Origin of the sequence: Pseudomonas sp. MWU12-2020 (assembly GCF_023100605.1) — a bacterium.
GTDB lineage: Bacteria > Pseudomonadota > Gammaproteobacteria > Pseudomonadales > Pseudomonadaceae > Aquipseudomonas > Aquipseudomonas fluorescens_H.
In genome coordinates this window covers 55,289-112,959 of the sequence record NZ_JALMEX010000012.1, presented here as the reverse complement: position 1 = coordinate 112,959, position 57,671 = coordinate 55,289, and the positions used below count along the sequence as shown (strand labels likewise).

General features: G+C 60.7%; 39 protein-coding genes and 1 pseudogene (1 of these 40 cut by a window edge). 20 read left to right on the top strand and 20 right to left on the bottom strand.

Going from position 1 to position 57,671, the window contains the following annotated elements:
- Positions 1-67 precede the first annotated feature (67 nt).
- Both M0814_RS23465 and M0814_RS23460 read right to left on the bottom strand, forming a co-directional pair.
- Positions 68-1,555, bottom strand: a complete 1,488-nt coding sequence (locus M0814_RS23465) for a glucosyltransferase domain-containing protein (RefSeq protein WP_103484897.1) — start codon at positions 1,553-1,555, stop codon at positions 68-70.
- Positions 1,556-1,755: 200 nt separating this feature from the next.
- On the bottom strand, positions 1,756-3,174 hold the full coding sequence (locus tag M0814_RS23460) for an amino acid permease (protein ID WP_103484898.1): 1,419 nt from the start codon (positions 3,172-3,174) through the stop codon (positions 1,756-1,758).
- Between the two features lie 632 nt (positions 3,175-3,806).
- Here M0814_RS23460 and M0814_RS23455 point away from each other — a divergent pair.
- The 3 genes from M0814_RS23455 (at position 3,807) to M0814_RS23445 (ending at position 12,586) form a co-directional block, all read left to right on the top strand.
- Entirely contained in the window at positions 3,807-4,265 is a 459-nt protein-coding gene (locus M0814_RS23455; RefSeq protein WP_103484899.1) for a transposase, read from the top strand.
- A 359-nt stretch (positions 4,266-4,624) separates the two neighbouring features.
- Positions 4,625-7,738, top strand: a complete 3,114-nt coding sequence (locus M0814_RS23450; RefSeq protein WP_103484900.1) for a transglycosylase domain-containing protein — start codon at positions 4,625-4,627, stop codon at positions 7,736-7,738.
- A 165-nt stretch (positions 7,739-7,903) separates the two neighbouring features.
- Positions 7,904-12,586 carry a DUF6543 domain-containing protein gene (locus M0814_RS23445; protein WP_103484901.1) on the top strand — a complete coding sequence of 1,561 codons (4,683 nt, stop codon included), beginning with the start codon at positions 7,904-7,906 and terminating at the stop codon, positions 12,584-12,586.
- Between the two features lie 54 nt (positions 12,587-12,640).
- Here M0814_RS23445 and M0814_RS23440 read toward each other — a convergent pair whose 3' ends face one another.
- The 5 genes from M0814_RS23440 to M0814_RS23420 all read right to left on the bottom strand — a co-directional run bounded on the left by M0814_RS23440 (position 12,641) and on the right by M0814_RS23420 (position 18,354).
- A complete protein-coding gene (locus M0814_RS23440) occupies positions 12,641-13,132 on the bottom strand; it encodes a CS1 type fimbrial major subunit (RefSeq protein ID WP_103484902.1) in 492 nt (163 codons plus the stop codon).
- Between the two features lie 17 nt (positions 13,133-13,149).
- Entirely contained in the window at positions 13,150-13,893 is a 744-nt protein-coding gene (locus tag M0814_RS23435) for a pilus assembly protein (protein ID WP_103484911.1), read from the bottom strand.
- A 59-nt stretch (positions 13,894-13,952) separates the two neighbouring features.
- Positions 13,953-15,209 (bottom strand): hypothetical protein, encoded by a 1,257-nt coding sequence (locus M0814_RS23430; protein ID WP_103484903.1) that lies wholly within the window; start codon positions 15,207-15,209, stop codon positions 13,953-13,955.
- 31 nt (positions 15,210-15,240) lie between these two features.
- On the bottom strand, positions 15,241-17,763 hold the full coding sequence (locus M0814_RS23425; RefSeq protein WP_103484904.1) for a CS1-pili formation C-terminal domain-containing protein: 2,523 nt from the start codon (positions 17,761-17,763) through the stop codon (positions 15,241-15,243).
- 114 nt (positions 17,764-17,877) lie between these two features.
- Positions 17,878-18,354, bottom strand: a complete 477-nt coding sequence (locus tag M0814_RS23420; RefSeq protein ID WP_177434765.1) for a CS1 type fimbrial major subunit — start codon at positions 18,352-18,354, stop codon at positions 17,878-17,880.
- Positions 18,355-18,872: 518 nt separating this feature from the next.
- Here M0814_RS23420 and M0814_RS23415 point away from each other — a divergent pair.
- Together M0814_RS23415 and M0814_RS23410 are read left to right on the top strand one after the other, a co-directional pair.
- Positions 18,873-19,454 carry a PadR family transcriptional regulator gene (locus M0814_RS23415; RefSeq protein WP_003227826.1) on the top strand — a complete coding sequence of 194 codons (582 nt, stop codon included), beginning with the start codon at positions 18,873-18,875 and terminating at the stop codon, positions 19,452-19,454.
- The gene (locus tag M0814_RS23410) at positions 19,451-20,236 is read left to right on the top strand and encodes a siderophore-interacting protein (protein WP_103484906.1); all 786 of its coding nucleotides are present in this window, start codon (positions 19,451-19,453) and stop codon (positions 20,234-20,236) included. The genes M0814_RS23415 and M0814_RS23410 overlap by 4 nt, the downstream gene beginning before the upstream one ends.
- 7 nt (positions 20,237-20,243) lie before the next feature.
- Here the strand turns inward: M0814_RS23410 and M0814_RS29205 are convergent.
- The 3 genes and pseudogenes from M0814_RS29205 to M0814_RS23395 all read right to left on the bottom strand — a co-directional run.
- Positions 20,244-20,333 (bottom strand): annotated as a pseudogene (locus tag M0814_RS29205) (metal ABC transporter ATP-binding protein); the annotation flags it as partial.
- A gap of 9 nt (positions 20,334-20,342) precedes the next feature.
- Positions 20,343-20,981: a Pr6Pr family membrane protein gene (locus M0814_RS23400; protein ID WP_103484907.1), complete on the bottom strand. Its 639-nt coding sequence runs from the start codon at positions 20,979-20,981 to the stop codon at positions 20,343-20,345.
- 1 nt (position 20,982) lies between these two features.
- Complete coding sequence (locus M0814_RS23395) at positions 20,983-21,213, bottom strand: VF530 family protein (protein ID WP_003227831.1); 231 nt, start codon at positions 21,211-21,213, stop codon at positions 20,983-20,985.
- Between the two features lie 300 nt (positions 21,214-21,513).
- On the opposite strand from M0814_RS23395, the gene M0814_RS23390 reads away from it, so the two are divergent.
- From M0814_RS23390 to cmoB, 9 genes are all read left to right on the top strand, one after another.
- Entirely contained in the window at positions 21,514-22,875 is a 1,362-nt protein-coding gene (locus tag M0814_RS23390; RefSeq protein WP_103484908.1) for a carbohydrate porin, read from the top strand.
- A gap of 225 nt (positions 22,876-23,100) precedes the next feature.
- Positions 23,101-25,512 carry a glucose/quinate/shikimate family membrane-bound PQQ-dependent dehydrogenase gene (locus M0814_RS23385; RefSeq protein ID WP_103484909.1) on the top strand — a complete coding sequence of 804 codons (2,412 nt, stop codon included), beginning with the start codon at positions 23,101-23,103 and terminating at the stop codon, positions 25,510-25,512.
- A gap of 511 nt (positions 25,513-26,023) precedes the next feature.
- Positions 26,024-26,389 (top strand): DUF6124 family protein, encoded by a 366-nt coding sequence (locus tag M0814_RS23380; RefSeq protein WP_103484910.1) that lies wholly within the window; start codon positions 26,024-26,026, stop codon positions 26,387-26,389.
- Positions 26,390-27,291: 902 nt separating this feature from the next.
- Positions 27,292-29,709 carry an endopeptidase La gene (lon, locus tag M0814_RS23375; protein ID WP_103484078.1) on the top strand — a complete coding sequence of 806 codons (2,418 nt, stop codon included), beginning with the start codon at positions 27,292-27,294 and terminating at the stop codon, positions 29,707-29,709.
- 143 nt (positions 29,710-29,852) lie between these two features.
- A complete protein-coding gene (locus M0814_RS23370) occupies positions 29,853-30,899 on the top strand; it encodes a hypothetical protein (RefSeq protein WP_146774719.1) in 1,047 nt (348 codons plus the stop codon).
- Positions 30,900-31,040: 141 nt separating this feature from the next.
- Positions 31,041-31,433 carry a protease inhibitor I42 family protein gene (locus M0814_RS23365; protein ID WP_003227841.1) on the top strand — a complete coding sequence of 131 codons (393 nt, stop codon included), beginning with the start codon at positions 31,041-31,043 and terminating at the stop codon, positions 31,431-31,433.
- A gap of 2 nt (positions 31,434-31,435) precedes the next feature.
- On the top strand, positions 31,436-32,071 hold the full coding sequence (locus tag M0814_RS23360; protein WP_177434764.1) for a lysoplasmalogenase: 636 nt from the start codon (positions 31,436-31,438) through the stop codon (positions 32,069-32,071).
- Between the two features lie 174 nt (positions 32,072-32,245).
- Positions 32,246-33,025: a carboxy-S-adenosyl-L-methionine synthase CmoA gene (gene cmoA, locus M0814_RS23355; protein WP_177434766.1), complete on the top strand. Its 780-nt coding sequence runs from the start codon at positions 32,246-32,248 to the stop codon at positions 33,023-33,025.
- Complete coding sequence (gene cmoB / locus M0814_RS23350) at positions 33,022-33,978, top strand: tRNA 5-methoxyuridine(34)/uridine 5-oxyacetic acid(34) synthase CmoB (protein WP_103484076.1); 957 nt, start codon at positions 33,022-33,024, stop codon at positions 33,976-33,978. The genes cmoA and cmoB overlap by 4 nt, the downstream gene beginning before the upstream one ends.
- A gap of 132 nt (positions 33,979-34,110) precedes the next feature.
- Here cmoB and tadA read toward each other — a convergent pair whose 3' ends face one another.
- Both tadA and M0814_RS23340 read right to left on the bottom strand, forming a co-directional pair.
- Positions 34,111-34,608, bottom strand: a complete 498-nt coding sequence (gene tadA, locus M0814_RS23345; protein ID WP_103484075.1) for a tRNA adenosine(34) deaminase TadA — start codon at positions 34,606-34,608, stop codon at positions 34,111-34,113.
- On the bottom strand, positions 34,608-35,984 hold the full coding sequence (locus M0814_RS23340; RefSeq protein WP_103484074.1) for a multicopper oxidase family protein: 1,377 nt from the start codon (positions 35,982-35,984) through the stop codon (positions 34,608-34,610). The genes tadA and M0814_RS23340 overlap by 1 nt, the downstream gene beginning before the upstream one ends.
- 226 nt (positions 35,985-36,210) lie before the next feature.
- Between M0814_RS23340 and M0814_RS23335 the strand changes: the two genes are divergently transcribed.
- The gene (locus M0814_RS23335) at positions 36,211-40,851 is read left to right on the top strand and encodes a membrane-targeted effector domain-containing toxin (protein ID WP_103484073.1); all 4,641 of its coding nucleotides are present in this window, start codon (positions 36,211-36,213) and stop codon (positions 40,849-40,851) included.
- 140 nt (positions 40,852-40,991) lie between these two features.
- On the opposite strand, the gene M0814_RS23330 is transcribed toward M0814_RS23335, so the two are convergent.
- A complete protein-coding gene (locus M0814_RS23330) occupies positions 40,992-41,519 on the bottom strand; it encodes a hypothetical protein (protein ID WP_242486637.1) in 528 nt (175 codons plus the stop codon).
- A 561-nt stretch (positions 41,520-42,080) separates the two neighbouring features.
- Here M0814_RS23330 and M0814_RS23325 point away from each other — a divergent pair.
- The gene (locus M0814_RS23325) at positions 42,081-44,153 is read left to right on the top strand and encodes a TerD family protein (RefSeq protein ID WP_103484071.1); all 2,073 of its coding nucleotides are present in this window, start codon (positions 42,081-42,083) and stop codon (positions 44,151-44,153) included.
- Positions 44,154-44,341: 188 nt separating this feature from the next.
- Here M0814_RS23325 and guaA read toward each other — a convergent pair whose 3' ends face one another.
- From guaA to M0814_RS23305, 4 genes are all read right to left on the bottom strand, one after another.
- Positions 44,342-45,919, bottom strand: coding sequence for a glutamine-hydrolyzing GMP synthase (gene guaA, locus M0814_RS23320; protein ID WP_003227864.1), 1,578 nt, complete (start codon positions 45,917-45,919; stop codon positions 44,342-44,344).
- 99 nt (positions 45,920-46,018) lie between these two features.
- On the bottom strand, positions 46,019-47,488 hold the full coding sequence (gene guaB, locus M0814_RS23315) for an IMP dehydrogenase (RefSeq protein ID WP_003227866.1): 1,470 nt from the start codon (positions 47,486-47,488) through the stop codon (positions 46,019-46,021).
- Positions 47,489-47,604: 116 nt separating this feature from the next.
- The gene (locus M0814_RS23310; RefSeq protein WP_003227868.1) at positions 47,605-48,153 is read right to left on the bottom strand and encodes a hypothetical protein; all 549 of its coding nucleotides are present in this window, start codon (positions 48,151-48,153) and stop codon (positions 47,605-47,607) included.
- A 144-nt stretch (positions 48,154-48,297) separates the two neighbouring features.
- Complete coding sequence (locus tag M0814_RS23305; protein ID WP_103484070.1) at positions 48,298-49,071, bottom strand: sulfite exporter TauE/SafE family protein; 774 nt, start codon at positions 49,069-49,071, stop codon at positions 48,298-48,300.
- A gap of 100 nt (positions 49,072-49,171) precedes the next feature.
- Here M0814_RS23305 and M0814_RS23300 point away from each other — a divergent pair, with 100 nt between their 5' ends.
- The 4 genes from M0814_RS23300 (at position 49,172) to leuA (ending at position 54,555) form a co-directional block, all read left to right on the top strand.
- Positions 49,172-50,104, top strand: coding sequence for a LysR family transcriptional regulator (locus M0814_RS23300; protein ID WP_103484069.1), 933 nt, complete (start codon positions 49,172-49,174; stop codon positions 50,102-50,104).
- 99 nt (positions 50,105-50,203) lie between these two features.
- Entirely contained in the window at positions 50,204-51,583 is a 1,380-nt protein-coding gene (xseA, locus tag M0814_RS23295; protein ID WP_103484068.1) for an exodeoxyribonuclease VII large subunit, read from the top strand.
- A 3-nt stretch (positions 51,584-51,586) separates the two neighbouring features.
- Entirely contained in the window at positions 51,587-52,411 is an 825-nt protein-coding gene (locus M0814_RS23290) for a peptidoglycan DD-metalloendopeptidase family protein (protein WP_003227874.1), read from the top strand.
- 464 nt (positions 52,412-52,875) lie between these two features.
- Positions 52,876-54,555, top strand: coding sequence for a 2-isopropylmalate synthase (gene leuA, locus M0814_RS23285; RefSeq protein WP_003227879.1), 1,680 nt, complete (start codon positions 52,876-52,878; stop codon positions 54,553-54,555).
- A gap of 167 nt (positions 54,556-54,722) precedes the next feature.
- Here leuA and M0814_RS23280 read toward each other — a convergent pair whose 3' ends face one another.
- The 3 genes from M0814_RS23280 to der all read right to left on the bottom strand — a co-directional run.
- Positions 54,723-55,514 carry an amidohydrolase gene (locus M0814_RS23280; RefSeq protein ID WP_103484079.1) on the bottom strand — a complete coding sequence of 264 codons (792 nt, stop codon included), beginning with the start codon at positions 55,512-55,514 and terminating at the stop codon, positions 54,723-54,725.
- Positions 55,502-56,650, bottom strand: a complete 1,149-nt coding sequence (locus M0814_RS23275; protein ID WP_103484066.1) for a pyridoxal phosphate-dependent aminotransferase — start codon at positions 56,648-56,650, stop codon at positions 55,502-55,504. Before M0814_RS23275 ends, M0814_RS23280 begins: the two co-directional genes overlap by 13 nt.
- A 249-nt stretch (positions 56,651-56,899) precedes the next feature.
- Positions 56,900-57,671, bottom strand: partial view of a ribosome biogenesis GTPase Der gene (gene der, locus M0814_RS23270; protein WP_003227884.1) — the 3' portion only. The gene runs 701 nt beyond the window's last position; 772 of the gene's 1,473 nt are visible here — the last part of the coding sequence; its start codon lies off the right edge, out of view; the stop codon is at positions 56,900-56,902.

The window sequence follows — 57,671 nt, the reverse complement described above, 5'->3', positions numbered from 1 at the left end:
AGGCGCTTGAACGGTCTACTGTCAGAAATTACAGGTGGTGGCCATAATCAGATGAACGGTCGCTCATTCACCACTGCAACAATCTGCCGTGGGGCGGTTCCTTCATGACGATGAAGCCGTAATCACCGATCAGGTAAATCCGGTAATACAGGCTGTCCACCAGCGCTGGAAAACCCTGGTAGCCGACGCGGGTGGCGTTGCGCCGTTCGCGTTCGGCGACCACGTTGATGATGCCCGCTGCCGGCAGATTTTCCGCAAGCACGAAGTAATCGACGTTGAGCAGATAGGGCAGCACCGGTAACCGTTTGAATGAACCGGCCGCACTGGCCAGCCAGCGGTCGGAGTAGCTCACCGAGAGGTAGATGCGCTTGGCTTCACGCAGCTCGCGATGTTCGGCGATGTCGTGGCTCAGGCTGTACAGCGCACTGTTGGAGAAGGTTTTCTGCAGGCTCAGCACCCGGCCATATGCGAAGGACAGCGAGAGTGTCGCCAGCAGCGGGATGATCAGCAGCAACGGCAAGCGACGGTGCCCGGATGCCAGCGCAACGTGCGCCAGATAGAACAATCCCGACAGCAACACGCCGAACCCCATCAGGGTCCGCGCACCTTCATTGAAATCCCGGAACAGCAGGGTGATCCCCGGCACCAGCAAGGCCAGAACGGGCAGCGTCAGCAAGCACAGCAGCAAGCTTTGCCAACGAGGCTGACGACGCTGAACCAGCCGCACGCAGCCGGCGAGCGCACACAACACCAGCGCAGCGAAAACCCACAGGTAGCCGCCGTGAAACAACAGCGCGACTTTCTCCAGGACCCGCGCGAAGTTGACGCCAATCTGCAGCAGCGGCTGGGCGTCTCCGTTCAGCAGATCCGTTTTTCGTAATGTATCCATGAACGGGTAAGCGGTGACGCTGTAGATCAGGATGCCCAAAACCGCTTGTGCGAGTTTCCAGCCCAGCATGCGCAAGGTGTCCGGCCAGCGGGTCTGCTGGTGAACGGCCCTGAGCAGTTCCACGCAACACAGACCGAGAAACACATTGAAGCTGATTTGATAAAGACCGATCGCCAGCGCCAGCAACGCCGCCGGCACCAGCCAGCGCTGCACCCGCGATGAACCTTCGAACGTGATGGCGTAGATCACCGCGACCATGCTCAGGGCCATGATCGGGCCGTCGTATTGATAAGACAGGTTCTGCAACAGGAACGGGTTGTACCAGAGCGGCAACGGCACCAGACAACAGGCCAGCGTCGGTTCGGCGAAGTAGTGAAAGGTCAGGCGGGTCAGTGCCAGCGACATGGCAAGGGTGGCGAGCAACAGGGGTAACGGATAGATGTTCGGCGCGGCCCCCGTGAACGTCAGCGCCTGATAAAACCAGTCTGCAAACAACCGCCCCTGCCCGGCCCAGGCATTGCCGGCGGCCAGCGTGCGCCAGTTGTCGTCGATGTAGGGGAAGTCGGCAAGGATCAGTGGCAGGACGTACAACGCGGTGGCGAGCAGGAAGAACAGCAGGGCTTGCCGGTGACTGAGCTCTCGTTCGAGAAATGCGCTCGCCCTCATGTCTGCGCCTCGGTTCACTGCCGCGCGGAATTGCAAAGTGATACAGGTTTGAGCCTTGTATGCGGGGTTTGTATCGCTCTTTCAGACCGGCGGTAAAACGGCAAAAGATCGCAGCCTGCGGCAGCTCCTACAGGGTGAATACATATCCCGTGTAGGAGCTGCCGCAGGCTGCGATCTTTTGCTTTTGCTATCGCGCTACATCAACTGGCCGAACGCACCGCGCCTTGCGATTCACCAGTCGGCTGCAACTTGAACACGTAGAACAACACCGTCAGCAGCACCAGGAACGCCGGCCCCACATACAGCGCCACGCGAGTGTCCGGGAAGTACGCCATCAGACCGACCACCAGCACCAGGAACGCCAGCGCGAAGTACGAGCTGACCGGGTACAGCCACATCTTGTATTTAAGACCGGCACGTTCGCTGGCACTCAGGCCTTTGCGGAATTTGAGTTGCGCCAGCAGGATCATCACCCAGGTCCAGATCGCGCCGAAGGTCGCAATCGAGGTCACCCAGACGAAGACTTTCTCCGGCACCAGGTAGTTGAGCAGCACGCCGATCAGCAAGGCGAAAATCGATAGCAGCAACGCCCGACGCGGCACGCCGTTGGAGGTCTTGGCGAAACCGGCCGGAGCCTGGCCGTTCTGCGCCAGACTGTAGAGCATGCGCCCGGTGCTGAAGATGCCGCCGTTGCACGACGACAGTGCCGCGGTGATGACCACGAAGTTGATGATGCCGGCGGCGGTCTTGATCCCCAGACGTTCGAAGGTCATCACGAACGGGCTGCCCTGGGTGCCGATTTCGTTCCACGGGTAGATCGACAGGATCACGAACAGCGCGCCGACGTAGAACAGCAGAATGCGCCAGAACACCGAGCCGATCGCATCGGGAATGGTCTTCTGCGGGTTCTTCGCTTCACCGGCAGTCAGGCCGATCATCTCGACACCGAGGTAGGCGAACATGACCATTTGCAGGGACATCAGCACACCGGTCACGCCGTTGGGCATGAAGCCGCCGTGGGCCCACAGGTTGGAAATCCCCAGTGCCACGCCGTCGTTGCCGAAACCGAAGGCGATCACGCCAATGCCGCCAATCACCATGGCGATGATGGTGACGATCTTGATCAGGGCGAACCAGAACTCGAATTCACCGAAGGCTTTTACCGCGATCAGGTTGATCGAACCCATGCTGACCAACGCCGCGAGGGCCCAGATCCAGCGCGGTACATCGGGGAACCAGATGCCCATGTACACGGCGACGGCGGTGATTTCCGCGACGCAGGTCACCAGCCACAGGAACCAGTAGTTCCAGCCGGTGAGAAAGCCCGCCAGCGGGCCGAGGTAGTCCTGGGCGTAGCGGCTGAACGAACCGGCCACCGGGTTGTGCACGGCCATTTCGCCGAGGGCGCGCATGATCACCAGGATCGCCAGGCCGCCGAGAATGTACGACAGCATGATCGCCGGACCGGCCATTTCAATGGCCTTGGCCGAACCCAGGAACAGGCCGACACCGATACAGGCGCCGAGCGCCATCAGGCGGATATGCCGTTCACCGAGTTCGCGTTTGAGCGGGCCGCCGTGAGCGGTCTCGCCATGGGGCAGGTGATTGCCGACTGGCATAGGGATACAACCTCGTCTTGTTATTGGATATGACCACCGAGTGGCGAAGCGTCGGCCGATAGGCCTCATCTTCCCGAAACCGCATCCACCTCGTGGGCAGACACGTCTCGCAGGTCCCGACCTGCAAGATCAGCGGGGCGTGCAGTATAAAAAGCTTGTGACAGGGCTTTTCACTCTATAAGCAACAACATTCAGCGGGAACTCTCGGCGCAAAGCCGGTTTACGGAGAGGCATTAACTGCTTTACGTAGGAATAGTCGCCACCAAAAAGGCCGGCGAGTATTGCACAGCGTTGGTGCATCGTCATGTCCTTGGGTGGGGGGTATTGATGATTAAACAGCTCTAAACCGGTACTTCTCAGTTCATATGTCCAATTTGCGCTGAAAGCTCTTGTGGTGAGGGGATTTATCCCCGATGGCCTGCGCAGCAGGCCCAAGCTCTTCAAATGCGGTCACCCCTGGTCAGGGCCGCTTCGCGCCCCATCGGGGGCTGTGCGACGTTTCGCTGAATCCCCTCGCCACAGTCAACCCCATCTACTCGCCCCGTCCGAAAATTCCTACGGCATTTACAGATCCCACTCAAGTAATCCGCCACTAGCCTTCAGACCTTGATCACTGAACGCAAGGAGCGAACATGCCAGTCAAACCAAATACCTACCGTCTTCGTTTAGGCCGAAATTCCGAAACAGGCCGAGCTTATTTCGTCACTTCAGTTGTGTATGACCGCCAGCCGGTATTTTCCGACTGGCGCACAGGCCGTTTATTGGTCGCAGAACTTCGTCACGCCCATGAGCAAGGTCGGGCGGAATCCATTGCCTGGGTGGTCATGCCCGATCACTTTCACTGGTTGATGCAGTTGAACAGCGGCAGTCTCGGCGCTGTTGTTGGCGCAGTTAAGGCGCGTTGCACCCAAGCCGTTAACAGGAAAACCGGTCGTCGCGGCCGATTGTGGCAAACCGGTTTCCACGACCGGGCAATTCGCGACGGCGAAGACTTGAAACCGTTCGCCCGCTACATCATCGCCAATCCGCTACGGGCAGGTTTGGTGGAGCGGATAGGCGACTACCCGCTTTGGGACGCCTGTTGGCTCTAAGTTCGTTACCGAAGCCCGATCATGGTGATTATCTCTGGTAAGGGGATTATCTGTGGTGAGGGGATTTGAATGTGGTGAGGGGATTTATCCCCGATGGACTGCGCAGCAGGCCCAAGCTCTTCAAATGCGGTGCCCCTGGGTCAGGGGCCGCTTCGCGCCCCATCGGGGATAAATCCCCTCGCCACATCCAAATCCCATCACCACAGATAAATACCCTCAGCACAGATAACCTCCACTCAAAACAGCCACCGACTTCAGTTTTGTTCAGATGGCTTCCCCGCACTTTTTTTTCCCCATCACCAACCACCGTCTAAGCTTCAGTCAAGTCCGATCAATCTGCGTGAATGGATCAATCGACTATGGGCGCTTTGTGGCAAACCGATTCGAGTAAAGCCGTGGTTCCGACTGAACGTGTGGATGAAGCGCCTATCCCCCCAAAAAAACGCCGCAACCGGCATGGCTGGAAGGCGTTCTGGTTATTGCTGCTGATTATCGCGGTTGTGGTGGGTCTGGCCGCGAACAAGGAAATGCGCACCTCGCGCTTTCAGTCCAGGGAGCTGAGCCAATACGCCGCCTCGCTCAAATATCAGCTCGAACCCGGCCCCAGCGAAGCGATCCGCTATCCGGGCAACGGGCCGTTCGATCTGCGTCTGGGCTACAGCTCCCTCGATGAATTCCTGCCGCGCCTGCTCAAGCGCGACTATGTGATCACCGAGCAGACACGGTTTTCTCCGGCGCTGCTCAGCTACACCGACAAGGGCCTGTTCGTGCCCTATTCGGAAAAGATCCAGGCCGGGCTGTCGATCACCGATTGCCGCGCTGCGCCGTTGTATCAGTACAAGTACCCGCAGCAGCTGTATTCGAGTTTCGCGGCGATTCCGCCGGTGGTGGTCAGCAGCCTGTTGTTCATCGAAAACCGCTTTCTGCTCGACCCCAAACAACCGCTGGCCAACCCGGCGGTGGACTGGCCGCGTTTCGGCATGGCCGCGTGGTCTCAGGTAGCGAAGTTGCTGCACCTGCCGGGGCAATCGGCGGGTGGCAGTACCCTGGCGACACAGCTGGAAAAGTACCGGCATTCGCCCGATGGCCTGACGGTGTCTGGCGCCGAGAAGATCCGCCAGATGATCTCTGCCAGCGTGCGCGCCTATCAGCCCGGTCCCGAAACCCTCGGCGCACGGCAGAACATCATCCGCGACTATCTCAACAGCGTGCCGCTCTCCGCCGTGCCGGGGCATGGCGAGGTACACGGCATGGCCGAAGGTTTGCGGGTCTGGTACGGCAGCGATTTCAACAAGGCCAATGAACAATTGAACAGCCCGGCCACCGATCCGAAAACCATGGCCGACAAAGGTCTGGCCCTGCGCGAAATGCTCTCGCTGATGATCGCCCAGCGCCGCCCTTCGCATTACCTGACCAAGGGCCGTGAAGAACTCGCCGACCTCACCGACAGCCACTTGCGCCTGCTCAAACAGAACGGCGTGATCGACAGCGCGCTGGCCGATGCCGCGCTGGCGAGCAAGGTCACTTACCGCGACTGGCAGACCCAGCCGACCATTCAGCCGATCGAAACCAACAAGGGCATCAGCGTCGCTCGCAGCCGTCTGGCAACGATGCTCAATCGCCCACTGTACGACCTCGATCGCCTCGACCTGTCGGCCACCAGCACTTTACAGGGCGATCTGCAGACCCAGGCCACCGAGTACCTGAAAAAACTCGCCGAACCCGCGTTTGCCGGGCAGATCGGTTTGATCGGCGAACGCCTGCTCACCCCCACCAGTACCACCCAGGTGCGCTACAGCTTCACCCTGTTCGAACTGACCCCGGACGGCTCGCGAGTGCGCGTGCAGACCGACAGCACCGACCAGCCGTTCGACATCAACGAAGGCAGCAAACTGGAGCTCGGCTCGACGGCGAAGATGCGCGTGCTCACCACGTACCTGCAGATCATCTCCGAGCTGCACGACAAGTACGGCGCCATGACGGTGCCGGAGCTGAAGAAAGTCGAGGTGCCGGATCAGGACCGCCTCAGCCAGTGGGTGATCGACTACCTGATCCAGAACAAGGACCACGACCTGTCGAAAATGCTCGGCGCCGCGCTCGACCGCAAATATTCGGCCAGCCCCGGCGAGGCGTTTTTCACCGGTGGCGGCCTGCATGTGTTCCACAACTTCCGCAACGAAGACAACGGCCGTATGCCGAGCTTGCGCGATGCCCTGCGCGAGTCGATCAACCTGCCGTTCATTCGCCTGATGCGTGACGTGGTGCGCTATGTCACCTACTCCGGCCCCAACAGCAGTGCGGAGTTGCTCAAGGATGACCGCGATCCGCGCCGTCAGGAATACCTGGCCAGTTTCGCCGACCGCGAAGGCACTTCGTTCCTGCTCAAGTTCTGGAAGAAGTACAAGAACAAGGACACCCCGGCGCGCCTCGATACCTTCCTCGACAGCATGCGCCCGACGCCGATCCGCATGGCCGCCGTGCACCGCTATCTGCTGCCCAACGCCAGTCAGGAAGATTTCAACAGCTTCGTGCGTTCGCACCTCAAGGGCGCCAAGCTCACCGAAAAACTCACCGATGACCGCCTCATCCGACTGTATGACGCCTATGGCCCGGGCACCTACGATCTGCCGGATCAAGGCTTCATCGCCAAGGTTCACCCGCTCGATCTGTGGCTGATGGGCTACCTGCTGAACCACCCGGACGCCACCTTCAGCGAGATCGTCAAGGCCAGCCAGTTCGAGCGTCAGGAGGTCTACAGCTGGTTGTTCAAGAGCAAGCACAAGGGCGCCCGCGACAGTCGCATTCGCACCATGCTCGAGATCGAAGCGTTCCTGGAGATTCACCAGCGCTGGCAGAAAGTCGGCTATCCGTTCGACCACCTGGTGCCGTCGCTGGCCACCGCCATCGGCAGCTCTGGCGACCGCCCTGCCGCGCTGGCCGAGCTGATCGGCACCATCCTCAACGACGGCGTACGCATGCCGAGCCTGCGCATCGACAGCCTGCACTTCGCCGCCGGCACACCGTATGAAACGCGCCTGACCAACGACCCACACGTGGGCAAACGGGTGATGCCATCGGAGGTCGCCACGGCGATGCGCGAGGCGTTGTCGCAAGTGGTGGACTCGGGCACGGCGAAACGCGTGTCCGGCAGTTTCAAAACCGCCGACGGCACGCCACTGGTCATGGGTGGCAAGACCGGCACCGGCGACAACCGCATCGAAGCCATCGGCTCCGGCGGGCGGATTCTCAGTTCGAAGTCGATCAACCGCACCGCGACCTTCGTGTTCTACATCGGCAACAACCATTTCGGCACGCTGACTGCGTTCGTCCCCGGGCGCTCGGCGGAGAACTTCAAGTTCACCTCGGCGCTTCCGGTACAGGTGCTCAAGGGCATGGCGCCGATCCTCTCGCCGTACCTGCAACCGGGCACGCACACGATGTGCCAGGCACCGCAGGTCACTGCGGCGCGCTAAGGCATATCAGCACAGAGCCGGTGCGGTAACTGTGTATTTTTCAGCGTTCATTTTTCGAAGTGTCCGCGCCAGACCTACGCCATTCAGAGCGGGTATTTGCGCTTTTTTCGACAGCGGTCGTTGCCTAGTCTGATCGTTCCATTTCGATCAAGGACGATCAGCGCCATGCCCATCCAACCCCTGCAAGGACCTCAGTCCGAATTGCCCCGCACGCCCGCCGCTCCCGGCGTTCACCATGAGGTGATCGCCAAGGCCCTGCCGGCGTGGCTGCGCGAGACCAGTGTCGCGCGCGTCAACCAGCTTAAAACCCTCAAACCGGGCATCGAGCCCTGGCATCGCGACATCGCGCCCGCCGATCATCAGCACCTGCAACAGGCACTGCAGAGGGCCTGGAAGGCTCAGAACAAAGTCGACCAGGCCCTGAACAATCTGCAAGACGTCTACGCCTTTGCCAAACCGCTGCTGCAACAGGCACTGACGGCGCGCTTCGGTGTCGAGGACGATGTCGAACAGACCTGGCTGCGCCTCTACGCCCCGGTGAACACGTCCTGGTGGGTGCATGATTTCGCCGGCGCCACCAACAGCCGCACGGTCTCGCTGCTGGATGCCGCGCTGCATAACTTTTCCAGCGGCGAGGTGTTCAGCGAGGACTCGGAATTCATCAGCCGCCCGGATGCCAACGGCCACTTCACGGTCAAACCGCTCAAGCACAAAATGCGCATCGAACAGTTCAAAACACTGTGCCGTGAACTCGACCTCGGCGCGCGCTACCAGCAACACCTGAACGCTTTCCTGTTGCCCGGCGATGGCGTCGCACGCCAGGTTTTACGGCACAAGGTCGGGCTCAGCCAGAAGAGCGCACTGCACCTCGCCGCACACATGGCTCTGGCGAAAAAACACATCGACGCGGACGCCTATGACGTCGTGCAAGGCATGCTCGACGACCGCCGCAATCTGCGATGGAAAGGCCGGACCGTCAGTTACTACAACCTGACGATGATGGACACCACGCTGACCGGCATCGTCCTGATCGCCCCGGATCTACTCGGCGCCCGCGCGCCTGTGCCACTCATCGCCTATGTCCCCCACGACCCGGAACACCCGCTCAAGCAATACCCCTCGTCACTCGCGCTGATGGCCGAACTGACCCGGCAATTGCGCGACAGCACATCCTCTGAGAGCTACCAGAAATTCTTCAGCCAGTTTGTCGGTCAGCAGCAGCGCGGGCATTTTTTCGCGCAGCTCAATGACCGTCTGGCGCAGGTCAGATGGCAGCCGGTACAGGCCGAAGCCAATATGCCAACCTGGCGCGAAACGCCGGTGGACAACCCCAATCTGCGGTTTCGCCTGAGTACCATCCGCGACGACCGCGAGACCCGCTTCAACGGTGATCTGTGGGGGTATCTCTATCGCCAGAAGCTCAACAAGATCCTCAATGATGCCGCCGAGATCGCGATTTCCACGGCGTATGCCGACCGCATGGCCCGTTGGGCCTGGTGGGACAACCTGGAAAAAATGCTCTCGGACATCCTCAACGTCGCGTTGCTGGTGGTGACGCCGTTTATGCCGTTCCTCGGCCAGTTGATGCTCGGCTACACGATGTACCAACTGCTCGACAGCACATTCGAATGCCTGGTGGATCTGGCTGAGGGACGTAAGGCCGAGGCCGGTGAACAGGCGATTGGCGTGCTGGAAAACATCGTCCAGTTCGGCGCCTTTGCCGCGGGCACAGCCATTGGTCAGACCTTCCGGGTCAAGTTGTCGGCGTTTGTCCAGGAGATGAAACCGGTGCAATCGGCGGATGGCCGCACGCGCCTGTGGAGCCCCGACCTGACGCCCTATCACTTGCCGGAGCAGACACTGCCCGCGCACAGCCAAGCGGATGCGCAGGGCCTGCATGCAGTGGGGGACAAACAGTTGCTCAAGCTGGATGGGCAACTGTTCGAAGTGGCGAAGGACCCGGTCACCGGTGAACATCGCATCCGTCATCCGCAACGGCCCGAGGCTTACGCACCGAGCCTGACGCACAACAGCAACGGCGCCTGGGTCTGTGAAACGGAGAACCCGCGCCAGTGGGAGGGAACCCTGTTGATGCGCCGCATCGGCCATCGCACCGAGGGTTTCAGCAGCGCCCAACTGGAGCACATGCGCCTGCTCACCGGCACCGACGATAATCTGCTGCGGCGTATGCACGTGGACAACACTGAGCCGCCGCCCCTGCTCAGCGACACCCTCGATCGCCTGGCTGCCACACCGCCGCAGGCTTCAGCCACTGCGCTTTCGCCGGCAGCCCGTCAATTGCTGGTGGACTGCCCGCAGTTGACCTCGACCCTCGCCGAACGCGTGGTGGCCCAGGCCACGCCGATGGAGTCGCAGGCGATCGTGGCCCAGCGGCGCCTGCCATTGCGTCTGCGCACGCTGGCGCGCGAGGTGCAATTCGAGGTGCAATCGGTCCGTGCCGCTCAGGGCTTGCAGAGCGAAGCCCTGAGCAACATCGACAGCGAACGGCTGATCCTCGGCGCGCTGCGGCACTACAGCGATACCTTCGGCGCATTGCGCGTGGAAATCCGCGAGGGCAGCTTCGATGGCCCGTTGCGGTGCGAGGCCGGTGCCGCGTCCGCCGAACGGGTGCGCGTACTGGTGCGGATCGCGGCTGATCGTTATCAGGTGCGCGATGGCGCCGACCAGCCGATCCACGCCCCGAGCGGTCTGTATGAAGCGATGGCGCAGGCCATCGACCATGAGGGTGGCAATGCCCTGGGCATGCGCACCCACGATGTCGAACAGTTCCGGCAATGGGTCATCGACAAGACCCTGCCTCCCGAGGAACGCCGCACACTGCTGGCCACCCCGCCGATCCGCCCGGTCGCTGAACACGCCACGCTGTTTCTGCTGCGCGGCCCGGCCCTGAGCAGGAACGCGGCGACTCTGCAGGAACGCATTCAGGACCTGCATCCGCACTTCAGCCCGGGCGAGGTCAATGCGTTTGCCGACGCGCTCACCGCACAGGGCGAGCCGCTCAAGGCCATCGCAACCCATGAAAACGATCTCGATGAGCTGCGGGCCATCGTCCATCGCTGGCGCTATCAGCAACCGGACAGCTGGGGACCGGGCAGCCAGGGCTTTCGCGACGGTGGCGGGCTGCATATCTACGACAGTCTGCTGGACTGCTTCGAACGCAAGAACCCGGACCTCGGCAATCGTGCCGATCCCTCGTCCTTTGCCCTCGATCTGTCCCGGGAACTGCTCTCCGTGGATCTGGAAGTCTGGTGGGCGAAGCGCCCGGGGCTGAAAAAATTCCTCGATAAGGTCACGGTGCTGAAACTCGACAACACGCGGTTTTCCACCAACCCCGACGGCTTGCTCAAGGACTTTCCGAACCTGGTCGAACTCAGCGCCAAATACTGTGAGCTGACCCGTTTGCCGGAGCGCATCGGCACCACACTGCGGCGCCTCGAACGGCTGCGTCTGAGCAACAACCACATCGTGCTCGATCCGGTCGCGGTCGAACGGTTGCGCAGCCTGAGCTACCTCGAAGTGCTGAAAATGGACGACAACCCGTTGGGCCTGTCACCCGATCTCTCACGCATGCCGCGTCTGAAGGTGGTCGTGCTGAAAAACACCGGGCTGACGACCTGGCCCGAAGGCATTCTGGCCAGGCCGCGCCCCCGGGCGTTGCTGCTCGATTTGCGCGGCAACCCGCTGACGCAGATCCCCGAAGCTCCGACGGGCTCCGATGCGCAGTGGCTGGTGGCCCGCACGCGTCTGGACGTGGTGGCCCTGTCCGACATCAACCGCCTGCGCTACCAGGCCCATCGCCGGGCAATGGCCTTGCCTGAGGAGCCGTTGCTGTCCCCGGCCCCGGGGCAGAACACGGCGATCGTCTCCAACTATGGCGCCGACTATTGGAGCGATGTCCCCGGCTGGGGCGTCGACCGCGAAACCCCGTGGGCGGAACTGGTGGAGGAGCCCGCCGCACAGCCATTCATGGCGACGCTGCTCAGCGTGCGTGACTTCGCCGACTACCGGGCCGATGGCGCCGCGCGCGCGCAACTGATGCAGCGCGTCTGGCGCATGCTCGACGCGGTGCACGTCGACAGCCGCCTGCGGGAAAAACTGTTCACCATGGTGATCGCACCGGTGGACTGCGCCGATGCCGGTGCGCAGTTGTTCAATCACATGGGCATCAACGTGCTCGCCTACGAGGCCCATGCCTATTCGGTCGACCCGAAGGAGCTGGAGCTGAAACTGGTGACGCTGGCCAAAGGCGCGGCACGCCTTGAGCATGTCAACGAGATCGCCCGGGCCGACGTCGCCAGCCGCGGCGGCAACCCGGACGATGTGGAAATCTACCTGGCCTATCAGACCGGCCTGGCGAAACGCCTCGGCTTGCCGTGGCAGTCCGAAGGCATGCTGTATCGACAGGTGTCCGGCGTCAGTGACGCGATGATCGATCAGGCCTATGGCACCGTGCTGGCGCTGGGCGAAGGCGACGGCCTGGTGAACGCGATGCTCGAACTCGACTTCTGGACGCAGTACCTGGAAGAAAAGTATCCGACACGGCTGGAAAGCAACAAGCGTCGCTTCCAGGGCAACTATGACAAGCTCGAATCGCTGCGCGAAGTGCAGCGGCAGTGGAGCGAGTCGACCCAGACCGAGCAACGTAAGGCCTTGCGCGAACAGCTCCTGGACCTGATGCAGGACCTCCCCGTCCCCCCGACGGTGGTGTTCGACGAAGCGCCGATCAGCGACGCGGTGTTCGATCGATTGCTGGTTGATCTGGCTGATGACGAAAAAGAACTGGCACGCCGTCTGACCCGTGAGGCACTGCGACGCGCCGGGCTTTGATGCCGGCGTAAACTTCCACGGCCTGCCCACTGGAGAGCGGACAGGCCCGTGGATTCAGGGCGCAGCGGCATTGAAAATCAGCTGTACGTTGCCGTAATAACTCCCCGGTTTGTAGCCACCGGCGGGCACGATCGGCTGGATCTCCAGCACATAGCGCCCGCCGGCCCGGGCCTGCTCCGCCGAGACCACCTGGCGCGGCGACTCGTGACTGAGTTCGATATCGGCGAAGCTGACGCGCAGATAAATGTTCTGTTCGGGGCGGCCATTGGACAGGTACGCCTGGCTGTCCAGTCGGGCCTCGATGGCACTGGTGTCGTGCCGCACGTCGAAGTGTTTGCGCAATCCACCGAGGCTTTTGCTGCTGACATTCCACGGCAGAATCTGCGCCCGATGAATCCAGTCCGTCTCGGCCGGTATGACGTAAAAACCCAGCGTCGGGATGTCCACCGACACCTCGAAGCGGTGCTCTTCGCGCGCCGCGAACAGCGTGCTGCTGAACAGCGTCAGCAGTCCCGCGCTCACGACCATGAACGATTGTTTGATCATCTCAGGTCATCCCGTGATTAGCGGCCGGCAACGCGCAAGGTTTTCTTGCTGGCGCCTTCCACCAGATTGAAGCGGTATTCGCGCCCGGGTTTCTTCTCGAACTCGAAACTGTTGCCCGCGCGCACGTGGTGCTTGGTGGTCGGTTCGCAGGCGGTTTCGTCCTTCAGTGCGCAGTTGCGAAACTCGTCGACCACGACCACGGTGTTGCCGTTGTTGCGCACGCGATAGGTGGTCGGGGTGTCTTCGATCACGCTGTCGAAACGGCTGTCTTTCGGGCGTACGAAGAACACCGTACCGAAACCGGTCATGACGTTGACCCCGGCTGACAAAGTGTTTTTGTACTGTTCGCGCTCATCGGCGGACACTGCGAACTCGTCTTCTTTTTCCGGAACCACGGGGATGAAGCGCACGCGGAAATAGCGCTCCCGGTCGCGCTCGCCCAGCAACACCAGGCGCGTGCCCTGCATGCCATTGGCCGGGACGATCAGCCGCGCCGGGCTGGCCATCAGGCCGTCACGGCTGCTCATGTCCGCCTGATTCCTGACTTCGATCTCCCGCGATTTGCCGTCGGCGTCGTAGATGATTTCGAGGATGTTGACCTTGACGAACGCGGTGCTGTCACCGCTGTTGAATACGCGCTTGAGGTAGGTGCTTTTGTCACCCTCGAGATAGTCGTACACCGTCCCGACATTGATCTGTGGAGCGGCCTGCAGGGCGAAGGACAACCCGCTCAAACCGATTGATAACAACAAACGTTTCATCACCTTGATTCCTTGGTCATTGAACACACTGCCGACGTGGCGCTTCGATAGGCGGCCCATCAGATATCCGAATCCCAGATCACAATCACCGTGCCCCTGTAGCTGCCGCTCTCGCCGGGGCGCAGCATGGTGGCCATCGAATGGGGCGGCACTTCGAAATGCAGGACGCCGGGAGCCCGATCCACATAGAACCCGGGTTTGAAATACAGCGCGTTCTCCTCCCCCGATTTCAGGCGCAAGCGTTTTACCGGTTGGCCGGACAGGTCGGTGAGGCCATTGGGCAGACTGACACTGACGAACATCTCGGCCCGGCGATTGGTCTCGGCATCCTCGATGGCGCACTCGCCATTCAATCCGGGCCCGCACATCATTTGCATCTTGAACCGCGACGAGGCCGAGATAGTGAACGTCTGGTCACGGAACAGGCTCACCGGCCGCCGCCCGGCCTGCAGCCAGCCCTGCCAGCCACCGGCGGGCACCAGGCGGACTTTTTCCCCGCCGGGCGGGATATCGACCTTCAGGGTGTGCCGGACATCCAGATTGAAATTCAGGGTCAGCGATGAACTGCTGGGCATCATCACGTCACCGAAATCGAAGTCGGAATTCGGGCCGACGCTGTAGGTCAGATCGCCGGTGTAGTGCCCCGACGACATGCCCAACGGGTTGGGCGTTTCCAGTTCATAGGCAAAATCGAGGAAATCCAGGCGCAACCACGGCACATCGAACTTCGCCTGCTTGGTACAGGCAGTGGCCGACGGGGTTTTCCAGAAAAATGCGTAGGATTCGGCGGTGTACCAGCCCACACCACTGTACTGACAGGGTGCCGGCGCATTGACCCAACTCGACCCCCATAAAAGGTTATGCGCGAGGCGATAGTCATCGGCGCCACCGACCAGTTTCATCACGTCCTCGGTCACGTAGCGCGAACCGATCCCGACAATCCTTACCCTGACGGTTTCCGGCTCGCGGGTGCTCTCGTGATAGACCGTCAGCTCACGCCATTGGGTGGGCACCTGAAATGTCGCACCCTGCCGTGGCGAAGGGTGATTGGCCATGATCGGCACACGCGAATCGAACTGGATCGGCACCTGCAAACTGAATATTTCGTTCTGTTCGCACTGCGCCGGATCGTAGGTGCAATAGCCGCTGGGTGGCGTGGTGTTAACGAACTTGTTGCGATGTGGATAAGACGAGTCCGGCCTGAATTCGGCCGTGATGGACACCTGTTCGGCGTGACTCGGAGAAGCCGTGATCGCGGCCAGCGCAAGGGCTGGCAACCAGCGACGACGGAGTGTGGTCAAGCGTGCGACGTTCATGTCTGGAAAAATCTCCTCTGGCAGGCCGAAATCAACCCGCGGTCTCGGCCTTGTGGGTGGCCTCGGCCAACGTGTCCGGCGAACAGCGCAAATCACCGATCATCAGCACGTTGTTTTCACGGCGGTGGCTGTCGATATCGAGCCGGAACCGGCAAAGCAATTGATCGGCGTAGCGCACTTCGAGCGTCGGTGCGCCGGCGTGCATTTCCATCGAGAAAAATCCGTCGACTTCGCTGACCCCACGGCTGGCGTGATTGATCACGTGGTGGCCCTTGAGCGGCCGGCCCTGCGGATCGAGCAGGCGCCCGAGCACGGTGACGGTTTGCATCACGCGGACCTTGCGGTACTCCACGCCGCCCTTGTTCAGGTGATAGCGGGTACGGGCCGGCTCGATGCTGGCCGCCGGGACGTGATTGCCTTCGAAATCGAAGCTCACCGAGCTGTTGCGATACGCCGTGAGCGGGATGAAATTGCGCCCCGGGCGCAGCGCCGCGCTGCCGCCACTGAGGTCGTCGGCGCGCAGGGCGACGTCGGTGATATCCGACTCGACATCGACGATCATCCCGGCGCCGCGGCCCTGATGCTGACTGGTCAGCACCAGCCGCTGAGCGCCGACGATCACGCTGCTGTCGAGGTTCACGCCACCGGTGAAGTTGCCGTTATAGGACGAGCGCTGCAGGAAGCCGTCGCCATTGATCCAGTCGGTTCGGAAGTTGGCCAGGCTGGCCAGACCGACGCCGTAGGTGTCGGTCAGCGCCGTGAGCGAAACGCTTTGCAGCACGTGGTCCTGCCAGTCCTTGCGATAGCCGAGCGAGGCGTTGTTGTCGCGCCCGCCGTCGCGTGCCGTGCGGCTGCCGATGCTGCCCGAGACCTGCTGGCCGGGGCCGCCCAGCGCCATGCTGATGCTCAGGTCGACCCCGCGATTGCGTGCATCGCCGCTGCTGTAGCTGCCCGGCCGATCGAACAGTGACAACCGCCAGTTGGCATCGCTGCCGAACAGCTCGGTGCGCTGGCTCCAGCCAAGGTCCATGCCCACGCCTTCGACGTTGCCTTCGCTGTGCGAAACCCGTGCGCTCAAGGAATTCTTGCGGCTGAGGCGATGGTTGATCGCCAGCGACGAATTGCTGGTTTCGCCGATGAACACATTGCGCTGACGCACGCGGGTGCCGTCGGGCAGCGTGTCGTAACTGTTGCGGGTGTCGAGCCAGCTGCGGTTGTGGCTGACCACCAGGCTGCCGGCGCCATAGTTGTACAGGCCTTGCACATCGGCGCCGGTGCCGTGATCCTCGGTCTGATAGAGGTTGGCGAAAAAGCTGACGCTGTCGGCCAGGCTCCAGTCGATCGAGGTGCCGTACTGCAAGGTGTCGCGCACCTGACGTGCCGACAACCCGAGGATCACTCGCGGGTGCAGCAGGTAGTTGAGCGCGGCGCCGGCAGTGAATTCACCGCTGTCCTGTTCGTCCCAGTTGCTGAGCAATTTGCTTTCCTGCCCGGCGAACAGGTTGTAGCGCCAGCGCTCGTCGAGGTTGCGCCAGTTCACCGGTTTGTACACCAGTTCCTGGGTGGTCGAGGTGGTCTGGCCGTCTTCGATCAGGCGCACTTCGACCTCGTAGATGCCGCCGGGCAACGGCCGGGTGTCGAGGGTCTGCAGGCCGGCAGTGACTGATTGGGTGTTGATCAGCAGGCCATCGCGATAGATCTCCACCGACGCCTGGCGATTGGCCGTGACGAAAATCGGGTACACGCTGGGGCGCGGGCTGTCGACAGCGAGGCTGTCGGAGCTGCCGTACATCACGCCCACCGCCGTGTCGGGGCTGGTGCCGAACGACCGAGGCTGGCGGGTCAGGCCTTCGGAATTGGGGGTGAAATAGCCCAGACGGAAAAAACTGCCCTGCAATTCACGCTGGGTGTAGAGCTCGTGTACCGCGTGATAGGTCTGGGTGTCCGGCCCGCCGAGGCGCGCCAGCTGCATATTGAAGGACTGGCTCCAGTTGCCGAGGCTGGCACTGGCTTCCAGACCGAAACGGCCACCCAGATCCTGATCCTGGCCACCGTTGAGATTGAGCTGATTGCGCAGCATCAGACCGCTGCTGCCGCCCTCCGGCTGCTCATGGAAACGTTGCGCCTGCAAATCACGCTCGGCGTTTTCCGTGACGATCGACAGCAGCGAGCTTTCGAGGTTGTAGTGCACTGCCAGCAGTTGCTCCGGGCATTGGCTGCTGCAACTTCCCAGGGCGATCCCGGGTTTGAGGATGCTCGCCCAGGTTTCACGCTCGACGGCGCTGATGCGACTGTCACTGGTGTCGGTGAAGTCGAGCAGGGTAATGCGGTCGTCACGCGACAAGACGATCATTGCCTCGCCAAGAGGTTGCTGATCAAGTTCTACGCGAACAGCCAATGGAACATCAAAGAAGTGCTCTTCAAAGTCTGCCGGCAACCCTTTGGCCTGGGCCAACAAACTTCGCGGCGTATTATCAACGGATGCGGGCGCCGCGAGTACGCCGCTGCAAGTCAGCAACGCAAGCGCAGCCGCGATGGGCGTCATCGGAAACATGAACGAATACTCTGATTACCGGAAAGTAAAAGTCCGGCCGGACAACTTCAAAGTTGCAAGTTGCCGACCGGTTACGCCACTTGAACAAGTAACGTCAGGTATTGCCGTTATGCCTCAGACCGAAGGTTCCACAACCAGCATGACCACGCCGGTGTAGTCGCCAGGGGCGGGTTTGGCACCGGTAGCGCTGATCTTGAAGGGTGCGCGATAGCGCGTATTGGACTCGGTGTCACCGACCACTTCCTGAGAGAGGGTGGTCAGCGTCTTGCCGTTGAGTTCGACCTTCAGATCGACGGTTTTGTTGCCGGCAATCAGCTTCGGCACGCCTTCCAGACGGGCGTGAACCTTGCCGGCGGTGTGCAGCACGTCGAAGTGACCGTTGACCTCGCGCATCGAATCGGTGGACGGGTTGTAGCTCATGTCCTGATCCTTGTTGACCAGGTCGGCATCCACCGGCACCGCGTAGAAGTCATCAGGCGGCACGTGCGCCACGATGCTGATCGAGTGCTTGGCTTCGGTGGCGGCAAACGCCATCGAGGCGCTCATGGCCAATACGGTCAGAGGGGCGGCAAAGGCGAGTTTCTTGAGCATCATTGAATACCTGTCTTATATAAATTAGTTGATTCATCGAAAGATCAAGATGAGCACAACAGTCACGAGCAGTTAGTGACTCACCGTTAACTTTCGACGCCGAGGCATGGTCAACCAATTTATATTTAAAGTAAGCAGGCAATGTCCTGCGACCTTGTAGCCTGAGCGCCATTAGATGAGAGAGAAAAAACCGCGAAAATCAGGAAAGTTCCTGTTCAACTGTAAGAGACAGGCTACAACGCGCCACCCGGGTGACTCTACGCGCCAGAACTTTGCGGCAACTTCCGTAAGACCGATACCACACTTTCCCGAGATTAAAGGGCGAAACCGGACATTAGAGAGTTAGCACTAAACTGCGCCTTTGCCGCGGGATTTAATACCGGTTTTTTTTGATCGTTTTCCGGTTTTTGCGCCTGCGGATTCGATGAATCAGATCTGCACCGTTGGTCAGGACCTCTTGCACAGACGTAAAGATATATCTTAAGTTGTATCTAAACACGACGAGAGAGAAGGCAAAAATGAGAGACCATCATTCCCCCCACCATCACCGCGAACACGGCGACGGCCGTGACGGCTTCGAAAAGCGCCCCGGCCGTGAACGCGGCGGGCGTGGCCCACGGGTCTTCGCCCCCGGTGATCTGAAATTGCTGCTGCTGGCGCTGATCGCCGAGCAGCCCTGCCACGGCTATGACCTGATCCGCCAGATCGAAGGCATGTTCGATGGCGCCTACAGCCCCAGCCCCGGCGTGATCTACCCGACCCTGACGTTCCTCGAAGAAAGCGACCTGATCAGCGGCGACGCCGAGGCCGGCAAAAAACGCTACAGCGTGACCGACGCCGGTCGTTTGTCTTTAAGCGAGCAAGCGGTAGCGCTGGATGGCGTGCGCATGCGCATCGACGTCAGCAAGCGTTCACTGCGCGGCCATGACCGGCCGCCGGAAATCCACGAGGCGGTGCACAACCTGCGCCACGCCTTGCAGCTGCACCACGGACGCTGGAGCGCGGAAGAAATCCAACGGGTTGCCGCGCTGCTCAACGACACCGCCAAAGCCATCGTCGACGGCCCTGCCGTTCAATTTGCCCCGGAGAAAGCCGAATGACTGCAGTCGATACGCAAACCATTCACCGTGTGATGCACGAAATCAAACGCCGCAAACTGCAAGTGCTGCGCGTGGTCGACCTGACCCCGCGCATGCGCCGCATCACCCTTGGCGGGCCGGAACTGGCCGGGTTCATCAGCCTGGGCACCGACGATCACGTCAAACTGCTGTTCCCGCAGAACGCCGAACAAACCGCTGCGCTGGAAACCCTGGTGCTCGGCGCCGGCAAGGACAACGGCCCGCTGCCCGAGATGCGCGACTACACCCCGCGCCGCTACGACCTGGAAAAACTCGAGCTGGACATCGACTTCGTCCTGCACGGCGACGGCCCTGCCTCGACCTGGGCTGAACAGGCCAGACCCGGGCAATTCCTGCACATCGGCGGGCCACGCGGTTCGATGATCGTGCCGGACATCTTCGACAGCTACCTGCTGATCGGCGACGAAACCGCCCTGCCCGCCATCGCCCGCCGCCTCGAAGGTCTGGCGGCGAATCGCAAGGCGCTGGTGGTGATCGAAGTGGAGAACGGTGCCGAGCAACAAGTGCTGGAGAGTGCGGCGCAGGTCAATGTGATCTGGGTGTTGCGCGAGGGCGGCAAGGACAACCTGCTGACCACGGTCAAAGAGCTGCAGGTGCCCAAGGGCAATCTGTATGCGTGGGTGGCGACCGAGACCAAGGTCTCGCGGCAGATCCGCCGGGTGCTGCTGGATGAGCATGGGCTCAATGAACAGTTCGTCAAAGCCGTCGGTTACTGGCGGGCTGAGGGTTCGGCAGAAGAGTGATTTGCCCTTGTGGGAGCGGGCTTGCTCGCGAATGCGGTCGATCATTCAACCATGATGTTGACTGACCTGACGCCTTCGCGAGCAAGCCCGCTCCCACTTTGACCTTTTAACTTCGTCCTGACTGCGAGCGGTCGACCCCGATCACCAACAACCCAATCAGCACAAATCCCACCAATATCCCTCCGGCATTGATAAACACCTGTGCATAACCCAGCAGCGCCACATCGATGAACGGATACGCATACGCGCCAAGCAGATGCCCGCGCAGCAGCGCGTAAACGAAGTACAGCAGCGGATAGATCAGCCACAGCGCCAGGTGCTTCAGGCGCAACGAACCCTTCGGTACGCAAAACCACCAATAGCCAAGAAACAGCAACGGCATCACGTCGTGCAGCAATTCATCGGCAATAAACTGCCAGCCTTCAGGGTGCCATAAATGCCGCAGCAAAATGCTGTAGGCCAGCCCCACCACGGCAATGCTCACCGCCACCCCGCTGCTGACCCATGGCTGCAGAAACCAGCGTTGCGCAGCGGATTCACGCCGGGTGATCGCGCAGGTCAGCACCGTCGCCACCAGCGTGTTGGTCAACACCGTGAAGTAACTGAAGAAACTCACCAGCCCGCCCAGCAGACTGGCATCGACACTCAGCCGCGCAAGGAAAATCAGGTACAGCTGAATGCTCAACCCGGCCCAGCCGAGGCTGGCGAGGAGCGTGATCAGGCGTCGCCGCGAAACGGCGTTCATCTCAGAGCGGACGCTTGGTGCGCATCAGTTTCACGTACAGGCGCTCGACCTTCTCCCGCGCCCACGGGGTTTTGCGCAGGAACGTCAGGCTCGACTTGATGCTCGGGTCGCTCTTGAAGCAGCGGATATCGATGCGCTCGGCCAACCCCGACCACTCGTAATGCGCCACCAGCGCATTGAGGATCTGTTCAAGGGTTACGCCATGCAGCGGATCGGGAGTGTGGTCGTTCATGCCAGGCCTTTGGACGGAGTGAAAATGCACAAGCCGCGCACCTTAGCCGAGGGGCCGGTCAGGTGGAAGGCCTTGCATCAAATGTAGGCCAACCCGGGAAGATCGCAGCCTGCGGCCATCGCCACAATGCGCCCGTTTGCCGCACTGTTACCGAATCCGAAACGCTGCATGTCTGCAAAAGCCCTTTGTCTTTTTGTTACAGATCATTATCCTGCCGCCCTTCAGCTGAATCGCTTCACTGCCTGCGTCAAATTGAAGCGCTCGGTTTACCCCCGTAAAACACCAAAAAAAGACTGACCCATGCCTGATTTTTCCTTCTCCCGAGACAGCGCTATCTCAACCCTGCGCCTGCTCGGCAGCTGCACCGCGCTCGGCTTCGCCACCTACGCCCACGCGGCCCCCGCCTTCGACAGCGACTCACCGTGGATGCTCGGTGACTGGAACGGCACGCGTACCGAGCTGGCGGAAAAAGGCTACGACTTCAAACTCGACTACACCGGCGAAATGGGCAGCAACCTGCACGGCGGCTACGACCACGATCGCACCGCGCGCTACAGCGATCAGTTCGGTCTGGGCACGCACCTGGACCTGCAAAAAATCCTCGGCTGGGACGACGCCGAATTTCAGCTGACCATCACCAAGCGCAGCGGCAACAACATCAGCAATGACCGCATCAACGACCCACGCGTTGGCGGCTTCACCTCGGCCCAGGAAGTCTGGGGCCGTGGCCAGACCACGCGCCTGACGCAGATGTGGTACCAGCAGAAATTCTTCGACCAGAAGCTCGACATCAAGGTCGGCCGCTTCGGTGAAGGCGAAGACTTCAACAGCTTCCCGTGCGACTTCCAGAACCTGGCGTTCTGCGGCTCGCAGGTCGGCAACTGGGTCGGCGGCATCTGGTACAACTGGCCGGTCAGCCAGTGGGCACTGCGGGTCAAATATCACCTGACCCCGGAGCTGTACGCGCAAGTCGGCGCCTACGAGCAGAACCCGTCGAACCTCGATCGCGGCAACGGCTTCAAGCTCAGCGGCAGCGGCACCCAGGGCGCCGTGCTGCCGGTGGAACTGGTGTGGACGCCGAAGCTCAACGACCTGCCGGGCGAATACCGTGCCGGTTACTACTACAGCAGCGCCAAGGCCTCTGACGTCTATAAAGACCAGAACGGCCAGCCCGCCGCACTGAGCGGCGAAGCCTATCGCAGCGCGTCGAGCAAGCACGGCGTGTGGTTCGGCGCCCAGCAGCAAATCACCAGCATCGCCAGCGATCACTCGCGCGGCTTGAGCGTGTTTGCCAACGCGACGATGCACGACAAGAAAACCAACGCGATCGACAACTACGTGCAGGCCGGCGTGGTCTACAAAGGCCCGTTCGATGCCCGCGCCAAGGACGACATCGGTTTCGCCCTGGCCCGCGTCCACGTCAACCCGGCCTTCCGCAAGAACGCCGAAGCGAGCAATCAGGCGCACGCCGTCTACGACTATGACGACCCGTCCTTCCTGCAGCCGCAGGACACCGAATACAGCGCCGAACTGTATTACGGCGTGCACCTCGCCAACTGGCTGACCGTGCGCCCGAACCTGCAATACATCCGCCATCCGGGCGGCGTGAACGAGGTCGATGACGCACTGATCGCGGGGATCAAGATCCAGTCTTCGTTCTAAAGATTTACGCGAATCCCCAAGGTGGGAGCGGGCTTGCTCGCGAAGGCGGCGTGTCAGTCAACACATCAGCCTTCTGACACACCGCTTTCGCGAGCAAGCCCGCTCCCACAGGGGATTTATGAAATTTGTTAGCTACACAAGTTTTATCTGAACCATACCTGCGCCCAATCGTCATCTAGAGTGACTAAAGCGCGGGACTAAATAAACGTCACGGAGAATCACACTATGAGCACTGAAAGTGCTTCGAGTCGGGGCCGTCTGTTACCGAGCCTGCTCGGCATTCTGCTTCTACTGATGGGCCTGGCCATGCTGGCCGGGGGAGTCAAGCTGAGCATGCTCGGCGGCTCGCTGTACTACCTGCTGGCCGGTATCGGCATTGCGCTGAGCGGCATTCTGTTGCTGCTGCGTCGTCGCGCAGCGCTGGGCCTGTACGCCATCGTGTTGTTCGCCAGCACGGTCTGGGCCTTGTGGGAAGTCGGTCTGGACTGGTGGCAACTGGTGCCGCGTCTGGCACTGTGGTTCGTCCTCGGCATCGTGATGTTACTGCCGTGGTTCCGTCGTCCGCTGCTGCTTGCCGGCCCGGCGCCGATGGGCACGGGTGGTCTGAGCGTGGCTGTGGTGTTGGCCGGCGTCACTGCCCTGGCCAGCCTGTTCACCCACCCGGGGGAAATCTTCGGCGAACTGGGCCGCGACACCGCGGACATGACCAGCACCGCGCCAGCCATGCCGGATGGCGAATGGCAGGCTTATGGCCGCACCGAGTTCGGTGACCGCTACTCGCCGCTGAAGCAGATCACCCCGGCCAACGTCGGCAAGCTGAAAGAGGCCTGGCGCATCCAGACCGGCGACCTGCCGACGTCTGATGACCCGGTCGAGCTGACCAACGAAAACACCCCGCTCAAAGTCAACGGCATGATCTATGCCTGCACCGCGCACAGCAAAGTGCTGGCACTGGACCCGGACACCGGCAAGGAAATCTGGCGCTTCGACCCGCAGATCAAGAGCCCGGTGGGCTTCAAGGGCTTCGCCCACATGACCTGCCGTGGCGTGTCGTACTACGACGAAGCCGCTTACGCGAAAGCTGATAACGCCGCCTCGGCCGTTATCTCCGAAGCCGGCAAAGCCGTTGCCCAGGCCTGCCCGCGTCGTCTGTACCTGCCAACCGCCGATGCACGCCTGATCGCACTGAACGCCGACACCGGCAAGATCTGCGAAGGCTTCGGCAAAAACGGCGTGGTCGACCTGACCCAAGGCATCGGCCCGTTCACCGCCGGTGGCTACTACTCCACCTCGCCGGCCGCGATTACCCGTGATCTGGTGATCATGGGCGGTCACGTCACCGACAACGAGTCGACCAACGAGCCATCGGGCGTGATCCGCGCCTTCGACGTGCACGACGGCCACCTCGTGTGGAACTGGGACAGCGACAAGCCAGACGCCACCGAGCCTTTGGCGCCGGGCGAAATCTACAGCCGCAACTCGGCGAACATGTGGTCGCTGGCCAGCGTCGATGAAAAACTCGGCATGGTTTATCTGCCACTGGGCAACCAGACTCCGGACCAGTGGGGCGCCGACCGCACCCCAGGCGCCGAGAAATTCAGCGCCGGCATCGTCGCCCTCGACCTGGCCACCGGTAAAGTGCGCTGGAACTACCAGTTCACCCACCACGACCTGTGGGACATGGACGTTGGCAGCCAGCCAACCCTGCTCGACATGAAAACCGCCGACGGCGTGAAACCGGCGCTGATCGCCCCGACCAAACAGGGCAGCCTGTACGTCCTCGACCGTCGTGACGGCACGCCGATCATCCCGATCCGCGAAATCCCGGTTCCGCAAGGCGCCGTGAAAGGCGACCACACCGCACCGACCCAGGCCCGTTCGGACCTCAACCTGCTGGCCCCGGAACTGACCGAAAAAGCCATGTGGGGCGCGAGCCCGTTCGACCAGATGCTGTGCCGCATCCAGTTCAAGGAACTGCGTTACGAAGGCCAATACACGCCTCCGTCGGAACAGGGCAGCCTGATCTACCCGGGTAACGTCGGCGTGTTCAACTGGGGCGGCGTCTCGGTCGACCCGGTTCGCCAGATGCTGTTCACCAGCCCGAACTACATGGCCTTCGTCTCGAAGATGATCCCGCGCGCCGAAGTGGCCGCCGACAGCAAACGCGAAAGCGAAACCGCCGGTATCCAGCCAAACACTGGCGCGCCATACGCGGTGACCATGCACCCGTTCATGTCGCCCTTCGGCGTACCGTGCCAGGCCCCGGCCTGGGGCTACGTCGCCGGTATCGACCTGACCACCGGCAAAGTCGTGTGGAAACGCAAGAACGGCACCAGCCGCGACAGCTCGCCAATCCCGATCGGCTTCACCCTCGGCGTGCCAAGCATGGGCGGCTCGATGGTGACTGCGGGCGGCGTCGGCTTCCTCAGCGGCACCCTCGACCAGTACCTGCGCGCCTACGACGTGAACACTGGTAAAGAGCTGTGGAAATCGCGTCTGCCTGCCGGCGGCCAAGCGACCCCGATGACCTACACCGGCAAGGACGGCAAGCAATACGTCCTGCTGGTGGTGGGTGGTCACGGTTCGCTGGGCACCAAGATGGGTGACTACGTGATTGCGTACAAACTGCCGGAATAAGTTTTAGCGGCGGTAATAGAAAGGCGATGTTCCGTGAGGGACATCGCCTTTTTTTGTTGCACACAGCTTTTCTGAACTCACTGAAAAACCTGTGGGAGCGGGCTTGCTCGCGAAAGCGGTGTGTCAGCCAATTAATTTGCCACTGACACACCGCCTTCGCGAGCAAGTCCGCTCCCACAATGGACGGTGTCCGTCCTACAGAAGCGCGTTACATGCGGGAGTTTTCCGACAAGTCGCGTCGGTTGTGCTTCGGAAGTCGGCTGGATAGGCTTCGAAGATCGCTGGAAATTCAGCGAACGGGCGTCGCGGCCTGATAACTGATGCATAATCGCCAACCTGACAGCACCTGCCGGTGCCTGTTGGTTGTTTCATGGCGGCTGTGCGCGGGATACCTTTCTAGGGAGGTATGCCGATTTCTCAGTTATCGGTCCGCGAACCCGCGTACAGCTGCCACCTCAGATTGCGTCGCGGCAATCGAAGGTAGCTCCACTTCACCAACTGAGAACTCATCATGATCAAACCCACACCGAATCCCCCCGAAACCTCCCCCTACGAATCCCTCGATTCCAGAAAACTCCACGACGCCGCCGAACGCGCCCTCGACCACTACCTGAAACCCTCCGCCGCCGCTGTGAGATTCCACAAACCCAGCAGCATGTTCCAAGTCGCCCCGGACATGGACAACGAAAGCCTGCTGGCCCACGCCTGCGAATCACTGGCTTCGGCGAGCATCATGACCAGCGACATTGCGGTCTATGTAGACAGCCCGCAGCGGCAGACGATACTGGCGATCCAGCAAATCATCATGCTGGCTGAACTGGCAGTGAATCGGGTGCTGGATAATGTGGAAATCACTCAATCTGCGGCACACAGCTGAGCCATAGTGGGAGCGGGCTTGCTCGCGAAAGCGTCGGCACATCCAACACTTGCGGTGACTGACACACCGCTTTCGCGAGCAAGCCCGCTCCCACAGTGGAATTGGGTGAGTCAGGTGGAGACTGGTCGGCTCGCAGGCCGCCATCGCTGGCAAGCCAGCTCCCACATTTGGATTGGGTGCAGGCAGTTGGAGATTGGTCGGCTCATAGGCCGCCATCGCGAGCAGGCTCACTCCTACAGTTGGAATGGGGGTGGTCAGTTAGAGATTGGTCGGCTCGTAGGCCGCCATCGCGAGCAGGCTCACTCCTACAGTTGGAATCGGTGTGGTCAGTTGGAGATCGGTCGGCTGTCAGGCCGCCATCGCTGGCAAGCCAGCTCCCACAGTTTTGATTTGTGTATGCCCCATGCGGCGCAGCCGCCCCACTCAACACAATGAGCGCAAGCTCGAGTACCGCTTTTGATCTTGATCCACGGGCGACGTCGGAAGGCTGAGTGGAGGGATTGATCCGGGGGTGGGAGCGCAGCGACCGTTTGGCGCAGCCAAACACAGCGAGAGGAGGTGCAGCGAAGCAAACCGGAGGCGCTGCGCCCGGATCAATCCCGGAACGAAGGAACCCCGAGCCCCAGCGAGCGGGCCGCACGCAGGAGCAAGCGTTTTTTGCTTACTTTTTTAGGCGCTTGTAAAAAAGTGAGTCGCCGTAAGGGCGAAACCGTCAGCAGCCACACCCGCAGAAATGGATATTCACAAAAAAACACCCAGAGCATGGTCGGCCCAAAGGCCGCCAAGTCCAAAGCGAGCCCCCTGTCAAAACCCTGAACACACAAGCAGAAACACCCACCCCCATTGAAACCACCCAAAGCCTGCCCCATCTAAGACCCATACCCCATTGCGCAGGTGCCCCAATGAGCGACCAGCAAGAATTCCCGGACAACCCCGACGATTACACCGAAGCTGACCACATCGAACACCACTCCACCGGCAAAGGTCTCGCCCTGCCCGGCCAGAACCTGCCGGACAAGGTCTACGTCATCCCGATCCACAATCGCCCGTTCTTCCCGGCCCAAGTGCTGCCGGTCATCGTCAACGAAGAACCCTGGGCCGAAACGCTCGATCTGGTGAGCAAATCCGAACACCACTCCCTGGCCCTGTTCTTCATGGACACGCCCCAGGAAGACCCGCGCCACTTCAACACCAAAGCCCTGCCGCAATACGGCACGTTGGTGAAGGTGCACCACGCCAGCCGTGAAAACGGCAAACTGCAGTTCGTCGCCCAGGGCCTGAGCCGCGTACGCATCAAGACCTGGCTCAAGCATCATCGTCCACCGTACCTGGTGGAAGTCGAATACCCGCACCAGCCGACCGAGCCGACCGATGAGGTCAAGGCCTACGGCATGGCGCTGATCAACGCGATCAAGGAACTGCTGCCGCTGAACCCGTTGTACAGCGAAGAGCTGAAGAACTACCTCAACCGCTTCAGCCCCAACGATCCGTCGCCGCTGACCGACTTCGCCGCCGCCCTGACCTCCGCCACCGGTTCCGAGCTGCAAGAAGTGCTCGACTGCGTGCCGATGCTCAAGCGCATGGAAAAAGTCCTGCCGATGCTGCGCAAGGAAGTTGAAGTCGCGCGCCTGCAGAAAGAGATCTCCGCCGAGGTCAATCGCAAGATTGGCGAGCATCAGCGCGAGTTCTTCCTCAAGGAACAACTCAAGGTCATCCAGCAGGAACTCGGCCTGACCAAGGACGACCGCAGCGCCGACCTTGAACAATTCGAGCAACGCCTGGAAGGCAAAGTCCTGCCGGCGCAGGTACAGAAACGCCTCGAAGAGGAAATGAACAAGCTGTCGATCCTCGAAACCGGATCGCCGGAGTACGCGGTCACCCGCAACTACCTCGACTGGGCGACCTCGGTGCCGTGGGGCGTGTACGGCGAGGACAAACTCGACCTCAAGCACGCGCGCAAGGTGCTCGACAAACACCACGCTGGCCTCGACGACATCAAGGATCGCATCCTCGAATTCCTCGCCGTCGGTGCCTACAAAGGCGAGATCAGCGGCTCGATCGTGCTGCTGGTCGGCCCGCCGGGCGTGGGTAAAACCAGCGTCGGCAAATCCATCGCCGAATCCCTCGGCCGACCGTTCTACCGCTTCAGCCTTGGCGGCATGCGTGACGAAGCCGAGATCAAGGGCCACCGCCGCACCTACATCGGCGCGCAGCCGGGCAAACTGGTGCAGGCGTTGAAAGACGTCGAAGTGATGAACCCGGTGATCATGCTCGACGAGATCGACAAGATGGGCCAGAGCTACCAGGGCGACCCGGCCTCGGCGCTGCTGGAAACCCTCGATCCGGAGCAGAACGTCGAATTCCTCGACCACTACCTCGACTTGCGCATGGACCTGTCGAAAGTCCTGTTCGTGTGCACCGCCAACACCCTGGATTCGATTCCCGGCCCGTTGCTGGACCGGATGGAAGTGATTCGCCTGTCGGGCTACATCACCGAAGAAAAAGTCGCCATCGCCAAGCGCCACCTGTGGCCGAAGCTGCTGGAAAAAGCCGGCGTGTCCAAGGCCAGCCTGAGCATCAGCGACAGCGCGCTCAAAGCCTTGATCGACGGTTACGCCCGTGAAGCCGGGGTGCGTCAACTGGAAAAACAGATGGGCAAACTGGTGCGCAAAGCGGTGATGAAGCTGATCGACGACCCGAATGCGGTGATCAAGCTCGGCCCGAAAGACCTCGAAGCCTCGCTGGGCCATCCGGTGTTCCGCAACGAACAAGTGCTATCCGGCACGGGTGTGATCACCGGCCTGGCCTGGACCAGCATGGGCGGCGCGACCCTGCCGATCGAAGCGACGCGAATTCACACGCTCAATCGCGGTTTTAAACTCACCGGGCAACTGGGTGATGTGATGAAAGAGTCGGCGGAGATCGCCTACAGCTACGTCAGCTCGCACCTGAAATCGTTCGGCGGCGATCCTAAGTTCTTCGATGAAGCCTTTGTCCACCTGCACGTGCCGGAAGGCGCGACACCGAAGGACGGTCCAAGCGCCGGCGTGACCATGGCCAGTGCCCTGCTTTCGCTCGCACGCAACCAGGCGCCGAAAAAAGGCGTGGCGATGACCGGCGAACTGACCCTGACCGGGCATGTACTGCCGATTGGCGGGGTGCGCGAGAAGGTGATCGCGGCGCGGCGGCAGAAGATCTTCGAACTGATCCTGCCGGAGCCGAACCGCGGCAACTTCGAGGAATTACCGGACTATCTGAAAGAAGGCATCACAGTGCACTTCGCCAAGCGCTTTGCGGATGTGGCGAAAGTATTGTTCTGACTCAACCCATCATCGCTGCGGGCCAACACCCGCAGCGATGGTTATGCCTGTTTTGCTTCCAGGAACAAAACCGGCAGTCCATAACAGTCTAAAGAACTGTCAACTCTGACAGTACCTTCCAGCCTCCCGCCTACCGATACTTCGTGCTCAATTGGCTTTTGACCCGCGAGCACATGATGGAAAATCCGAGCGCAATTAGCGCAAGCATCCAGCAGAACCTTACCGGCGAATTCAGCGCCACGTTCACTAGCGATACCGTTTCGGGCGAAGCGCGGTATCCCTACCGCTCTCAATCCATTCAAAACGCACTGGCCAACGTTGCCGGTTTCCTCGACTTTGAAAGCACTTCCGGTACACGGCCACTCCATCAATCGATCACCAGTGATTATCGTGGGATCCGGATGACCCTCAAATCGGACATCGTTTCCGGCAACCATACCTATCCGAAAGACGAGGTCATCCAACTCATTTCCTACAGTGAAATGCAACGAAGTGGCACCAGCTTCAACTTGATGACTTATAAGCCCACCCATGCCGAGCTTGAACTGAAAATCACCGAAGATGGACGCCGCTATTCCGGAACCCTCACTTTTGAGGTGCTGATTGATGGCGAGCATCTAAAAATCGAGTCCACCTTCAATGTTGTATTGCACTCTGCCAACAGCGCCGCAAAACAACTGCGCTCGACACAGAACGCCCCGGTGAACGTCAATGCGGCCGCGGCAACGCTGCAAAACATCACGGGAGAGTTCAACGCACGGTTTTTCTCCGACGCTAGCGGCACATCCATTGCGCGAGCGCCCTACCATTCTTCCAGCCTGACGTATGACACCCTCTTTCTGATACCGGACATCAACTTCTCCAGCCAGAGCGGTACCCTCTCATCACTGAACGACACCACCAGCGACAGACGCAAATTTGAAATTCATTTAAAACAGGGCGTCACCTCTGGCACCTATCAATATCCGAGCCCGGGAAGTCCGATCACCTTGCTGCGATTCGATGAAATGCGCTGGGTGTTTGATCAATACATGCGCTGGAGCCTGGACATTGTCAAAGCTACCCTCGTACTTGAAGTCACTGATGATCGGCACTACGTCGCCAAAGACTTATCCATAACCGCCAAAACCCCTACTGGCGCGGACTTGTACATCAAAGCCGACTTTGACATTTACCTCGCTTGGGATTAACCCTTGCCGCGTTCGAACGGCTTGCCCGCCAACCACGGGTTGAGCCGTTTCCCATCATCATCAGCGGCAACCTTGAGACACACTTTGTCTCATCTTCAGTTATGCTCGCCGTTCGTCGCCAACGTCGGAGCCGCTGACCTTATGTCCCCCACTCGCCTGTTTGTCCCCCTCGCCCTTTCCCTGCTGGCCGCCTGCGCCACGCAGCCGAAACACAACGTGACCGTGGAAAAACAGAGCGAATGCCCCGTGCGGCTGACCAACGGACAAAACCTGATCGTGATGCTGCCAAGCAATCCGACCACGGGTTATCGCTGGGCGATTCAGGATTCGGCGGGCGGTGTGCTCCATGCCCTCAGCCCCGAGGTTTACAGCAGCCCGAAAGATTCCGGCATGGTCGGCGCGGGCGGTTTTTCCACTTGGCGTTTCCAGGCCTTTGCCACCGGCACCGGCCGCCTGCGCCTGACCTCGCAGCAACCTTGGGAGCCCGAAGTAACACCAGTGGAAACCTTCGACTGCGCCATCTCGGTGAACTGACCGTGGGCTGGCTGATTCTGGCGCTGATGGGCGCGGTGACGTTTCTCTACGGCGTGAGCACCCATGCGGCGCTGTTGTGCCTGTTGGTCAAACCGTTGCCGGTGCTGGCGCTGCTCGGCTGGCTGCACGATGCACCACCCAGCGACTATCGGCGCTGGATCAGTCTGGGGCTGATTTTCTCGTTACTCGGTGACGTGTTGCTGGCGTGGCCGGGGGATTTGTTCGTGTTTGGCCTGGGTGCGTTTCTGGTTGCGCACCTGGCCTATCTCAAGGCTTACCTCAGCGATTGCAAACGTCTGGCACTCTTGCCGCTGGTGCTCGCGCTCGGCGTGGGCGCGGTGCTGCTGGGGATGCTGATCTCCAGCGGTCTTGGGCCATTGCTGGTGCCGGTGGTCGTCTACGGCACCGCGATCAGCGCCATGCTCTGGCGCGCCCTCGCCCGCCTCGGCACCGACGTGCCCAAGCGTTCGGCGCTGCTGGCGGCGGCGGGCGCGGTGGCGTTCGTGTTCTCCGACAGCGTGATCGGCATTGATCGCTTCGTATCGCCATTCCACGCGGCCCCATACGTCATCATCCTCAGCTACTGGCTGGGCCAGTGGGGGATTGCCGCTTCGGCGTTTTCCGTGAAACACCGCTAATTTTGTAGTGAGGGGATTTATCCCCGATGGGCTGCGCAGCGGCCCTGAAACCGGCCAATCAGGTATGTCAGACAGACCGCGGGCACAAATCTTGGGGCTGCTTCGCAGCCCATCGGGGATAAATCCCCTCGCCACGTCGGACAACCCAAGCATCCCGACGCCACTTTGGCTAAAATGCCGGCCTTTTCCACCGACACCGCCGGAACCGCCGTGAGCAAAGAACCCGATCGCATTTTCGCCCAGCCGATGGCCCAGGTGCCTGACTTCGCCTTCAACGAGGACGTGGTGCGGGTGTTCCCGGACATGATCAAGCGCTCGGTGCCGGGTTACCCGACCATCGTCGAAAACCTCGGCGTGCTCGCCGCGCAGTTCGCCCAACCAAACAGTGTCCTTTACGATCTCGGCTCATCGCTCGGCGCGGTGACTCAGGCCCTGCGCCGTCACGTGCGCACCGACGGTTGCCGGGTGATCGCGGTGGATAACTCGGCGGCGATGGTCGAACGCTGCCGCGAATACCTCAACGGTCAGGATTCGATGTTCCAGGAGTTGCTGCCGGTCGAAGTGATCGAAGGCGACATTCTCGCGCTTGAGTTCAAACCGGCCTCGGTGGTGGCGCTGAACTTCACCCTGCAATTCATCGCCCCGGAACAGCGCACCGCGTTGCTCACGCGTATCCGCCAATCGCTGCTGCCCGGCGGCGCGCTGATTCTGTCGGAGAAGCTGCGCTTCAACGATGCGCAAGAGCACGCGCTGCTCACCGATCTGCACGTCGCATTCAAACGCGCCAACGGCTACAGCGAACTGGAAATTGCCCAGAAGCGCAGCGCCATCGAAAACGTCATGAAGCCCGACAGCCTCGAAGAACACCGCGAACGCCTGCTGGCCGCCGGGTTCTCGAAAGTCGTGCCGTGGTTCCAGTGTCTTAACTTTGCCTCGTTGATTGCCTTGCCATGATTGATCTGTCCCCCCTCGCCCGCCGTCTGGCCGGCACGCCGCTGGCCGACTGGGCCAACACCCTGCAAGGGCAACTCGACAAGAAAATGGAGAAAGGCCACGGCGATCTGGAGCGCTGGCAGAGTGCGCTGGACGCGTTGCCGAAGATCCAGCCGAGCGAAGTCGATCTGCTCAACGGCCTGAAACTCGACACCGATTGCGACGATGAAACCCGTGCACAAATGCGCACCGCGCTGATGGGCCTGTCGCCGTGGCGCAAGGGGCCGTTCGACCTGTTCGGCGTGCACGTCGACACCGAATGGCGCTCGGACTGGAAGTGGTCGCGGGTCGCTCCGCATCTGGATCTGAAGGGCAAACGCATCCTCGATGTAGGTTGCGGCAACGGTTACTACATGTGGCGCATGCTCGGCGCCGGTGCCGACAGCGTGATCGGCGTCGATCCGAACTGGCTGTTCTTCTACCAGTTCCAGGCCGTGCAGCGTTATCTGTCCGAGCCGAACGCCTGGCACCTGCCGTTCCCGTTCGAAGACCTGCCGCCAAACCTGGAAGGCTTCGATACGGTGTTCTCGATGGGCGTGTTCTACCACCGTCGTTCGCCGATCGAGCATTTGCTGGCGCTCAAGGATTGCCTGGTCAAGGGCGGCGAACTGGTGCTGGAAACCCTGGTGGTCGAAGGCGACAAGCATCAGGTGCTGGTGCCGGAAGACCGTTACGCGCAGATGCGCAACGTGTGGTTCCTGCCATCGGTGCCGGCGCTGGAATTGTGGCTGCGCCGAGCTGGCTTCACCGATATTCGTTGTGTCGACGTCAGCATGACGACGGTCGATGAACAACGAGGCACCGAATGGATGAAGTATCAGTCGCTGAGTGACTTCCTTGATCCGGAAGATCACAGCAAGACCATCGAAGGGCTGCCGGCGCCGATGCGGGCGGTGATTGTCGCGAAGAAATAACCCGATCTCCCCTGCACAGGAGATCCCCCCTGTGGGAGCGGGCTTGCTCGCGAAAGCGGTGTGTCAGGCAACATTTAATCGCCTGACACACCGCTTTCGCGAGCAAGCCCGCTCCCACATTGGAGGTGGTGTTTATTCAGATGGCTTTGCGCGCCGGGCGCGGAAGAATTCGGTCAGCACTGCTCCACATTCTTCGGCCAGTACCCCTCCCTCATACAACACCCGGTGATTCAAAAAGCCCTGGGTAAAAAACTGTCCCTGACTCTGCACAATCCCGGCCTTCGGCTCCAATGCGCCATACACCACCCGCGCAATGCGCGAATGCACGATCAGCCCGGCGCACATGCTGCACGGTTCCAGCGTCACGTACAGCGTGCTGCCGGGCAGGCGATAGTTGCTGACAGCTTGCGCAGCGGCGCGGATCGCGACCATTTCCGCATGGGCACTCGGGTCGCTGGTGGTGATCGGGCAGTTGTAGCCACGCCCGATGATTTCGCCGTCCTGCACCAGCACCGCGCCCACCGGCACTTCGCCCAGGGCTGCGCCTTGCGCGGCGAGGGCCAGTGCTTCACGCATGAAATCGCGGTCACGGCTGCGGTCGATGATCGCGGCGGGGCGAATCTGGCGCATCACTTCACCTCGATGGCGGCCATCAGGCCGGTTTCCATGTGGTCGATCACATGGCAATGGAACATCCACACCCCCGGGTTATCCGCCACCAGCGCCACTTGCGCACGCTCGTTCTTGCCCAGCAGGTAGGTGTCGGTGAAGTACGGGGTGATCTTGTGCCGGTTCGACGCAATCACCTTGAAGCTCATGCCGTGCAAGTGGATCGGGTGCTGATACTGGGTCATGTTCTTCAGTTCGAAGATGTAGCTCTGGCCCAGTTTCAGGCTGGCAATCGGCCGATCAGCGCAGGTCTTGTCAGTGATGTCCCAGGCCTTGCCGTTGATCTGCCACAGGCTCGGCGGCTTGCCGTTGTCGACATTCACCGACACCGAACCGACCCATTCGAAATTGAAGTTGAGTTTCTCGGCATTCGCCAGATCCGGCTCGGCCACCGGGTTGGCGGGCAAGGCTTTCGGCCACTCGGTCGGCGCATCGTTATTGGCCACCGAGCGCAAAGTCCCCAGACGCACCGGGCCATTGCGCAGCGACAACTCTTCACCGGCCGGCGGCGCCTTGATCGCCAGGCAAATACGCATGCCCGGGCCGAGCCAGTATTCCTTGCCCAGCGGCCGCGGCTCGATCGGGTTGCCGTCCAGCGCATAAATCTGCGCTTCGACGCCGGGGATGTTGATGCGATAGGTCAGCGTGTTATCGAGGTTGAGCAAACGCACCCGGGTGATCTGCCCGGCCGGCAATTCGATCACCGGCGAGGGCACGCCGTTGATGGTCGACAGCCGCCCCGCCGTACCGCCACGCGCCGCTTCGCGCGGAACACTGAACTCGACGAAATGCCCCTCATCGTCGATGTGCCAGTTCTTCAGACTCAGGGTCTTTTCGTACTTGAAACCGGTCGGCTCGCGCTCTTCGACAATCAACGGCCCGACCAGCCCGCGCCCCAGCTCTTCGCTGCTGCTGACGTGCGGGTGATACCAGTAGCTGCCGGCGTCCGGCACGCGGAATTTGTAATCGAAATATTCACCGGGCAGCACCGGCAGTTGCGAGACGTACGGCACACCGTCCATCTCCAGCGGCAGACGAATGCCGTGCCAGTGAATGGTGGTCGCCACCGGCAGGTGGTTGATGAAACGCACCCGCAGCCACTCGCCCTGACGCACGCGCAGTTCAGTGCCCGGCGCCGACGGGCCGAACGCCCACGCCTCGGTCTTGTGCCCTGGCACCAATTCAACGTCCAGTGGCGCCGCAATCAGCTCGTAGTCGTGGCCCGCATCAGCATCGGCCATCTTGCCCAGCCAGTAGCGCGACGCGCCTCCTGCTCCGACACCAACGACAACAAGACCGGCCAGGCCACCGAGGATTTGGCGACGGGTAAAGGACATGAACTCAACTACCTCACGTATCTGCTTCGGGCGCCGGGCCCGCAAAAGGCAAATACGATACACCTGCAATTGCGAAACAGTAAGGGCAGCGCGGCGGATGGACGCAGTTGCGCCTCGCGCGTACACGATTTCGAGCGCTCAAGTGACATAACTATGTAGTGCACATGCCTCAAACAGCCGGGCCATCCTGTGCCACCCGTTTCTCATGGATAGAGAGTTCAACCACATGCCAAGCCCGATGCCCAACGCCGCCGACAAGGCCGCGCTCAAGGCGATTGCCGCCACCGTCATCCAGACCTGCCCGAGCCTGCAGGATGCCGCTCGACAGGTCGCCAACGACTTGCTGAGCAAATACCAGGTTCACGGCCTCGACCCGGATCAAGTGTATTTCCACCGCTTCGACGCCTCGCAAAGCAGTTCGAAAGCCTTCACCGGCTGGGAGCATGTGCACGCCACGCCCACTTCAAGCATGACCCTGACCCAATTGGTGATTCACCGCTTCCGCGTCGCTGATCAGGACAACGCCGACCTGCTCGACGTCTATGGCGGCTTCTACACTGCCGGCCCCGAGGCCCGCACCTTCGATGAGCGCAATGAAGTGCGCCTGCACGGCAACGACGTGCTCAAGGACTTCTGGAGCATCGACTTCAGCGCGCTGTACGACGAACAACTGAACGCTTTCTGGAACACCAGCGGCAGCGACTTTCGTACCCTGGCCAAGTGCAATTTCCTGATCAAAGCGCTGCAGGCGCGGGACCAACGTCAGCTGAGCGACGCGGATTTTCTGTTCGTTACGCGAGCGGTGATCGGCCCGCTGACCTGGCCGGTGAACCTGGCCATGCTGCAGGCACAACAGCGTTGTCCGAACAGCGTGCGCAGGCTGGATCTGGCCGGTTATGCCGCGATCAACGTTCTGCGTTTCGTCGCGCCCCAGGGTCGGCAGATCCTCTATCTGCCCGGTGACAGCGACGCCTTTCAGGTACTGGAAACCGCCACCGACCTGCACTTCTGGATCCTGCAGCGGATGAACAAACGCTCTGCCCGCGAAACATTCCTTGCGCATTTCTCGCTGGCCGACCGGCAGCAGATCAACGCCAACCTTGGCGAGCTGATGAATCGCCTGGTAGCAACGTGGAGCCGCTACGACCACTCGCTGATCAATCAGGACAACCTCGCGGTCAGCGGCGACGCCTTCACCTGGCTGAGCGACTCGACCCGCGCGGCGATGTTTGCCGAGGCCAGCCTGTCCCTGACCTCCAATGGCGACCAGCGCAAGAAACTGTGGATCGGCTACCTCAGCGCCGGGGTCAAGGTGTTCGGGCCGATGGCCGTGGTCGGCTGGCCAATCGCATTGCCGGTGATTGGCGCCAGCATTGCCAGCATGGGCTTGAATATTGATCAGGCGGTCAATGGCAAAACCGCCACCGAGCGCAAGGCCGGAATCCTCGGTGCAGTCCTCAGCGGCATCGACATGCTGTTCAACCTGCTGGTCCTCAAGGGTCCGGGATCGCTGGTCGAAGTCGGCCCCGAGGTGGATGCCGCCGAAGCGGCGGAAATGGCCGACCTGATCGAGAGCAATCAACCTGAACCTGCACCACCGGCGGTGCAGGCGCCCCCGATCCCGACTGATCTTCCCGTAGCGCAGACACCTGCCACGGACATCCCGCAATCGTTCAAGATCAACCGGGTCTTGGGCGAGGACACGCTGATCAGCGAGCCGGGCAAATTTCGTGGTATCCATCGACTGGCATCCAATCCCTCATCCGCAATCAGCCTTGGTGACAGCGCCTACTACGTGCGTTTTGAAGAAAATCTGAATGGACGTGGCAACTGGGCAATCATTGATCCCGCCCGGCCCGACGCCTTTTCCGGCTCGATCCCCGTCCGGCTGAACGCTGACGGTGCCTGGGAGGTGGCGCCGAGGTTGGGGCTTCGCGGCGGTCTCGATATCCCCATGATCGCCGGTGGCAGTGAAGCGAGCGGTCCCGCCGTCGAACCATGGGCGCAAACACCGGGCATCCATGTTCCCGGACTCGATGATCCCGACATGCGCGCCTGGGCGCTCGGCGGTCCGGATCTGCAAGCCCAGTTCCGCCGCGCCTGGACCCTGGGCGGCATCGACATGCACAGCGTGATCAGGCCCGAAACCGAAGCAGGCAATGCACTCATGCCGCATGCGCATGAGGTGATCTCGTTAAGCGAGTTCGACCTGGCGCAGGAACAAGCACGTGCGACGCTGATCAGCGATGCCAACGCCTGGTATGAACTGCACCCGCCGGCTCCACGCCTGCATGTACTGCCGCCGGAGCCCGTCGCCTCCCCGAGCGAATTGTTCGACGTCGCGCTGGCGGAGAAACCCGGGCTGGTGATCGGTGAAAGCCGCGGCAGCATCGGCAGCAAGAAACTGCTGATCGAACACATGCCGCATCTCGCCCGCAGCGGTGTGAAGACCCTGTACCTGCAAGAGTTGCTGGCCAACGTCAATCAACTGGATCTGGATGCGTTCGCCCGCACCGGGGAAATGTCCGAGGAACTGCGAGACTACCTGAACAGAATCGACTTCCGGGCCGGCAACGACCCGGACGGCAAATTCAACCTGATGGCGCTGGTCAAGGCCGCCAACGCCCAGCGCATCCGACTTCAGGCGATCGACCTGTCGACCACTTACAACATCAACAAAGATTCGCTGCAGCCCTTCCCCAACAACCAGATGGCGCGCAGCTTCTTTGCCGGCGAAGTCATTCGCTTTCATCAGGAACTCAATGGCCCGGGCAAATGGGTGGCATTGGTCAATCAGGAAAACATGAGCGCCTTTCGCGGCTATCAAGGCATCAGCGAGCAGACCGAGGCCTTGAGTGTACGCATCGACGATGTAACGCCGGGACAAGCCGAAGCCATCGGTAGCGACCCTGGTCTGGCGGTGGAATATGCCGATTACCCCGACTCCCCGGTCGAGGAAATTGCCGGAGGCCTGAGCGATCCCGACAGCATTCAAAATCTGATCAAGGGCGACTGGCGGGTGCAAATGGAAACGCCGTGGGCATACCGCACGCCGCAAAATCTGCGCGCACTGTTGCCGGAACCGGGAATGTTCACGTTTCAGCGCTACCGCAGCAGCCTGCTGGTGGTCTACCGCAATGCCGAACGCCACATGGCTGACAGCGCGATCAGAATCACCCCCGCCGGCAGGCTCAACCTCGATACACCGCTGGCCCCGCCCCCTGAATCGCTGACCGTGGACACACTGGACGAGTTGAAACAGGCGCTGATCGAAAAAGGCCTGAAGCCGATGGGTTGGCCTCAAGCGAGCGCCACAACGCTGCTTGAAGACACTCCGCGACCAGTCATCCCGTCGAACTGGCAGGCCAATGAGTTGCTGGACGGGATTACTCCGGTGAACGAGCCAGGAAAATTCCAGGGCATTTATCTGCTCGATTCGAATCCTGCGACCGCGATCTCGATCGACGACACCGCCTATTACGTACGCTACGAAACCGACATCAACGGCAGCGGACACTGGGCTGTGATTGATCCCGAGCATCCCCACGGCTTTACTCGCTCGATCCCGGTACGCCTGAACCCTCAGGGCGAATGGGAAACCATACCCCGCGCCGGCCTCAGTGGCGGTGGCAAGCCTGCGGTGACGGCCGGACCGAGCAGCCGCAGACCGGTGCTCGCCCTGCCCGCCTCGCAATACGACATGCCGGCGCCGCTTAAGACGGAGTTGGAGGAAGGCGCGGACGGCCTGAATGACGAAGCATTGCGTGATTTCTACGACAGCCTGAACGAGTTCGATGCCTACCGCGACTTCAAGGGCATCCGTAAACGCCTGTACCGCGACGCCCGGGATTTTTTCAGCACCTTGCGCCTGCCCGAACGCCCTCCCGTCCCCACCCTGGCAGCCGACGCGACCGCCGAGGAGATCATCGAGAAAATCCTCGAACATGCCCGGGGCCTAGTGATCGGCGAAAGCCACACCGCCGTTGGCAGCAAGCAATGGCTGATCGAGAACATGTCGTTGCTGGCCAGCAAACAGGTGAAGAGCCTGTACATGGAGCATTTGCTGACGGACTTCCATCAAGCCGCACTGGACGAGTTCTTCCAGACCGGCAACATGCCGAAAAAACTCGAGGCGTATCTCAAGGCGCTCGACGTCGGCAACATGACCGATCCGCTGCAGCGCTACACGTTTCTGGAACTGGTCAGGGAAGCCAGAAAACAGGGAATCCACGTGCAAGCCATCGACTGCATGGCAAGTTATCGCCTCAATGGCATGGACATTCCGTCCGGCGATGAGGCGGCGCGGCAGAAAATGATGAATTACTTTGCCCGCCTGGTGATCCGCGCCGACCAGGCTGCACGGGGCGCACACAAATGGGTGGCGCTGATGGGCAATTCCCACTCCAACAGTTTCGAAGGCGTGGCCGGCGTCAGCGAACTGGAGGAGGCCGTCGGCATTCGCGTCGAGGATGTCCCCGAAGGGGCTGCGCGGGGCATCGAAGTCGACCCGGGGAAAATCCTGCCGTTGGGCGGTACCGAGCATGATCGCTCGGCACTGGTCAGGGGCGACCTGCGCCTGCAGATGGAAACGCCCTGGACCGCGCACACCATGACGGAATTCGAATCCCTGTTGCCGCGCTACGGCATGTACTCCCTGAAGCAGCAACCCAACCGGACCTTCATCGTGCATCGCAGTCGCACGCGAGAGCTGGTACGGACCAGCATCGAGACCGACGGCACGCGCTTCTACATCGAACGCCCCGGCTGGCCTTCGGTGAGCGGTAAACGCTACCCGAGCATGAAAGCGCTGCTGCAGGCACTGGATGACATGGGCATGCAACTGGGCGGCTGGTCAAAACCGCTGTAACGCAAAAACGCAAAAAGCCGTGTGAAACGGATTTCACACGGCTTTTCGGTTGCAGCGATCAAGCCTTTACAGCTCGCACTGGATCAATTCGGTTGGCTCGACTCGTCGCAGTTACCAGTCGTTGAACCGTGCAGAATCAATCAACGTGCAACGCTGTAGTTCTGGACAACATCGTTTTCAAAATAGATGGTCAAAACAATGCCTTGGCGCGTGGTTTTGCCACTGGTCACGCTGCCCACCTCATTCAATGTTCCCTGCGCATTGGAGACATGGGACGAAACCTGTGCAATTTGGCCGCTTGTCTCGGGCGATACGAATCTGTGGGCGAGATTCATATACTTCTCGACCCCTTCCTCGCTCTTCACATAAGTCCAGTTAGTTATAGTGTCCGAGTCTGCCGCCTCCTGCATGGGAGGGCCAAATAACTGGGATATCTGGCTCTTGGTGGTCTTGCCACGAATGATGGTGGTCTTTAGATAAGCTTCGTCATATTTCTTTGCACCTACACCATTGGGATTCAACGATCCCATTAAATCGTTTGAGTTTGCGCAGCCGATTAAAAGTCCCGTCATCAGACACAGCGCAATTCCGTTTCTAAACGCTTTTCCATGTGTTGGCGACATACGCTTACCTGCATGTATTTCAGGAATTATGGAGATGACGAGCAACGGAGCTCGACGCGATGTTGTTGATCAACACGCATGACTTTGTTATCCGTCAAGACAGTGGCTGTACTTCCGTCAATAGAAGACGCTTCCAGCTTAGGGAGCGAAGATCGACTTAGCTATAGGGCAAGTGTGCTATTGCCGGATGGCCATGATTGCCAAAAACGCCAAAGCCAAAAACCAGAAAGCCTGCAATTACGCGGGCTTCAAGGTGTTTGTTGCTAGTGGGTGCCGGTCAATGCCGGCTTGGAAAGTCACCGCCCTTGAAGCCACAGTTGGCCAATAACGCCAATATCCGCCTGGATGATAGACAAGCGACTTGTCGTTCATCCCCCGTTCATATCGTGAATCAGCTTGTTACCGTTGAGAGAAGCAACGACCTGACAAAAAGCGAAAACCTTACGTAGAATGCCTCCGTGGCTATGGAACACCTTCCTTCTAACCCCCTATGAACTAGGGGTTCCGCTCTCCACACCGCGCCTGCTTCTAGCAGGCGTTTTCATATCAGTTGCAGGCATGATGCTGCGGCTCGCTCACGACGACGACCCAAGGAGAAAATCAAGCATGAATCAGGAGCTATTCCTGCGTCGCCGTAGCAAAGTTCACGTACCGATGGGTACTGGCGGTGCAACCCGCGCTCAGGTCGCGTCGGCTATCCGGGAGGTCGCGGCGTTCCGGTGTGTACTATCAGAAACGCTGATAGAGCAGATCGGCATGTTGTCACCGACAGAGCTCAAGCACTGGTTGCATGGCATTGTTGAAATCCTTCGGCGGAGGAGTGGCGCGCATGTGCATCACCGGCCGTTCTATCCTGACTTTCCAGAACAGGTTCTGAGGGCCACAGAGGCGGAGTTGTATCTTAACGCGGTCATACATTACCTCACGCTTAGGCGCTTACCACCGACTGAAGAATCTCGACCTCCACTGCTTGAAGGCAACTTCATACACTGGGTTATTGAACCGGGAAGCGTCCATGAGTTCGAGTCACTGCTCGAGCCGCTGGTTTCATCACGCACTTCACTTTCCGAAGAGGAAACGGCTGATGTTGTCTGGTTCGTCAGGGAGTACAAAAGTGATGTTTTCCGTCTGCTGCCCGAGGCCATCCCTTTCCGGGAGATACGTGCACAGGTTGGCGGCGCACTTATCCTGCATGTAGCCGGTGACGCACGGGTGGACGCATTCCTGGAGCGCAACGTCGAAACGGCGACGGATGTGCTGCGACTCGCGGTCGCCCTGAGTGGAGGTGACGTGTCACTTGCGACAGCTACGACACGTTTCAAAGCGATGAAGCGCTCGATGCGCCGTCTGTTATTACGCCTGCTCGACTCAATACCCAATGCTACAGAAGATGTGATGCGCCACGCCGAGCGCTGGAAGCGTCTGGCTGAAGTGCTGCATCCGGGCGACTACGCCGATAAGTACCCACGAGCACTCGACGCGATCACGGCAGCGCGCCGCGACGAAGCGCCAGCCACCTTTGGTTCACGTGTCGAAACACTGCTGGCCCAGCGCGACATCGCCACGCTCACGCCCTTACTACAGAGCCGTCCCGGTGAATTCGCACGACGGCTGGACGTGAGCCTGCGGCGCGCGACGAACCCCGAGGCGGTTCTCGACGCATTCGAGGCTGTTGCAACACAAGTGTCCTCACCTGTCCTGCTGCAATTGCTCGCCCAGGTACGCGCTCCACGCCCCCTGTCCCTGCGCGCCTTCACCCCAAAAGGCGCATTCGCCAAGGTCTATGGCATCAAGGATCACCGCGAACCTCTCACCGCCGAAGTGTTGGCTCGCGCAGCCCGAATCTGCGAAAACGCGCTTGTAACGCGTTTTGCATCGCTGCCGCCACTCGGTCGTTGTTTCATCGATCCCGCATTACGCGAATACAAGGTGCCGCTGGCGCAGCGTGCATCGTCGAAATCGCTACGTACGCTGGTGCGAGGCAGTCGGTTGCCTATGCCTGATGCACGCTTCATTCGCCTGTTCTTGTGGTGGAAGAATGGCACCGGGCGCACGGATATTGACTTGTCCGCCGCTTTTTTCGACGCCGACTTCGTATTCAAGCAAACGGTCGCGTACTACAACCTGAAGGATTTCGGCGGTTGCCACAGCGGCGACATCACCGACGCGCCCGACGGCGCTTCGGAGTTCATCGACCTCGATGTAGATGCCCTCGTCGACAGAGGTATTCGCTACGTCGTCACGTCCATCAACTCATACACCACACAACCGTACTGCGATCTTCCAGAATGTTTCGCTGGCTGGATGGCCCGCACCGATACGGCATCGGGTGAAGTATTCGAGCCGCGAACCGTGTTCGACCGTGTCGATATCGCATCCGACACAATTATCTGTCTGCCCTTCGTGATGGATTTACAGGAACGACGCACGATTTGGGCCGATCTGGGACTCACTTCGTCGCCGCGGTGGAACAACGTCGGGAACAATCTCAGTGGGGTATCGTTGATGCTGCGGGCCTTGGTTCATACGCCACGGCCGGATTTGGCAACGCTGTTCGACTTGCATGTACGAGCACGCGGGGAACGAGTTGCTTCGCCGGAGCAAGCAAATGCAGTGTTTGCGCCTGAGCAAGGGATAACACCGTTCGATACAGATTTGATTCGATCACAGTTTCTCTGATACGTACGCCAGCCTTAGCGATCGATTGAGAACTACGCCCCTTGCTCCAGTGCTCCCACCAAAAATGCCAGCAAGTCTCACTGAGTGGCCGTTCGTTCCGAAGCACTAATAGAACCCCAAAAAAAACGCCTGATGCATAAGCACCAGGCGTTTTTTGTTTCAACCGATCCGCCCTGAGGCCGAGGGCATTATTCCCACTCAATCGTCGCCGGCGGCTTGCTCGACACGTCGTAGGTGACGCGCGAAATACCTTCGATTTCATTGATGATGCGGCCGGAAACGGTTTCCAGCAGTTCGTAAGGCAGGTGAGCCCAACGTGCGGTCATGAAGTCGATGGTTTCTACGGCACGCAGGGCCACGACCCACGCGTAACGGCGGCCATCGCCGACCACGCCAACCGATTTCACTGGCTGGAACACCACGAAGGCCTGGCTGACCTTGTGGTACCAGTCGGCTTTGCGCAGTTCTTCGATGAAGATGTGGTCGGCACGACGCAGCAGGTCGGCGTATTCCTTCTTCACTTCGCCGAGGATGCGTACGCCCAGGCCCGGGCCCGGGAACGGGTGACGGTAGACCATGTCGTACGGCAGGCCCAGTTCCAGACCCAGACGACGGACTTCGTCCTTGAACAGTTCGCGCAGTGGCTCGACCAGTTTCAGGTTCATCTCTTCCGGCAGGCCGCCCACGTTGTGGTGCGACTTGATCACGTGCGCCTTGCCGCTTTTCGCGCCAGCCGACTCGATCACGTCCGGGTAGATGGTGCCCTGCGCCAGGTACTTGATGTTGTCCAGCTTGCAGGATTCGGCATCGAACACGTCGATGAAGGTACGGCCGATGATCTTGCGCTTCTTCTCCGGGTCAGCTTCGCCGGCCAGGTTGTTGAGGAACTGCTCTTCAGCATTGGCGCGGATCACCTTGACGCCCATGTTCTCGGCGAACATGGCCATCACTTGCTCGCCTTCGTGCAGACGCAGCAGACCGTTGTCGACGAAGACGCAGGTCAGCTGGTCGCCGATGGCCTTGTGCAGCAGTGCCGCAACCACCGAGGAGTCAACGCCGCCGGACAGACCCAGCAGCACGTTGTCGGTGCCGACTTGTGCGCGGATGTTGGCGATGGCGTCTTCAGCGATCTTCGACGGAGTCCACAGGGCTTCACAGCCGCAGATGTCCAGCACGAAGCGCGACAGGATGCGACCGCCCTGCTTGGTGTGGGTCACTTCCGGGTGGAACTGCACGCCGTAGTAAGCGCGTTCGTCGTTGAACATGCCGGCGATCGGGCAGCTTGGGGTGCTGGCGAGGATGTGGAAGTCTTCCGGCATCTTGGTGACCTTGTCACCGTGGCTCATCCACACGTCGAGACCGAACAGGCCGTCGGCGTCGATGTGGTCTTCGATGCCGTCGAGCAGGCGGCTCTTGCCGACCACGTCAACGCGGGCGTAACCGAACTCACGCAGCTCGGAACCTTCAACCTTGCCGCCCAGTTGCTCGGCCATGGTCTGCATGCCGTAGCAGATACCGAAAACCGGCACGCCCAGGTCAAACACCGCTTGCGGGCAGCGCGGGCTGTTGGCTTCGTGTACGGACTCGGGGCCGCCGGCAAGAATGACGCCTTTAGGCGCGAATTCGCGGATCGCCTCTTCGTCCATGTCGAACGGGTGCAGCTCGCAGTACACACCGATCTCGCGCACGCGGCGGGCAATCAGTTGGGTGTATTGCGAACCGAAGTCGAGGATCAGGATGCGGTGAGCGTGAATGTCGAGGGCCATGATTCAGTCTCGTCTAAGTAATTCAGAAACAGTCGTGATTCAGAAACAACTCGGGGCTGAATAAAACAGCCCCGGTTGCTTAACGATTTGCTTGAAGCATCAACCTACGCGGTAGTTTGGCGCTTCCTTGGTGATCTGCACGTCGTGAACGTGGGATTCGGCCATACCGGCACCGGTGATCCGCACGAACTCAGGCTTGGTACGCATTTCTTCGATGTCGGCGCTGCCGGTGTAACCCATCGAGGAACGCAGACCGCCCATCAACTGGTGGATGATCGCGGTCAGGGTGCCTTTGTACGGCACACGGCCTTCGATCCCTTCCGGAACCAGTTTCTCGGCGCCTGCCGAGGAGTCCTGGAAGTAACGGTCGGAGGAACCTTGAGCCTGGGACATGGCGCCCAGCGAACCCATGCCGCGATACGCCTTGTACGAACGGCCCTGGAACAGTTCGATCTCGCCCGGTGCTTCTTCAGTACCGGCGAACATCGAGCCCATCATCACGCAGGACGCACCGGCCACGATGGCCTTGGACAGGTCACCGGAGAACCGGATGCCGCCGTCGGCGATCAACGGCACGCCAGTGCCTTCAAGGGCAGCGGCGACGTTGGCGATGGCACTGATTTGCGGCACGCCGACACCAGCGACGATACGGGTGGTGCAGATCGAGCCAGGGCCGATACCGACCTTGACTGCGTCGGCGCCAGCTTCGGCCAGAGCCTTGGCGGCAGCGCCGGTGGCGATGTTGCCGCCGATCACCTGCACTTCAGGGAAATTCTCTTTGACCCAGCGAACGCGGTCGATCACGCCTTTGGAGTGACCGTGTGCGGTGTCGACCACCACCACGTCCACACCGGCGTTGACCAGCGCAGCAACGCGGTCACCGGTGTCTTTACCGGTGCCGACAGCTGCGCCAACGCGCAGACGACCTTGATCGTCCTTGCTGGCCAGCGGGTAGGCTTTGGCTTTTTCGATGTCTTTGACGGTCATCATGCCTTTGAGGGCAAACTTGTCATCGACGATCAGAACTTTTTCCAGACGGTGCTTGTGCAGCAGCTCGCGGACTTCGTTCTTGTTGGCGCCTTCACGGACGGTGACCAGACGCTCTTTAGGCGTCATCACTTCACGTACGGTGGCTTCCAGACGAGTTTCGAAGCGTACGTCACGGGAAGTGACGATGCCGACCAGGTCGCCATCGTGCAGCACCGGAACGCCGGAGATGTTGTGCATGCGGGTCAGTTCGAACAGGTCACGTACCGTGGCATCAGCCTCGATGGTGATCGGATCCTTGACGACGCCGGCTTCGAACTTCTTGACCTTACGCACTTCGGCAGCTTGCTGCTCGATGGTCATGTTCTTGTGGATGATACCGATACCACCTTCCTGAGCCATGGCGATTGCCAGACGGGCTTCAGTGACGGTGTCCATGGCGGCAGAAACCAGAGGAATATTCAGCTCGATGCCACGGGTAAGGCGGGTCTTGAGACTGACTTCGTTAGGAAGCACCTCGGAATAACCAGGCACTAGGAGAATGTCGTCGAATGTCAGAGCTTCTTGGCTGATACGCAGCATCGCGGGGGCTCCCGAGCGGGAAAATGGAAGCGCGCCATTATAGTCAGACACCCCCTGCTGTTCAACGTAAAACTCTGTCTATTATCGATGTTACTGATGTACGGGAACCGCGGCCGCTACAGCTCCACCTTGACCCAAGAGACAGGTTGATCCAGCCAATCGGCGAACTCATCGATAAAGCTCTGCTTGAAACCGGCTTCCAGCCAGTTGTTGAAGATGAAACCCAGGTTGGAAAACGCACATTCCTGCAAGAACAGAAAGCCATTGATATCGTCTTCATGCCCGCATTCCGGGCAGGTGAAGTTATCGGTGCGCCCGGGCATCCAGTCTTCCAGACTCTCGAACAGCGCTTCGCCGACTTCGCGGCGGCATTCGGCGCACCCGGCTTCTTCGAGAAAACCCTTGGCCGGGGTGTAGATGCAGCGCTTGACGATGATCTCCAGGCCATTGATCGGTTCACCGAAAGGCAGTGCCTCGGGATGCAGTACCACCGCACGCGCGCCGTCGGCAATCGCATGGGCCATGCGGTTGCCGGTGCGGCCGCAGGTAGTCAGCTGTTCTTCGATGATGTTCTTGCGCACCAGCCAGCGCAAGATCGCCCGGGCCCGGGGTTCGTGGACCGGCAGGGTGGAGATTTTCGGGACGATGATGCTTTGCGAATTCATGGAAAGTCCTGCGGTATGGCTTCTGACGCCTTCGCGAGCAAGCCCGCTCCCACATTGAAATGCAATTCCCTGTGGGAGCGGGCTTGCTCGCGAAGGGGCCCTGAAGGCCGGCAGCTTAATCCCTGACGAAATCCGGTCAAGTGCTCACGCCACACTAATAATGTAGCGCCCGATCAACGCAATCCCGCTGGCCAGCACCAGCCAGGTCACCAGCCGCACGAACGCCTCGCGCGACAGACGCATGGTCAACCGCCGCCCGATCCACAACCCCAGCGCCATGGCCGGCAACAGACACAGCGCCAGCATCAACAAGGGTAGCTCGGCATACACCCCGGCGATGGCGAACAGGCTCAAACGCACCACCGTGCTGCAACTGATCAGCGCACTTTGCGTGGCCCGCGCCGCATCTTTCGGCAAACGGCTGTTGAGATAGATCGCATATAAGAAGCCGCCGCTGCCAAACAGCGCGCCAAACAGCCCGCCCACCGTGCCCATCGGCAGCGCCCATGCGGCGGACAGCTGCGTCGGTCGGGCTTTGACCCACAGGCTGTAAATCGCGTAAGCACTGATGAACAGCCCCATCAACAGCAGCAACAGATCGGATTTGAGGTTAAGCAGGAAAATCACCCCCAACGTGCATCCCACCGCCATGCACGGCAACAGCCGCAACAACTCGGGTTTCGCCACGTCCCGGCGCGAAGGCAGCAGATTGCCGAACGCCGCGACGAAATCCAGCAGCACCAGCAGCGGCACGATTTTCGACAACGGCATGAACAGAATCAGAATCGGCCCCGCCACCAGTGCGGTACCGAACCCGGCAATCCCGAAGACGATATAGGCCAGCGCAATCCCCAGCCCGATCACCGCCCAGCCGCCCGCGCCCCACGTCCACTCGCTCAACAACCCCGCCACGCTCATCGGTCCGCTTCCTTTATAAGCCTGTGATGACTTTAGCCAGCGCCAAGCCTTGCGACTAATATGATCAAAGTCGCCCACCCATCTCGAAAAGGCATACCTGGTGCTTTCAACCCGTCAACTGCGCTATTTCGTGGAAATCGCCGAATGCGGCAGCTTCAGCGCTGCGGCTGAACGCTTGTTCATCGCGCAGTCGGCGCTGAGCCGGCAGATCAAGGACATGGAAGCGCGCCTGCAAACCCCGTTGTTCGAACGCACCGCACGCCAGCCCCGACTCACGGCGGCAGGTGAGGCGTTTTTGCCGCGAGCCAGAAACCTGCTCAATGAACTGAGCAAAGCCAGCGCGATGGCCACCGAAGTCGGTAACGGGCAATCGGGTACTGTGCGTCTGAGTCATTCCAGCACCGTGTCGATCAGCGGGCATCTACTACGCCGGATCAGCACTTATCTCGATCAGCAACACGGCGTGTCGCTGGACATCGGCAAACTGTCTTCCGAGGCGCAGCTTGAGGAACTCGCCGAAGGACGTCTCGACATTGGTATGTTGCGCCTGCCGGTGTTGCGTCAGCGTGAGGGCATTCAGGTTGTGCATCTGTTCACCGAGCGCCTGCTGTTGGCGGTGCCGAGCGATCATCGGTTGGCCGATTCATCCGCTGTCGAACTGGCGCAACTGAAGGACGAAGCGTTCATCTCGATCCCGCATCCGCAGCGCGGCGGACTCAGTTATTTGTGCGCTGACCTGTGCATGCGTCAGGGCTTTTTCCCCAAAGCCGCGCGGGTGATGTCGCGCAAGACCACGCAGTTGCAGCTGATCCAGGCTGGTTTCGGAATTGCCCTGCTGCCCGAGTCGATGCAGGACATCGCGCCCAGCGGCGTACGATTTCTACCGCTGAGTGATGCCGATTGCCAAAGCACCGTCGCCCTCGCCTACCGGCAAAACCCCACACCACTGATTCAACACTTCATCCAGACCTTCACAAATCCACCCTGTGGGAGCGGGCTTGCTCGCGAAGGCGGCGTGTCAGTCGAAACTTGATTTGCCTGCCACACCGCTTTCGCGAGCAAGCCCGCTCCCACAATTGGTTTTGTGTTGGGTCATGGTGATCGGTAGGCGAATGCCTTTAAACTGCGCCCCATGATTAAAGATCCCTTTGCAAGACTTGGCCTGGACCGTGAAGTCCTGACCGTCAGCCAGCTCAACGGCCGCGCGCGGGTGTTGCTCGAAGACGTGTTCAGCAACATCTGGGTCGAAGGCGAAATCTCCAACCTCGCCCGCCCCGCGTCCGGTCACGTGTATTTCACCCTCAAGGACAGCGGTGCGCAGGTGCGTTGCGCGCTGTTCCGCAATAATGCGGCACGGGTGCGTCAGGCGCTGAAGGACGGCTTGGCCGTCAAGGTGCGCGGCAAGGTCTCGCTGTTCGAAGGGCGCGGCGACTATCAGCTGATTCTCGACACCGTGGAGCCGGCCGGCGACGGCGCGCTGCGCCTGGCCTTCGATGCGCTGAAAGAAAAACTCAGCGCCGAAGGCCTGTTCAGCGCCGAACGCAAAGTGCCGCTGCCGGCGCATCCGCAACGCATCGGCATCATCAGTTCGCCGACCGGCGCGGTGATTCGCGACATCATCAGCGTGTTCCGCCGCCGGGCGCCGCAGGTGCAACTGACGCTGATTCCGACCGCCGTGCAGGGGCGCGAAGCCACAGCGCAAATCGTCCGCGCGCTGAAACTGGCCGACGCCCGTGGTTTCGACGCGCTGATCCTCGCCCGCGGCGGTGGTTCGCTGGAAGACCTCTGGTGCTTCAACGAAGAAGCCGTGGCCCGCGCGGTCGATGCCTGTGTGACGCCGATTGTCAGCGCGGTCGGGCACGAAACCGACGTCTCGATCAGTGACTTCGTGGCTGACGTGCGCGCCCCAACGCCCTCCGCTGCGGCGGAGCTGCTGGCCCCGGATTCGAGTCACCTGATCCGTCAGGTCGAAAGCCTGCACCGACGTCTGGTGATGCGCATGCGCGACCGTTTGATGCGCGATCGCCTGCGCCTCGAAGGCATGGCCCGCCGTCTGCGTCACCCCGGCGAACGCCTGCGTCAGCAAGCGCAACGCCTGGATGACCTGGACATGCGCCTGCGCCGGGCGTTCGAACGCCAGCTCAATACCCGCCGCGAACGCCTGATCCGTCTGGAAACCCGCCTCGCCGGGCAACACCCGGGACGCCAACTGGCGATGCTGCGCCAGCGCCTCGACAGCCTCGCCGAACGTCTGCCGCGTGCCATGCGCGAAGGCCTGAAAAGCCGTCGCCTGCAACTGCACAGCCAGATGCAGACGCTGCATGTGGTCAGTCCGCTGGCGACGCTTGGCCGCGGTTACAGCATTCTGCTGGATGAACGCGGCCAGGCGATCCGCAACGCCGCGCAGACCCACAACGGGCAGCGCCTGAAGGCCAAACTCGGCGAAGGCGAACTGCAAGTGCGCGTCGAGGACAACCACCTGACGCCTGTCACCCTCTCTTTACTGGACTGATCCATGCCGCGTTTTTTCGCTCCGTTATTGTTGCTGTGCCTGACCACCTTCAATGCCCACGCCGACAGCTACATCACCCGCCTGCTGAACAAACCGGTGCCGGGCGGCGTGGCCGTGGTTGATCTGGGCAGCGCCACTCAGGCGCCTAAAGCCACCTATCAGGGCAAACCGGTGCTGGTGGTGAAAGAACAGAACAACTGGCTGGCGATTGTCGGTGTGCCGCTGACGGTCAAACCCGGCAGTCAGCAGATCAGCAGCGGCGGACGTAATCTGCCGTTCACCGTCGGCAACAAGAAATACCCGGAACAGCACATCACCCTGAAGAACACTCAGCAGGTCAATCCGAACCCGGCCAACCTCAAGCGCATCGAGGGCGAACTGGCCGAGCAGATCAAGGCTTATCGCAGCTTCAGCCCGAACACCCCGAGCAACCTGCTGCTGGACAAACCGGTCAACGGGCCGCTGTCGAGCAAGTTCGGTGTGCGCCGCTTCTTCAATGGCGAAGAGCGCAACCCACACGCCGGCCTCGACTTTGCGGTGCCGGCCGGTACGCCGATCAAGACCCCGGCGGCGGGCAAAGTGATTCTCACCGGCAACTACTTCTTCAACGGCAACACAGTGTTTGTCGATCACGGCCAGGGCTTTATCAGCATGTTCTGCCACATGTCGAAAATCGACGTGAAGGTCGGCGATCAACTGGCCCGTGGCGCAGTGGTGGGCAAGGTCGGTTCGACTGGGCGGGCGACCGGGCCGCACATGCACTGGAACATCAGCCTGAACGATGCGCGGGTGGATCCGGCGATTTTCATTGGTGCATTCCAGCCGTAATTCTTGATTGAGGCTACCGGCCCCTTCGGGAGCAAGCCCCCTCCCACATTGGATTTGTGTTGTGAACACGATCAACTGTGGGAGCGGGCTTGCTCGCGAAGGCGGCCCATCCCACACCGTAAATCCTGCTGACACCCCACCAGTTTCAATTGCGCCCCAATCAAACCCCGCGCAAACATCAGCACGATCATTCGTCTGAAGCACAATAAAATCGCGCAAAACCTCGCTTTTCGAGTATTCCTCTCAATTTTTTTCGACTGCTTGCCATCCTCTCCCCTCGCGGTTAGGGTTGAAGACATGAAAACCTCTCACACCCTTATTCAGCTTCGCCAGCACCGTAGTTTGTGCCTCGTCAGCGCACGACTGCCGGGCTGAATCGCTGCGCCTCGTCCCAAGCTGTTCCCCGAACATTCGTTCCACCGGCAGGCCGCCTCTTTTCGGCCCAGACAATAAGGATTTTCCCGATGAGCATGCTCAAAGACCCGTCTTCGAAATACCGCGCGTTCCCCGTCATCAATCTGCCGGATCGCACCTGGCCGTCGAAAACCATCGACGCCGCGCCGATCTGGTGCAGCTCCGACCTGCGTGACGGCAACCAGTCGCTGATCGAGCCGATGGACGCGGTGAAGAAGCTGCGCTTCTGGAAAACCCTCGTGCAAGTCGGCGTGAAAGAAATCGAAGCCTCGTTCCCGGCCGCTTCGCAAACCGACTTCGACTTCGTGCGTACCCTGATCGAAGAAGGCCACATCCCGGACGACACCACCATTCAGGTGCTGACCCAGGGCCGTGAAGACTTGATCGAGCGCACTTTCGAATCCCTGCGCGGGGCGAAGAAAGCCATCGTTCACCTGTACAACGCCACCTCGCCTTCCTTCCGTCGCATTGTCTTCAACCAGGACAAGGACGGCATCAAGGCCATCGCGGTCAATGCGGCGAAGCTGTTCGTCAAGTACGCGGCGATGCAGCCGGACACCGAGTGGACTTTCGAATACTCCCCGGAAACCTTCAGCGCCACCGAGCTGGAGTTTGCCAAGGAAGTCTGCGACGCAGTGATCGAGGTCTGGAACCCGACGCCTGAGCACAAGATGATCCTCAACCTGCCGGCCACCGTCGAATGCGCAACGCCGAACGTCTACGCCGACCAGATCGAGTGGTTCGGCCGCAACATCAATCGTCGTGACAGCGTGATCATCAGCCTGCACACCCACAACGACCGTGGCACCGGCGTCGCCGCCACCGAGCTGGGCCTGATGGCCGGCGCGGATCGCGTCGAAGGCTGCCTGTTCGGCAACGGCGAGCGTACCGGTAACGTTGACCTCGTCACTGTGGCCCTGAACATGTACACCCAGGGCGTCGACCCTGAACTGGACTTCTCCGACATCGACGGCGTGCGCAAAGTCGTCGAGGAGTGCAACCAGATCCAGGTGCACCCGCGTCACCCGTACGTCGGCGACCTGGTACACACCGCATTCTCCGGCTCGCACCAGGACGCGATCCGCAAGGGCTTCGCCCAGCAGAAACCGGATACCCTGTGGGAAGTGCCGTACCTGCCGATCGACCCGGCCGACATTGGCCGCAGCTACGAGGCGGTGATTCGTGTGAACAGCCAGTCAGGCAAGGGCGGTATCGCCTACTTGCTGGAGCAGGAATACGGCATCAGCCTGCCGCGTCGCATGCAGATCGAGTTCAGCCAGGTCGTGCAGCGTGAAACCGATCGCCTCGGCCTGGAAATGACCGCCAAGCAGATTCACTCGCTGTTGATCAGCGAATACCTGCAAGCCAACACCCCGTACGCGCTGGTCAGCCATCGCCTGCAGGAAGAAAACGGCAACAGTGCCGTCGAAGTGGAAGTGGCGAGCCAGGGTCAGGGCGAAACCAACCTGCACTGGCGCGGCAAGGGCAACGGCGCGCTGGAAGCCCTGGTGGCCGGTCTGCCGATTCCGGTGGAAATCATGGACTACAACGAACACGCGATCGGCGCGGGCACCAACGCCAAGGCAGCGGCCTACATCGAACTGCGTGTGAACGGTGAGCGTGCGGTGCACGGCGTGGGTATCGATGAAAACATCACCACCGCCAGCTTCAAGGCGCTGTTCAGTGCGCTGAACCGCTCCCTGAGCCAGCCGGAAGCGAAAGCGGCTTAAGCCTTCGCTGACATGCCAAAAGGCCCCGGAGTGTGAACTCCGGGGCCTTTTTTATGCCTGCTGGTTTTGTGTCGCCTGATCGGGCCTCTTCGCGAGCAAGCCCGCTCCCACAGGGTATTGCGTTCTACCTGTGGGAGCGGGCTTGCTCGCGAAAGCGGTCGCGAATATCAAGTGAGTTCGAAGGTATCCGCATCCAGATTCGCCGGGAAGCGCTCGCGATACGCCGCCAGTGGCGCGGCTTCCAGTACAACCTTGAACACGCCGTCCGCCTCCCCCGCCGCCAGCAACGTTTCACCCTGAAAATCCAGCACCTGACTGTCGCCGGTATAGGCGAAGCCCTTGCCGTCGGTGCCAATACGATTCACTGCCGCCACATAGCACAGGTTTTCAATCGCCCGCGCCGGCAACAAGCGGTTCCAGTGCAAACGCCGTGCGCCCGGCCAGTTGGCGGTGTACAGCAGCAGATCGGTGTCCTGCGCGTCGCGACTCCACACCGGGAAGCGCAAGTCGTAGCAAATCAGCGGCCGGATGCGCCAGCCCTTGAGTTCGAACTGCACCTGGCGCTCGCCGGGGGTGTAGTGGTTGTGCTCACCGGCCATGCGGAACAGGTGGCGCTTGTCGTAATGCCAGACTTCACCGTCCGGCCGCGCCCACAGCAGGCGGTTGCGATGGCTACCGTCCGCCGCCTGAATGATCACGCTGCCGGTGATCACCGCATTGAGCTTCGCGGCCTGCGCCTTCATCCATTTGCTGGTCGGGCCATGCTCGGCTTCGGCGAGGGTTTCCGATTCCATGGAGAAGCCGGTGGTGAACATCTCCGGCAGGATGATCAGGTCTGCGCCGCGGGCCTGCTCCAGCAGCACGTCGAAGTGCTCAAGGTTGGCCTGACGGTCGTGCCAGGCCAGGCTGGTCTGGATCAGCGCCAGGTGAAGATCGGGCAATGCACTCAGATCACGCATAGTTTTGCCGCTGCCTCGCGCAGCGTCTCCTCGCGTTTGGCGAAGCACAGGCGCACCAGGCGCTGGCCTTCGGGTGGATTCTGGTAGAACACCGACACCGGAATGCTCGCCACGCCATGTTCGCGGGTCATCCAGATCGCCATGTCGACGTCATTCAGGTCAGGGCGAATCTGCGAGTAGTCGACCAACTGGAAATACGTGCCGGTGACGCGGGTGAAGGTAAAGCGCGACGGCGCCAGCAAATCGCAGAACAGGTCGCGCTTGGCCTGATAGAAACCCGGCAGCTCTTCAACGTGCTCCGGGTGTTCGGCCATGTAGTCGGCCAGGGCGTACTGCAGCGGCGTGACCCCGCAGAAACTGACGTACTGGTGCACCTTGCGCAGCTCGGCGGTCAGCGCCGGTGGCGCCACCACGTAGCCGGTTTTCCAGCCGGTGACGTGATAGGTCTTGCCGAATGAGCTGACCACGAAGGCGCGCTGATACAGCTCTTCGTGGGCCAGCACGCTGACATGCGGCACACCGTCGAACACCAGGTGTTCATAGACTTCGTCGCTGATGAGGTAGATGTCCCGACCCCGGATCAACTCCGCCAGTTGATCCAGTTCGGCACGGCTGATCAGTGCACCGCTCGGGTTGTGCGGGGTGTTGATGACGATCATTTTCGTGCGCGGGCTGAGTGCCGCGGCGAGCTGGTCGAAATCGATGGAGAAATCGTTCGGGTTCAGTTGCACATGCACGCAGCGGCCGCCCGCCAACTGCGTCGCCGGCTCATAGCTGTCGTAGCACGGGTCGAACACGATGACTTCGTCGCCGCTGTGGATAACCGCCTGAATCGCACAGAAGATCGCCTGAGTCGCGCCTGGTGTCACTGTCACTTCGCTATCGGCATCGACTTTCACACCATAGCTGCGCGCGATCTTCGCCGCGATCTGCTCGCGCAGCGCCGGCAGACCGGTCATCGGTGAATACTGGTTATGGCCGCTGGCGATATGCCGACCGACCGCGTCACGCAGGGATTGCGGGCCGTCGAAATCAGGAAAACCCTGGGACAGGTTGATCGCTCCGGTCTGCGCCGCGAGCTGAGACATCTGCGTGAAAATAGTGATGCCGACATTCGGCAGCTTACTGGTGATCATCGAGGGATTCCCTGCTCTACACCCGGCTCTGACGGCGGCGCGGGAGAGCCCGAGAATAGCCCATCCGGCGCCCATAAAAAAAGGGCGCCCAACCGGGCACCCTTCTTTATCGCCGAACCCTGTAGGAGCTGCCGCAGGCTGCGATCTTTTGATCCTGCCTTCAAAGCAAAGTCAAAAGATCGCAGGCTTCGCCAGCTCCTACAGAAGCGGTTGAGCATTCCCACGCAATTGTGGGAACAATCAGCTTGATCACTTCTTGTCGCGGCGCTTCTTGCTGGCTTTCTTGTTGTGCGACATCAAGCGACGCTTCTTGTTGACCTGGCGGTCGGTCAGCGTGTTCTTGTTGCCTTCGTACGGGTTCTCGCCGCCCTTGAACTCGATGCGGATCGGCGTACCGACCAGCTTCAGCACACGGCGGTAAGTGTTCTCCAGATAGCGCACATACGACTTCGGCACTTTCTCGATCTGGTTACCGTGAATCACTATGATCGGCGGGTTCGCGCCACCCAGGTGAGCGTAACGCAGCTTGATCCGGCGGCTGTTGACCATCGGCGGCTGGTGCTCGCTGACCGCGTCTTCGAGAATCTGCGTCAGGCGGCTGGTCGGCCAGCGGGTCACCGCCGACTTGAACGAGTTCTGTACCGAGGCGTAGAGGTTGCCCACGCCCGTGCCGTGCAGCGCCGAGATGAAGTGAATATCGGCGAAGTCGACGAAGAACAGACGACGTTGCAGCTCGACCTTCACATAGTCGCGCTCGCTCGGCGTCATGCCGTCCCATTTGTTGATCGCGATCACCAGCGCACGGCCGGCTTCGAGGGCAAAGCCCAGCAGGTTGAGGTCGTGATCGACCACACCTTCGCGGGCGTCCATCACGAAGATCACCACGTTGGCGTCTTTGATCGCCTGCAGGGTTTTGACCACGGAGAATTTTTCGACTTCTTCGTGGATCTTGCCGCGCTTGCGCACACCGGCGGTGTCGATCAGCGTGTACTTCTCGTCGTTACGCTCGAACGGGATGTAG

Excerpts from the sequence above, each read along its gene's own strand:
- M0814_RS23325 (WP_103484071.1), top strand. The coding sequence starts at position 42,081 with ATGAATCAGGAGCTATTCCTGCGTCGCCGTAGCAAAGTTCACGTACCG.
- M0814_RS23290 (WP_003227874.1), top strand. The coding sequence starts at position 51,587 with ATGCCGCGTTTTTTCGCTCCGTTATTGTTGCTGTGCCTGACCACCTTC.
- M0814_RS23380 (WP_103484910.1), top strand. The coding sequence starts at position 26,024 with ATGATCAAACCCACACCGAATCCCCCCGAAACCTCCCCCTACGAATCC.
- M0814_RS23465 (WP_103484897.1), bottom strand. The coding sequence starts at position 1,555 with ATGAGGGCGAGCGCATTTCTCGAACGAGAGCTCAGTCACCGGCAAGCC.
- M0814_RS23445 (WP_103484901.1), top strand. The coding sequence starts at position 7,904 with ATGCCCATCCAACCCCTGCAAGGACCTCAGTCCGAATTGCCCCGCACG.
- M0814_RS23400 (WP_103484907.1), bottom strand. The coding sequence starts at position 20,981 with ATGAACGCCGTTTCGCGGCGACGCCTGATCACGCTCCTCGCCAGCCTC.
- M0814_RS23310 (WP_003227868.1), bottom strand. The coding sequence starts at position 48,153 with ATGAATTCGCAAAGCATCATCGTCCCGAAAATCTCCACCCTGCCGGTC.
- M0814_RS23450 (WP_103484900.1), top strand. The coding sequence starts at position 4,625 with ATGGGCGCTTTGTGGCAAACCGATTCGAGTAAAGCCGTGGTTCCGACT.
- guaB (WP_003227866.1), bottom strand. The coding sequence starts at position 47,488 with ATGCTGCGTATCAGCCAAGAAGCTCTGACATTCGACGACATTCTCCTA.
- guaA (WP_003227864.1), bottom strand. The coding sequence starts at position 45,919 with ATGGCCCTCGACATTCACGCTCACCGCATCCTGATCCTCGACTTCGGT.
- M0814_RS23385 (WP_103484909.1), top strand. The coding sequence starts at position 23,101 with ATGAGCACTGAAAGTGCTTCGAGTCGGGGCCGTCTGTTACCGAGCCTG.
- M0814_RS23435 (WP_103484911.1), bottom strand. The coding sequence starts at position 13,893 with ATGAAACGTTTGTTGTTATCAATCGGTTTGAGCGGGTTGTCCTTCGCC.
- M0814_RS23415 (WP_003227826.1), top strand. The coding sequence starts at position 18,873 with ATGAGAGACCATCATTCCCCCCACCATCACCGCGAACACGGCGACGGC.
- cmoA (WP_177434766.1), top strand. The coding sequence starts at position 32,246 with ATGCCGGCCTTTTCCACCGACACCGCCGGAACCGCCGTGAGCAAAGAA.
- M0814_RS23420 (WP_177434765.1), bottom strand. The coding sequence starts at position 18,354 with ATGCTCAAGAAACTCGCCTTTGCCGCCCCTCTGACCGTATTGGCCATG.
- M0814_RS23395 (WP_003227831.1), bottom strand. The coding sequence starts at position 21,213 with ATGAACGACCACACTCCCGATCCGCTGCATGGCGTAACCCTTGAACAG.
- tadA (WP_103484075.1), bottom strand. The coding sequence starts at position 34,608 with ATGCGCCAGATTCGCCCCGCCGCGATCATCGACCGCAGCCGTGACCGC.
- M0814_RS23280 (WP_103484079.1), bottom strand. The coding sequence starts at position 55,514 with ATGCGTGATCTGAGTGCATTGCCCGATCTTCACCTGGCGCTGATCCAG.
- M0814_RS23455 (WP_103484899.1), top strand. The coding sequence starts at position 3,807 with ATGCCAGTCAAACCAAATACCTACCGTCTTCGTTTAGGCCGAAATTCC.
- lon (WP_103484078.1), top strand. The coding sequence starts at position 27,292 with ATGAGCGACCAGCAAGAATTCCCGGACAACCCCGACGATTACACCGAA.
- M0814_RS23305 (WP_103484070.1), bottom strand. The coding sequence starts at position 49,071 with ATGAGCGTGGCGGGGTTGTTGAGCGAGTGGACGTGGGGCGCGGGCGGC.
- M0814_RS23410 (WP_103484906.1), top strand. The coding sequence starts at position 19,451 with ATGACTGCAGTCGATACGCAAACCATTCACCGTGTGATGCACGAAATC.
- M0814_RS23425 (WP_103484904.1), bottom strand. The coding sequence starts at position 17,763 with ATGTTTCCGATGACGCCCATCGCGGCTGCGCTTGCGTTGCTGACTTGC.
- M0814_RS23275 (WP_103484066.1), bottom strand. The coding sequence starts at position 56,650 with ATGATCACCAGTAAGCTGCCGAATGTCGGCATCACTATTTTCACGCAG.
- M0814_RS23390 (WP_103484908.1), top strand. The coding sequence starts at position 21,514 with ATGCCTGATTTTTCCTTCTCCCGAGACAGCGCTATCTCAACCCTGCGC.
- M0814_RS23460 (WP_103484898.1), bottom strand. The coding sequence starts at position 3,174 with ATGCCAGTCGGCAATCACCTGCCCCATGGCGAGACCGCTCACGGCGGC.
- M0814_RS23365 (WP_003227841.1), top strand. The coding sequence starts at position 31,041 with ATGTCCCCCACTCGCCTGTTTGTCCCCCTCGCCCTTTCCCTGCTGGCC.
- cmoB (WP_103484076.1), top strand. The coding sequence starts at position 33,022 with ATGATTGATCTGTCCCCCCTCGCCCGCCGTCTGGCCGGCACGCCGCTG.
- M0814_RS23430 (WP_103484903.1), bottom strand. The coding sequence starts at position 15,209 with ATGAACGTCGCACGCTTGACCACACTCCGTCGTCGCTGGTTGCCAGCC.
- xseA (WP_103484068.1), top strand. The coding sequence starts at position 50,204 with ATGATTAAAGATCCCTTTGCAAGACTTGGCCTGGACCGTGAAGTCCTG.
- M0814_RS23335 (WP_103484073.1), top strand. The coding sequence starts at position 36,211 with ATGCCAAGCCCGATGCCCAACGCCGCCGACAAGGCCGCGCTCAAGGCG.
- leuA (WP_003227879.1), top strand. The coding sequence starts at position 52,876 with ATGAGCATGCTCAAAGACCCGTCTTCGAAATACCGCGCGTTCCCCGTC.
- M0814_RS23340 (WP_103484074.1), bottom strand. The coding sequence starts at position 35,984 with ATGTCCTTTACCCGTCGCCAAATCCTCGGTGGCCTGGCCGGTCTTGTT.
- M0814_RS23440 (WP_103484902.1), bottom strand. The coding sequence starts at position 13,132 with ATGATCAAACAATCGTTCATGGTCGTGAGCGCGGGACTGCTGACGCTG.